Origin of the sequence: Pseudomonas sp. 22189 (genome assembly GCF_052045635.1) — a bacterium.
Lineage (GTDB): Bacteria > Pseudomonadota > Gammaproteobacteria > Pseudomonadales > Pseudomonadaceae > Aquipseudomonas > Aquipseudomonas parakoreensis.
This window is the reverse complement of the sequence record NZ_JBQEPG010000026.1, coordinates 1-57,671: the sequence shown is the minus strand read 5'-3', so window position 1 is coordinate 57,671 and position 57,671 is coordinate 1. Positions and strand designations below refer to the sequence as shown.

General features: G+C 57.1%; 50 protein-coding genes, 2 tRNA genes, 1 other RNA gene and 1 pseudogene (1 of these 54 running past the window's edge). 25 read left to right on the top strand and 29 right to left on the bottom strand.

What is annotated here, in order from left to right; all coding sequences use genetic code 11:
• The 9 genes from rimP to rlmE form a co-directional block, all read right to left on the bottom strand.
• Positions 1-157, bottom strand: partial view of a ribosome maturation factor RimP gene (gene rimP, locus ACTJKS_RS23005; RefSeq protein ID WP_007973115.1) — the 5' portion only. It extends 302 nt beyond the left edge of the window; the window shows 157 of its 459 coding nt (coding positions 1-157); the start codon lies at positions 155-157; its stop codon lies off the left edge, out of view.
• 138 nt (positions 158-295) lie between these two features.
• A tRNA-Met gene (locus tag ACTJKS_RS23000) sits at positions 296-372 on the bottom strand.
• 97 nt (positions 373-469) lie between these two features.
• A tRNA-Leu gene (locus ACTJKS_RS22995) sits at positions 470-555 on the bottom strand.
• Between the two features lie 22 nt (positions 556-577).
• Positions 578-964 carry a preprotein translocase subunit SecG gene (secG, locus tag ACTJKS_RS22990; protein ID WP_027610782.1) on the bottom strand — a complete coding sequence of 129 codons (387 nt, stop codon included), beginning with the start codon at positions 962-964 and terminating at the stop codon, positions 578-580.
• A 4-nt stretch (positions 965-968) separates the two neighbouring features.
• Positions 969-1,724, bottom strand: a complete 756-nt coding sequence (gene tpiA, locus ACTJKS_RS22985) for a triose-phosphate isomerase (protein WP_008088336.1) — start codon at positions 1,722-1,724, stop codon at positions 969-971.
• A gap of 65 nt (positions 1,725-1,789) precedes the next feature.
• Positions 1,790-3,127 carry a phosphoglucosamine mutase gene (gene glmM, locus ACTJKS_RS22980; protein WP_108181643.1) on the bottom strand — a complete coding sequence of 446 codons (1,338 nt, stop codon included), beginning with the start codon at positions 3,125-3,127 and terminating at the stop codon, positions 1,790-1,792.
• Between the two features lie 16 nt (positions 3,128-3,143).
• Positions 3,144-3,995 carry a dihydropteroate synthase gene (gene folP, locus ACTJKS_RS22975; protein WP_108181642.1) on the bottom strand — a complete coding sequence of 284 codons (852 nt, stop codon included), beginning with the start codon at positions 3,993-3,995 and terminating at the stop codon, positions 3,144-3,146.
• 8 nt (positions 3,996-4,003) lie between these two features.
• Positions 4,004-5,911 (bottom strand): ATP-dependent zinc metalloprotease FtsH, encoded by a 1,908-nt coding sequence (gene ftsH / locus ACTJKS_RS22970; protein ID WP_027610779.1) that lies wholly within the window; start codon positions 5,909-5,911, stop codon positions 4,004-4,006.
• A 202-nt stretch (positions 5,912-6,113) separates the two neighbouring features.
• Entirely contained in the window at positions 6,114-6,743 is a 630-nt protein-coding gene (gene rlmE / locus ACTJKS_RS22965; RefSeq protein ID WP_003221536.1) for a 23S rRNA (uridine(2552)-2'-O)-methyltransferase RlmE, read from the bottom strand.
• 101 nt (positions 6,744-6,844) lie between these two features.
• Between rlmE and ACTJKS_RS22960 the strand changes: the two genes are divergently transcribed.
• Positions 6,845-7,153, top strand: coding sequence for a YhbY family RNA-binding protein (locus ACTJKS_RS22960; protein WP_003221534.1), 309 nt, complete (start codon positions 6,845-6,847; stop codon positions 7,151-7,153).
• Between the two features lie 9 nt (positions 7,154-7,162).
• Here the strand turns inward: ACTJKS_RS22960 and ACTJKS_RS22955 are convergent, their stop codons facing one another.
• The 8 genes from ACTJKS_RS22955 to grpE form a co-directional block, all read right to left on the bottom strand.
• Complete coding sequence (locus ACTJKS_RS22955; RefSeq protein ID WP_095667564.1) at positions 7,163-7,567, bottom strand: MFS transporter; 405 nt, start codon at positions 7,565-7,567, stop codon at positions 7,163-7,165.
• Positions 7,568-7,595: 28 nt separating this feature from the next.
• Positions 7,596-8,072, bottom strand: coding sequence for a transcription elongation factor GreA (greA, locus tag ACTJKS_RS22950; RefSeq protein ID WP_041066788.1), 477 nt, complete (start codon positions 8,070-8,072; stop codon positions 7,596-7,598).
• Positions 8,069-11,290: a carbamoyl-phosphate synthase large subunit gene (gene carB / locus ACTJKS_RS22945; protein WP_047291165.1), complete on the bottom strand. Its 3,222-nt coding sequence runs from the start codon at positions 11,288-11,290 to the stop codon at positions 8,069-8,071. Before carB ends, greA begins: the two co-directional genes overlap by 4 nt.
• Before the next feature lie 126 nt (positions 11,291-11,416).
• Positions 11,417-12,553, bottom strand: coding sequence for a glutamine-hydrolyzing carbamoyl-phosphate synthase small subunit (carA, locus tag ACTJKS_RS22940; RefSeq protein WP_027610776.1), 1,137 nt, complete (start codon positions 12,551-12,553; stop codon positions 11,417-11,419).
• Positions 12,554-12,809: 256 nt separating this feature from the next.
• A complete protein-coding gene (dapB, locus tag ACTJKS_RS22935) occupies positions 12,810-13,616 on the bottom strand; it encodes a 4-hydroxy-tetrahydrodipicolinate reductase (protein ID WP_108181640.1) in 807 nt (268 codons plus the stop codon).
• 9 nt (positions 13,617-13,625) lie between these two features.
• Entirely contained in the window at positions 13,626-14,750 is a 1,125-nt protein-coding gene (gene dnaJ / locus ACTJKS_RS22930) for a molecular chaperone DnaJ (RefSeq protein ID WP_003221522.1), read from the bottom strand.
• 296 nt (positions 14,751-15,046) lie between these two features.
• A complete protein-coding gene (dnaK, locus tag ACTJKS_RS22925; RefSeq protein WP_003221521.1) occupies positions 15,047-16,963 on the bottom strand; it encodes a molecular chaperone DnaK in 1,917 nt (638 codons plus the stop codon).
• A gap of 102 nt (positions 16,964-17,065) precedes the next feature.
• On the bottom strand, positions 17,066-17,632 hold the full coding sequence (gene grpE / locus ACTJKS_RS22920) for a nucleotide exchange factor GrpE (RefSeq protein ID WP_007961425.1): 567 nt from the start codon (positions 17,630-17,632) through the stop codon (positions 17,066-17,068).
• Positions 17,633-17,872: 240 nt separating this feature from the next.
• Between grpE and recN the strand changes: the two genes are divergently transcribed.
• Complete coding sequence (gene recN, locus ACTJKS_RS22915) at positions 17,873-19,546, top strand: DNA repair protein RecN (protein WP_041066773.1); 1,674 nt, start codon at positions 17,873-17,875, stop codon at positions 19,544-19,546.
• A gap of 75 nt (positions 19,547-19,621) precedes the next feature.
• Here recN and fur read toward each other — a convergent pair whose 3' ends face one another.
• Positions 19,622-20,026: a ferric iron uptake transcriptional regulator gene (gene fur, locus ACTJKS_RS22910; RefSeq protein ID WP_003221515.1), complete on the bottom strand. Its 405-nt coding sequence runs from the start codon at positions 20,024-20,026 to the stop codon at positions 19,622-19,624.
• A gap of 97 nt (positions 20,027-20,123) precedes the next feature.
• On the opposite strand from fur, the gene ACTJKS_RS22905 reads away from it, so the two are divergent.
• Positions 20,124-20,651 carry an outer membrane protein assembly factor BamE gene (locus tag ACTJKS_RS22905; RefSeq protein ID WP_027610774.1) on the top strand — a complete coding sequence of 176 codons (528 nt, stop codon included), beginning with the start codon at positions 20,124-20,126 and terminating at the stop codon, positions 20,649-20,651.
• Positions 20,652-20,712: 61 nt separating this feature from the next.
• Here ACTJKS_RS22905 and ACTJKS_RS22900 read toward each other — a convergent pair whose 3' ends face one another.
• From ACTJKS_RS22900 to ACTJKS_RS22890, 3 genes are read right to left on the bottom strand one after another with little or no spacing between them, the layout of a single operon-like run.
• On the bottom strand, positions 20,713-21,027 hold the full coding sequence (locus tag ACTJKS_RS22900; protein ID WP_108181638.1) for an RnfH family protein: 315 nt from the start codon (positions 21,025-21,027) through the stop codon (positions 20,713-20,715).
• Positions 21,020-21,454 carry a type II toxin-antitoxin system RatA family toxin gene (locus ACTJKS_RS22895; protein ID WP_003221509.1) on the bottom strand — a complete coding sequence of 145 codons (435 nt, stop codon included), beginning with the start codon at positions 21,452-21,454 and terminating at the stop codon, positions 21,020-21,022. The genes ACTJKS_RS22900 and ACTJKS_RS22895 overlap by 8 nt, the downstream gene beginning before the upstream one ends.
• 7 nt (positions 21,455-21,461) lie before the next feature.
• Positions 21,462-22,865, bottom strand: a complete 1,404-nt coding sequence (locus tag ACTJKS_RS22890) for a sodium-dependent transporter (protein WP_108181637.1) — start codon at positions 22,863-22,865, stop codon at positions 21,462-21,464.
• 119 nt (positions 22,866-22,984) lie between these two features.
• Here ACTJKS_RS22890 and smpB point away from each other — a divergent pair, with 119 nt between their 5' ends.
• On the top strand, positions 22,985-23,467 hold the full coding sequence (gene smpB / locus ACTJKS_RS22885; RefSeq protein WP_003221505.1) for an SsrA-binding protein SmpB: 483 nt from the start codon (positions 22,985-22,987) through the stop codon (positions 23,465-23,467).
• A 102-nt stretch (positions 23,468-23,569) separates the two neighbouring features.
• Here the strand turns inward: smpB and ACTJKS_RS22880 are convergent, their stop codons facing one another.
• Positions 23,570-24,337, bottom strand: a complete 768-nt coding sequence (locus ACTJKS_RS22880; RefSeq protein ID WP_041066759.1) for an FCD domain-containing protein — start codon at positions 24,335-24,337, stop codon at positions 23,570-23,572.
• Between the two features lie 261 nt (positions 24,338-24,598).
• On the opposite strand from ACTJKS_RS22880, the gene ACTJKS_RS22875 reads away from it, so the two are divergent.
• The 8 genes from ACTJKS_RS22875 (at position 24,599) to ACTJKS_RS22840 (ending at position 34,534) form a co-directional block, all read left to right on the top strand.
• The gene (locus ACTJKS_RS22875; protein ID WP_027610771.1) at positions 24,599-26,293 is read left to right on the top strand and encodes a lactate permease LctP family transporter; all 1,695 of its coding nucleotides are present in this window, start codon (positions 24,599-24,601) and stop codon (positions 26,291-26,293) included.
• 150 nt (positions 26,294-26,443) lie between these two features.
• Positions 26,444-27,268 (top strand): (Fe-S)-binding protein, encoded by an 825-nt coding sequence (locus ACTJKS_RS22870; RefSeq protein WP_222016615.1) that lies wholly within the window; start codon positions 26,444-26,446, stop codon positions 27,266-27,268.
• The gene (locus ACTJKS_RS22865; RefSeq protein ID WP_003221499.1) at positions 27,265-28,719 is read left to right on the top strand and encodes a LutB/LldF family L-lactate oxidation iron-sulfur protein; all 1,455 of its coding nucleotides are present in this window, start codon (positions 27,265-27,267) and stop codon (positions 28,717-28,719) included. Before ACTJKS_RS22870 ends, ACTJKS_RS22865 begins: the two co-directional genes overlap by 4 nt.
• Positions 28,719-29,390 (top strand): LutC/YkgG family protein, encoded by a 672-nt coding sequence (locus tag ACTJKS_RS22860; protein ID WP_086793694.1) that lies wholly within the window; start codon positions 28,719-28,721, stop codon positions 29,388-29,390. The genes ACTJKS_RS22865 and ACTJKS_RS22860 overlap by 1 nt, the downstream gene beginning before the upstream one ends.
• Complete coding sequence (locus tag ACTJKS_RS22855) at positions 29,387-32,197, top strand: FAD-binding and (Fe-S)-binding domain-containing protein (RefSeq protein ID WP_262949298.1); 2,811 nt, start codon at positions 29,387-29,389, stop codon at positions 32,195-32,197. The genes ACTJKS_RS22860 and ACTJKS_RS22855 overlap by 4 nt, the downstream gene beginning before the upstream one ends.
• Before the next feature lie 129 nt (positions 32,198-32,326).
• Positions 32,327-32,605 (top strand): hypothetical protein, encoded by a 279-nt coding sequence (locus tag ACTJKS_RS22850; RefSeq protein WP_007961392.1) that lies wholly within the window; start codon positions 32,327-32,329, stop codon positions 32,603-32,605.
• Positions 32,606-32,702: 97 nt separating this feature from the next.
• Positions 32,703-33,092, top strand: a transfer-messenger RNA (tmRNA) gene (ssrA, locus tag ACTJKS_RS22845).
• Between the two features lie 185 nt (positions 33,093-33,277).
• On the top strand, positions 33,278-34,534 hold the full coding sequence (locus ACTJKS_RS22840) for an integrase domain-containing protein (protein ID WP_440829011.1): 1,257 nt from the start codon (positions 33,278-33,280) through the stop codon (positions 34,532-34,534).
• Positions 34,535-34,700: 166 nt separating this feature from the next.
• Here ACTJKS_RS22840 and ACTJKS_RS22835 read toward each other — a convergent pair whose 3' ends face one another.
• From ACTJKS_RS22835 to ACTJKS_RS22815, 5 genes are all read right to left on the bottom strand, one after another.
• Positions 34,701-34,970 (bottom strand): hypothetical protein, encoded by a 270-nt coding sequence (locus ACTJKS_RS22835; RefSeq protein WP_150295850.1) that lies wholly within the window; start codon positions 34,968-34,970, stop codon positions 34,701-34,703.
• Positions 34,967-35,947: an integrase domain-containing protein gene (locus ACTJKS_RS22830; RefSeq protein ID WP_440829010.1), complete on the bottom strand. Its 981-nt coding sequence runs from the start codon at positions 35,945-35,947 to the stop codon at positions 34,967-34,969. Before ACTJKS_RS22830 ends, ACTJKS_RS22835 begins: the two co-directional genes overlap by 4 nt.
• On the bottom strand, positions 35,931-36,284 hold the full coding sequence (locus tag ACTJKS_RS22825; protein WP_440829009.1) for a hypothetical protein: 354 nt from the start codon (positions 36,282-36,284) through the stop codon (positions 35,931-35,933). Before ACTJKS_RS22825 ends, ACTJKS_RS22830 begins: the two co-directional genes overlap by 17 nt.
• On the bottom strand, positions 36,277-37,677 hold the full coding sequence (locus ACTJKS_RS22820) for a YfjI family protein (protein WP_440829008.1): 1,401 nt from the start codon (positions 37,675-37,677) through the stop codon (positions 36,277-36,279). The genes ACTJKS_RS22825 and ACTJKS_RS22820 overlap by 8 nt, the downstream gene beginning before the upstream one ends.
• A gap of 1,068 nt (positions 37,678-38,745) precedes the next feature.
• Positions 38,746-39,282, bottom strand: coding sequence for a LasR-specific antiactivator QslA (locus ACTJKS_RS22815; protein ID WP_063323003.1), 537 nt, complete (start codon positions 39,280-39,282; stop codon positions 38,746-38,748).
• A 533-nt stretch (positions 39,283-39,815) separates the two neighbouring features.
• On the opposite strand from ACTJKS_RS22815, the gene ACTJKS_RS22810 reads away from it, so the two are divergent.
• The 7 genes from ACTJKS_RS22810 to ACTJKS_RS22780 all read left to right on the top strand — a co-directional run bounded on the left by ACTJKS_RS22810 (position 39,816) and on the right by ACTJKS_RS22780 (position 48,337).
• A complete protein-coding gene (locus ACTJKS_RS22810) occupies positions 39,816-40,148 on the top strand; it encodes a hypothetical protein (RefSeq protein WP_063325169.1) in 333 nt (110 codons plus the stop codon).
• A 367-nt stretch (positions 40,149-40,515) separates the two neighbouring features.
• Positions 40,516-40,860 carry a hypothetical protein gene (locus ACTJKS_RS22805; RefSeq protein WP_440829007.1) on the top strand — a complete coding sequence of 115 codons (345 nt, stop codon included), beginning with the start codon at positions 40,516-40,518 and terminating at the stop codon, positions 40,858-40,860.
• Positions 40,861-40,864: 4 nt separating this feature from the next.
• The gene (locus tag ACTJKS_RS22800) at positions 40,865-41,500 is read left to right on the top strand and encodes an AbiTii domain-containing protein (protein WP_440829006.1); all 636 of its coding nucleotides are present in this window, start codon (positions 40,865-40,867) and stop codon (positions 41,498-41,500) included.
• Between the two features lie 167 nt (positions 41,501-41,667).
• Positions 41,668-42,696: a DUF4238 domain-containing protein gene (locus tag ACTJKS_RS22795; protein ID WP_440829005.1), complete on the top strand. Its 1,029-nt coding sequence runs from the start codon at positions 41,668-41,670 to the stop codon at positions 42,694-42,696.
• A 431-nt stretch (positions 42,697-43,127) separates the two neighbouring features.
• Positions 43,128-44,474, top strand: coding sequence for an antiviral reverse transcriptase Drt3a (gene drt3a / locus ACTJKS_RS22790; protein ID WP_440829004.1), 1,347 nt, complete (start codon positions 43,128-43,130; stop codon positions 44,472-44,474).
• Positions 44,467-46,515, top strand: coding sequence for an antiviral reverse transcriptase Drt3b (gene drt3b / locus ACTJKS_RS22785; protein WP_440829003.1), 2,049 nt, complete (start codon positions 44,467-44,469; stop codon positions 46,513-46,515). Before drt3a ends, drt3b begins: the two co-directional genes overlap by 8 nt.
• 439 nt (positions 46,516-46,954) lie before the next feature.
• Positions 46,955-48,337, top strand: a complete 1,383-nt coding sequence (locus ACTJKS_RS22780) for a HEPN domain-containing protein (protein ID WP_440829002.1) — start codon at positions 46,955-46,957, stop codon at positions 48,335-48,337.
• Positions 48,338-48,703: 366 nt separating this feature from the next.
• On the opposite strand, the gene ACTJKS_RS22775 is transcribed toward ACTJKS_RS22780, so the two are convergent.
• The gene (locus ACTJKS_RS22775) at positions 48,704-49,744 is read right to left on the bottom strand and encodes a DMT family transporter (RefSeq protein WP_108181626.1); all 1,041 of its coding nucleotides are present in this window, start codon (positions 49,742-49,744) and stop codon (positions 48,704-48,706) included.
• A gap of 205 nt (positions 49,745-49,949) precedes the next feature.
• Here ACTJKS_RS22775 and ACTJKS_RS22770 point away from each other — a divergent pair, with 205 nt between their 5' ends.
• From ACTJKS_RS22770 to ACTJKS_RS22755, 4 genes are all read left to right on the top strand, one after another.
• Positions 49,950-50,873: a PliI family lysozyme inhibitor of I-type lysozyme gene (locus ACTJKS_RS22770; RefSeq protein WP_262949280.1), complete on the top strand. Its 924-nt coding sequence runs from the start codon at positions 49,950-49,952 to the stop codon at positions 50,871-50,873.
• 84 nt (positions 50,874-50,957) lie between these two features.
• Positions 50,958-52,364, top strand: coding sequence for a DUF2252 domain-containing protein (locus ACTJKS_RS22765; RefSeq protein WP_440829001.1), 1,407 nt, complete (start codon positions 50,958-50,960; stop codon positions 52,362-52,364).
• A 220-nt stretch (positions 52,365-52,584) separates the two neighbouring features.
• Entirely contained in the window at positions 52,585-53,172 is a 588-nt protein-coding gene (gene rimJ / locus ACTJKS_RS22760; protein ID WP_262949277.1) for a ribosomal protein S5-alanine N-acetyltransferase, read from the top strand.
• A 30-nt stretch (positions 53,173-53,202) separates the two neighbouring features.
• Entirely contained in the window at positions 53,203-54,681 is a 1,479-nt protein-coding gene (locus ACTJKS_RS22755) for an ArnT family glycosyltransferase (RefSeq protein ID WP_262949275.1), read from the top strand.
• Between the two features lie 77 nt (positions 54,682-54,758).
• On the opposite strand, the gene ACTJKS_RS22750 is transcribed toward ACTJKS_RS22755, so the two are convergent.
• Positions 54,759-55,430 (bottom strand): histidine phosphatase family protein, encoded by a 672-nt coding sequence (locus ACTJKS_RS22750; protein ID WP_145597189.1) that lies wholly within the window; start codon positions 55,428-55,430, stop codon positions 54,759-54,761.
• Positions 55,431-55,685: 255 nt separating this feature from the next.
• Between ACTJKS_RS22750 and ACTJKS_RS22745 the strand changes: the two are divergent.
• Together ACTJKS_RS22745 and ACTJKS_RS22740 are read left to right on the top strand one after the other, a co-directional pair.
• Positions 55,686-56,699, top strand: a pseudogene (locus ACTJKS_RS22745) (methyl-accepting chemotaxis protein); the annotation flags it as partial.
• A 42-nt stretch (positions 56,700-56,741) separates the two neighbouring features.
• On the top strand, positions 56,742-57,605 hold the full coding sequence (locus ACTJKS_RS22740) for a methyl-accepting chemotaxis protein (RefSeq protein WP_371260362.1): 864 nt from the start codon (positions 56,742-56,744) through the stop codon (positions 57,603-57,605).
• Positions 57,606-57,671 lie beyond the last annotated feature (66 nt).

The window sequence follows — 57,671 nt, the reverse complement described above, 5'->3', positions numbered from 1 at the left end:
CGCAATCGTCCACCAGCACGCCACCCTCTTTATCGATATAAACACGCAACATCGAGTGACGACCCTGAGCCGAAAACTCGATACCCCAGCATTCATAGCCTAGGGCCACGACCACCGGGGCCAACAAGGCCTGCAACTCTTCTAGCTTGCTCGACACCTGAACCCCCTCGTGCATGTAAATGCATGCGCTGCAAAATAAAAAAATGGGCGAAACGCCCATCCTTGAAACGCCGTCGAACAGCGGCGCAGAAAGTATCCAGCTAACAAAAAGCCCCTGAAAAGGGGCTCCTTAAACTGGTTGCGGGGGCCGGATTTGAACCGACGACCTTCGGGTTATGAGCCCGACGAGCTACCAGACTGCTCCACCCCGCGACAAAGCTGGGGCGGAAGTATACGACCGATCCCTTATAGGGTCAATGTAACCTTCCACCTGCAAGAAAGCCCGCAACAGCGGGCTCTCCTGACTAATTGGTACCGAGAAGGGGACTCGAACCCCTACACCCTATGGGCACAACCACCTCAAGGTTGCGTGTCTACCAATTCCACCACCTCGGCAAAACTACGTTTGAAACTCTTCTTACTTCTGCTCTTGAGCTGGAGGTACGTCAGTCGCTGGAGTAGCCGACTTTTGCTCTTGAAGCACCGGGACATCATCAGAAGCCGGTTGTTGTTGCTTAGGTACTTCCAACACTGCTGGATCTGGCAAACCTGCTTGAGTCAGCTGATGAGCCTTCTCTTTAGCAAAGTAACCTAACCCCAAGCTGGTTATGAAGAAACCGGCGGCAAGTATAGCAGTAAACTTACTAAGAAAGGTAGAGGAACCTTGGCTTCCGAACACAGTATTTGAAGCACCTGCTCCGAAAGACGCGCCAGCGTCCGCACCTTTACCCTGCTGCAGCAAAACCAGAGCAACTACGCCCAATGCACCCAGCAGATGAAAAACGACTACGACTGTTTCCAGCATTTTTTCAGTTTCCCGCGGCGCGACAAATCGCACCGAACTCATCTGCATTCAGGGAAGCTCCACCAATGAGCCCCCCATCGATATCCGGCATGCCGAACAGTTCGACCGCATTGGCCGCCTTCACGCTGCCGCCGTATAGAAGCCGCACACCTCGCGCGACTTCAGAATTCTCTGCCGCCAACTGCTCTCGAATGGCCTTATGCACATCCTGAGCCTGTTGCGGCGTTGCAGTCAGTCCGGTACCAATGGCCCAGACAGGCTCGTAAGCAATGACTGCCTTGGCAAAGGCACCAACACCCAGCTCCTCGATGATGCTGCCCAGCTGACGCCCGACAACCTCAAGAGTTTTTCCGGCTTCGCGCTGTTCGAGGGTCTCCCCTACACACAACACCGGAATCAAGCCACATGCCTGTGCCGCTGCGAACTTGCGATTCAGCATCCCATCTCGCTCGCCCATTATCTGGCGGCGCTCGGAGTGCCCGACAAGCACCAGGGAACAACCTGCATCCACCAACTGACTAGGAGCAATCTCGCCAGTCAACGCACCTTGCATGGATTCCACCGCAGAATTCTGCGCACCGACCGAAATCGATTTACCTTTCAAGCCATCAATCACTTGATTGATATGCAAGCAAGGCGGGAATACCGCGACATCAACACCGCTTGGCAAGGCCAGATGACGAAGGCCGTTGATCAGCTCAGCGACGCTGGCGCGGGTACCGTGCATCTTCCAGTTACCAGCTACCATAGGGCGACGCATGCTGTACCTCGTCGGTCAAAGTGGGCGCAGATGTTACCCAACACAATCATGGCTGGCAAGCCGAATCAGGCAGAAACTTCAGTTACCAGTTTTGCCAGTTCTTCGGCGTAGCTGCGAACCTGAGTTTCATCCTCGCCTTCGACCATCACACGTACCAATGGCTCTGTGCCCGACTTGCGCAGAAGCACCCGGCCACGACCCGCCATTGCCTGGGTTACACGCGCACTGGCTTCCTTGACAGCCGGGTGTTCAAGCGGACTTTCGCCACCACCGAAGCGCACATTGATCAGTACCTGAGGGCACTTGCGCAAAGCCTGACGCGTTTGCGCAAGACCTTCATTGCGGGTTTTCAGTGCCATCAGCACTTGCAACGCAGCAATGATTGCATCACCTGTAGTGGTGTGATTGAAACAAACGACATGTCCCGAGTTCTCACCACCAACCAGCCAGTTACGCTCCAGCAACTCGGCGATCACATAACGGTCACCGACATTGGCTCGAATGAACGGTATCGAAAGATCTGCCAGTGCGAGCTCAAGCCCCAGATTGCTCATCAGGGTACCGACTACGCCACCCTGCAACTTGCCACGCTCGTGCAGATCACGCGCAATGATGAACAGCAGCTCGTCGCCATCGACAATGGCGCCCGTGTGATCGACCATCAACACCCGGTCACCGTCACCATCAAAGGCGATCCCCAGATCAGCGTGCTCGGCGAGAACAGCGGCCTGCAGCGGCCCCATATGGGTCGAACCGCAATTGTCATTGATGTTCAGGCCATTGGGCTGAGCCGACAGCACGACCACTTCAGCGCCCAACTCACGAAAGACACTAGGAGCAACTTTGTAGGTCGCTCCGTGTGCGCAGTCGATCACAATTTTCAAACCGGAAAAGCTGGTACCGGTAGGCACACTGCTTTTACAGAATTCGATGTAGCGACCCGAGGCGTCGTTGATACGCGACACCTTGCCAATTTTGCTCGACTCAACCACGGTCATCGGGGTATCGAGCAATTCTTCGATCATCAGCTCCAACTCGTCAGGCAGCTTGGTGCCTTTACCCGAGAAGAACTTGATGCCGTTATCGTCATGCGGGTTATGTGAAGCACTGATCACGATCCCGGCTTCGGCTTGAAACGTGCGCGACAGATAGGCAATTGCGGGCGTCGGCATCGGACCAAGCAGCATCACATCGGCGCCCGCCGACGTCAGACCTGCCTCAAGCGCCGATTCGAACATGTAGCCGGAGATTCGCGTGTCCTTGCCAACCAGCACCTTGCACGCGCCCATCTTGCGAAAGGCCATACCGGCCGCCCAGCCGAGCTTGAGCATGAAGTCCGGAGTGATCGGATATTCACCGACACGGCCACGAATACCGTCAGTACCAAAGTATTTCTTGCTCATAAGTGCTCCATCATTCTTATTCGGCTGATTCCACGGCCGCGAGCATGCGCACCACGTCTACCGTTTCCGCCACATCATGGACGCGCAGGATACGCGCACCTTTCACCGACGCCAGTGCCGCGAGGGCCAGACCGCCATGCAGACGCTCGCCCACGGGGCGATTCAGCGCCTGGCCAATCATGCTTTTGCGCGAGACACCAACCAATAGCGGACGCCCCAGCGCATGCAGGGCTTCCATATGCTTGAACAAGCTTAGATTGTGCTGGAGGGTTTTCGCGAAACCGAAACCGGGATCAAGAATGATCCGCTCTGCAGGAATGCCCACCGCCGCACATTGAGCCATGCGCTCTGCCAGAAACTCTCCCACCTCCCGAGTGACGTCCTGATAGTGCGGATTGTCTTGCATGTCACCCGGCTCGCCGAGCATATGCATCAGGCAGACCGGCAATCCGGTCGCCGCTGCTGCATCCAGCGCGCCATCGCGGCGCAGCGAACGCACATCATTGATCAACCCGGCGCCCAGGCGCGCGGTTTCACGCATCACGGCAGGTGTCGAAGTATCGACCGAGATGATCACATCCAGCTCGCGATTGATCAGCTCCACGATTGGGGCCACGCGCTCCAGCTCTTCCAGCGGCGAAACCGCGCGCGCGCCAGGCCGGGTCGATTCACCGCCGACATCGATCAGCGTCGCCCCAGCAGCCACCATGGCTGCGGCGTGACGCAAGGCCACGTCGAGCTGATTGTACCGGCCGCCATCGGAGAAGGAATCGGGAGTGACATTGAGAATGCCCATGACATGCGTCTGGGCCAAATCAAGAACCCGGTTGCCGCAAGGCAACCGGGTCAGGGACTGTACAGAAGTCATTTCAAACCTTAAACGTCAGCAGCCGGACCGCCGATCGGTGTTTCCGGACGCTCATCCTGAATCACCGGAGGCGGAGGCGTACCCGTGCCACCTGTCCAGTCACGCGGTTCACGTGGCGTACGACCCGCCATGATGTCGTCGATCTGCTCGGCATCAATAGTTTCGTACTTCATCAGCGCATCAGCCATGGCATCCAGCTTGTCACGGTTGTCCGTGAGGATCTGCTTGGCCGTGCCGTAGCACTGATCAATGATGCTGCGCACTTCAGAGTCGATAAGTTTGGCTGTCTCACCGGAGAAGCTGGCATTCTGACCGCCACCACCGCGACCGAGGAACACCTCTCCCTCTTCTTCGGCGTACATCAGCGGACCGAGTTTTTCCGACAGCCCCCACTTGGTCACCATGTTCCGCGCAATCTGACTGGCACGCATGATGTCGTTGGACGCGCCGGTGGTCACACCGTCGAAACCAAGAGTCATTTCTTCGGCGATACGCCCACCGTACAGCGAGCAGATCTGGCTGATCAGCGCACGCTTGGACAGGCTGTAGCGATCCTCTTCCGGCAGGAACATGGTCACACCCAGCGCACGACCACGTGGAATGATCGAAACCTTGTAGACAGGATCATGCTCAGGCACAACGCGCCCAACGATCGCATGGCCCGCTTCGTGATAAGCGGTGTTCTGTTTCTCTTTCTCGGACATGACCATGGATTTGCGCTCGGCGCCCATCATGATCTTGTCTTTGGCCAGCTCGAATTCTTTCATTTCGACGATGCGCTTGCCGCTACGTGCAGCGAACAGCGACGCTTCGTTGACCAGGTTAGCCAGATCCGCACCGGAGAAGCCCGGGGTACCGCGCGCGATAACGGCCGGAGCCACATCATCACCCATTGGCACTTTACGCATGTGAACCTTGAGGATCTGCTCGCGACCGCGGATATCCGGCAAACCGACAACGACCTGACGGTCGAAACGGCCCGGACGCAGCAGCGCAGGGTCGAGCACGTCGGGACGGTTGGTCGCTGCAATCACAATGATGCCGTCATTCATTTCGAAGCCGTCCATCTCTACCAGCAACTGGTTGAGGGTCTGCTCACGCTCGTCGTGACCGCCGCCCATGCCGGCGCCACGGTGGCGACCGACGGCGTCGATTTCGTCAATGAAGATGATGCACGGCGCGTGCTTCTTGGCCTGCTCGAACATGTCGCGAACGCGGCTTGCACCGACACCCACAAACATTTCAACGAAGTCGGAACCGGAGATAGTGAAGAACGGCACTTTCGCTTCGCCGGCAATCGCCTTGGCCAGCAAGGTTTTACCGGTACCCGGAGGGCCGACCATCAACACGCCGCGAGGAATACGACCGCCGAGGCGCTGGAACTTGCCCGGATCACGCAGGAACTCAACCAGCTCACCAACTTCTTCCTTGGCTTCGTCGCAACCAGCAACGTCAGCCAGCGTGGTCTTCACCTGATCTTCGGAGAGCAGGCGTGCCTTGCTCTTGCCAAAGCTCATCGGTCCACCCTTGCCGCCGGCACCACCCTGCATCTGGCGCATGAAGAACATGAACACCGCGATGATCACCAGGATCGGGAAGCTGGCCACCAGAAGTTGGGTCCAGATGCTTTGCTGCTCAGGCTGCTTGCCTTCAACCACAACGTGATTGTCGACCAGATCGCCGATCAGGCCATTGTCCTGGATCGCCGGACGAATGGTCTTGAAGCTGTCGCCATCGTTGCGCTTGCCGGTAATCACATAGCCGTCAACGGCTACGCGCTCGACCTTGCCATCCTTGACCTGCTGGATGAAGTCGGAATAGTTGAGGGTCTGCGGCTCGTTAGGGCTGGAGAAGTTGTTCATCACCGTCACGAGGACTGCCGCGATGATCAACCACAGGATCAGATTCTTTGCCATATCGTTCAATTAACTACCCTCTGAAGCAAGCTCCGCTACTGGCGCGCGCTTCGCATGATATTCACCGGCCTAACTTACTACATTACCTACAACTCTTGCAGGCGCCGTCTGTAACCCTTTGTGAAACACTTTCTACACAATATTCGCTTATGCACGCGGGGCAAAATACGAAAAACCTATCACCCTGCCAAAAAACCTCGTTTTACTCATTACCTCCGCGGTAGCCCCAAGCCAGCATGTATTGCTCGCGGGAGCTGCCACGGGAAGAGTCCGGCTTGATCATCTGGATCTTGTCGAACTTTTTCCGAGCATCCTTCAGGTAGACATCAAAACCTTCGCCCTGAAAAATCTTGATCACGAAATTACCACCCGGCTTGAGTATCCGCTCTGCCAGATCAAGCGCCAGCTCGCAAAGGAACATGGCTTTGGGCATGTCCACTTCAGGCGTACCACTCATATTGGGGGCCATATCGGAAATCACAAGGTCCACCTGTGAATTACCCACGGCTTCAAGGATTCGCGCGAGCACTTCGTCCTCGGTGAAGTCACCTTGAATGAAGGTCACGTCCGGAATGCTGTCCATTTCCAGGATGTCCGAAGCGATCAGTCGCCCCTGACCACCGATCAGCCGGCTGGTGACCTGTGACCAGCCGCCAGGCGCCGCGCCCAGGTCGACAACGCTCATGCCGGAGCGGATCAGCTTGTATTTCTCCTGGATCTCCAGAAGCTTGTAACTCGCACGCGAGCGGTAGCCATCCTTCTGCGCCTGCTTCACATAAGGATCGTTGACATGTCGTTTCAGCCAACCAAGGCTTGTCTTGGAACGCGCCATTGGGCACCTCGATAATAAGGGTCGTGATTAATTGGGCGGATCCACGAACCCTCGGGTAAAATGGCCGCCATTTTACAGAATCCAGACGAAAGGGTCAGATTATGCCGCTCACTCCAGAGCAGAAGAAACAGTACAAATCCATTGGTCACCACCTGAAACCGGTTTTGACGGTGGCGGACAACGGTCTGACTGAGGGTGTATTAGCCGAACTTGAACGCGCCTTGGCGGATCACGAGTTGATCAAGATCAAGCTCAACATCCTCGACCGCGAGTCGCGCCTGGCGCACATTGCAGAGTTGTGCAAGGTCGGCAAGGCTGATCTGGTACAGGTCATCGGCAAGATGGCGCTGGTTTATCGCAAGAACTTCAGCGTCAACAAGCAGCTGTCGAACGTTCATCGCTTCAAGTGATGACAAGGGTCAAGGGTGTGCTTCGCGCACCCTGCCACTCCATCCCGGCAGCGGCTGCAACACCAGCACCAGTCCAGAGAAGCCTAACAGCAGAAAACTGAATGCCTGCCAGCGCTGCGCTTGCGGCCAGCCGACATGCACGGCGACAAACATCGCACACGCATACAGTGCCATCAGCAGCACCTGCCCGCGAAAATCCCGCCACAGACTGGCAAGGCCCTCGGCCCGTACCAGCACCAAAGCCTGAAAAATCACGCAGGCAGCGGCAAAAATCACCAGCGACACTTCGAACGCATCGGCAATCTCATCGATCAGCAACGGTGCCAGACCAATCTTGCCCAGCACCGGTCGCAAACCGAGATGAATCAGCCAAAAGCCGCCGACCCACAACATCTGGGTCAGCTGCCAAAGCATGGCGCCCGCACGTAACGGGCGCCTGCCTTCAGATGTGACGGACTTCGACAATCTCGTACTCGATAACACCACTCGGCGTTTTCACGGCAACCACGTCACCCTCTTCCTTGCCGATCAAGGCACGGGCCAAGGGCGAGCCGACCGAAATCTTACCGAGTTTGAAGTCAGCCTCATCCTCACCCACGATGTGGTAAGCGACGCTTTCATCCGTCTCGACGTTGGCGATTTCGACGGTGGTACCGAAGATCACTTTGCCGGTGTGCGGAATGGTCGTGACATCAATGATGACCTGATTCTGGATCCGGCCTTCGATATCGCGGATCCGCGCCTCGACCATGCCCTGCTGTTCGCGGGCGGCATGGTATTCGGCGTTTTCCTTCAGATCACCCAGCTCGCGAGCCGTGCCGATGTCCTGGCTGAGCTTCGGACGAACGACCTTGGTCAGGTGAGCGTGTTCTTCTTCCAGGGCTTTTGCACCCTGGACGGTCATTGGGTACTTGATCATGCCTTCAATCCTGCGTGTAGATCCTGCAAGCGGCGTACGGTCTTCTCGGGACCGAACTTCAGCGCTTCACAGATAGCCTCGCCCGCAGCAATGGTGGTGGTGCAGTAGATCTTGTGCTGCAGGGCATTGCGACGAATGGAGTAGGAATCAGCGATCGACTGACGACCTTCGGTGGTGTTGATGATCAGGGTGACTTCGTCATTCTTGATCATGTCGACCACGTGCGGACGACCCTCGGTCACCTTGTTCACGCGGCGCACTTTCAGGCCTGCGGCTTCGATCAGCTTGGCAGTACCGGCAGTGGCGACCACTTCGAAGCCCAAGTTGATCAGATCACGGGCCACGCCTGCAACCAGCGGCTTGTCATCGTCACGCACGCTGATGAACGCGGTACCGCCGGTCGGCAGCACTTCGCTGGCGCCCATCTGGGCCTTGGCGAATGCTTCACCGAAGGTGTCGCCGACGCCCATCACTTCACCGGTGGACTTCATCTCTGGGCCGAGGATCGGGTCAACACCAGGGAATTTGGCGAACGGGAACACCGCCTCTTTCACGCTGTAGAAGTTCGGGATGATTTCCTTGGTGAAGCCGATTTCTTTCAGAGTCTTACCGGCCATGACGCGAGCCGCGATCATTGCCAGGGAGACACCGATGCACTTGGACACGAACGGCACGGTACGCGAAGCGCGCGGGTTGACTTCGATGACGTAGATGTCTTCGCCCTGCAGCGCCAGTTGCACGTTCATCAGGCCGACAACGCCCAGTTCCAGGGCCATTTTCTTGACCTGTTCGCGCATCTCGTCCTGAATGTGCGCCGGCAGCGAGTAAGGCGGCAGCGAGCACGCGGAGTCACCGGAGTGAACGCCCGCCTGTTCGATGTGCTGCATGATCGCGCCGATCACCACGTCTTTGCCGTCGCAGACCGCATCCACGTCCATCTCGATGGCGCAGTTGAGGAAGTGATCGAGCAGCACCGGGCTGTCGTTGGACACTTGCACCGCGTCACGCAGGTAACGCTTGAGCTCGTCTTCCTTGTACACGATTTCCATCGCGCGGCCGCCCAGTACGTAGGACGGGCGCACCACCAGCGGATAACCGATTTTCGCGGCAGCGCGAACGGCTTCGTCTTCGCTGCGCACGGTGGCGTTTGGCGGCTGACGCAGGTTCAGGCGCTCAACCATTTGCTGGAAGCGCTCACGGTCTTCGGCACGGTCGATGGCGTCAGGGCTGGTACCGATGATCGGCACGCCAGCGGCTTCCAGGGCACGCGCCAGCTTCAGTGGCGTCTGGCCGCCGTACTGGACGATCACGCCTTTCGGCTTCTCGACGCGGCAGATTTCCAGTACGTCTTCCAGGGTTACCGGCTCGAAGTACAGACGGTCGGACGTGTCGTAGTCGGTGGAAACGGTTTCCGGGTTGCAGTTGACCATGATGGTTTCATAGCCGTCTTCGCGCAGTGCGAGGGCGGCGTGTACGCAGCAATAGTCGAACTCGATGCCCTGGCCGATACGGTTCGGACCACCACCCAGAATCATGATCTTGTCGCGACCGGACGGCGCGGCTTCGCACTCTTCCTCGTACGTCGAGTAGAGGTAAGCGGTGTCGGTGGCGAACTCGGCGGCACAGGTGTCAACGCGCTTGTAGACCGGGAACACTTCCAGTTTTTGACGGTGCGTACGCAGGTTCTTCTCGGTCACACCCAGCAGTTTGGCCAGACGCTGATCGGAGAAGCCTTTGCGCTTGAGCTTGAACATCAGGTCGCGGTCGATAGCGGACAGACCGAGGGTCTTGACCTTCTCTTCTTCCTTGATCAGATCTTCGATCTGCACCAGGAACCACGGGTCGATCATGTTCATGCCGAAAATGTCTTCGACGGTCATGCCGGCGCGGAATGCGTCCGCTACGTACCAGATACGCTCGGCGCCCGGCACGGTCAGCTCGCGCTTGAGGATGCTCATGCTTTCCGGGTTGCTCAGGTCTAGCTTCTCGTCCAGCCCGCAAACACCGACTTCCAGACCGCGCAGGGCTTTCTGCAGGGATTCCTGGAAGGTGCGGCCGATGGCCATGACTTCACCGACCGACTTCATTTGCGTGGTCAGGCGCGCGTCAGCCTTGGCGAATTTCTCGAAGGCGAAACGTGGCAGCTTGGTCACAACGTAGTCGATCGACGGTTCGAAGGACGCCGGGGTCTTGCCGCCGGTGATGTCGTTGGACAGTTCGTCGAGGGTGTAGCCCACAGCCAGTTTAGCCGCGACTTTGGCAATCGGGAAACCGGTGGCTTTCGAAGCCAGTGCCGAGGAACGCGATACGCGCGGGTTCATCTCGATCACGACCATGCGGCCAGTGTCCGGGCAGATACCGAATTGCACGTTGGAGCCGCCGGTCTCGACGCCGATCTCGCGCAGTACCGCCAGCGAGGCGTTACGCAGGATCTGGTATTCCTTGTCGGTCAGGGTCTGTGCCGGAGCAACGGTAATCGAGTCACCGGTATGCACGCCCATCGGGTCGAAGTTCTCGATCGAGCAGACGATGATGCAGTTGTCCTTTTTGTCGCGGACAACTTCCATTTCATATTCTTTCCAGCCGATCAGCGATTCGTCGATCAGCAGCTCTTTGGTCGGCGACAGGTCCAGACCGCGGGCGCAGATTTCTTCGAACTCTTCACGGTTGTAGGCGATACCGCCACCGGTGCCACCCATGGTGAAGGACGGACGGATGATGCACGGGAAGCCCAGACGCTCGAGGACGGCGTTGGCTTCTTCCATGCTGTGGGCGATACCGGAACGCGGGCATTCCAGACCGATGGATTTCATGGCCTTGTCGAAACGCGAACGGTCTTCAGCCTTGTCGATGGTGTCGGCGTTGGCACCGATCATTTCCACGCCGAACTTTTCCAGAACGCCTTCGCGCTCCAGATCCAGGGCGCAGTTCAGTGCAGTCTGGCCGCCCATGGTTGGCAGCACCGCGTCCGGGCGCTCTTTTTCGATGATCTTGGCCACGGTCTGCCACTTGATCGGCTCGATGTACGTGGCGTCGGCCATGTCCGGGTCGGTCATGATGGTGGCCGGGTTGGAGTTCACCAGGATGACGCGGTAACCCTCTTCGCGCAGGGCTTTGCAGGCCTGGGCGCCGGAGTAGTCGAATTCGCAGGCCTGGCCGATAACGATCGGGCCAGCGCCGAGAATCAGGATGCTTTTAATGTCTGTACGTTTTGGCATGGGTTTGTCACTCAAATCCGCAGGTCAGTCGGCAAGCCGTCTTGATCGATTTCTGAAGCCCTGAGGGGCGCCACCGGGGTCGGGGCCGCCCTCGAGGGCTTCTCGCTACAGTCTCAAGGCGAACGCTTAGCGTCGCTTGGCCATCTCGTTGATGAAGCGGTCGAACAGGGGCGCCACATCGTTCGGGCCCGGGCTCGCTTCAGGGTGGCCCTGGAAGCTGAACGCGCTCTTGTCAGTGCGCTCGATGCCTTGCAGGGTGCCGTCGAACAGCGATTTGTGGATCGCACGCACGTTGGCCGGCAGGGTCGCTTCGTCAACCGCGAAACCGTGGTTCTGGCTGGTGATCATCACGACGCCAGTGTCCAGATCCTGTACCGGGTGGTTGGCACCGTGGTGGCCATGGCCCATTTTCAGGGTCTTGGCGCCGGAGGCCAGAGCCAGCAGCTGGTGACCGAGGCAGATACCGAAGACCGGAATTTCGGTTTCCAGCACTTCCTTGATCGCCTTGATCGCGTAGTCGCATGGCTCCGGATCACCAGGGCCGTTGGACAGGAACACGCCGTCCGGCTTGAGTGCCAGCACGTCGGCTGCCGGGGTTTGCGCCGGCACCACGGTCACGCGGCAGCCGCGCTCGACCAGCATGCGCAGGATGTTCAGTTTGACGCCATAGTCGTAGGCAACCACGTGGTACGGCAGCTCGGACGCCTCGATGGTCGCGTGGCTGTCGGTCTTCAGATCCCAGACAGTGGAGCGCCATTCGTACTTTTCCTTGGTGCTGACGACTTTCGCCAGATCCATGCCCTTCAGGCCCGGGAAACCCTGCGCGGCGGCAATTGCAGCTTCTTCGGAGATGTTGTCGCCGGCCATGATGCAGCCGTTCTGTGCGCCTTTTTCACGCAGGATGCGGGTCAGGCGGCGGGTGTCGATACCGGCGATTGCCACAACGTTGTTGGCTTTCAGGTAGTCGGACAGGGACATCGTGTTACGCCAGTTGCTCGCTACCAGCGGCAGGTCACGGATAACCAGACCAGCGGACCATACGCGGTCGGACTCGGCATCTTCCGGCGTGGTGCCAGTGTTGCCGATGTGCGGGTAAGTCAGGGTAACGATCTGTTGGGCGTAGGAAGGATCGGTAAGGATTTCCTGATAGCCGGTCATTGCGGTGTTGAACACCACCTCACCAACGGTTTGACCGTCGGCTCCAATGGCTTCGCCGCGAAAAATGCTGCCATCAGCAAGGGCGAGTATGGCTGGCTTAGTCAAGAAGACCTCCCGTAAATAAAGCATGAAAGGGCAATCGCAGGTTGTAAAAAAGCGGAGTGACGTATGGACACGTCACCCCGCTTCTTCACTGAATTATTCTGCGCGCTTTTAGTGGACACACTAAAGCTGTAGCTTACAGAAAAAGGCTTTTTTGGTCCACCGCTAAAGAGCCTAAAAGGCCGGAGAATGCGACAGGGCGTCGCGCGATGCAGAAAACCAGCGCAAACCGGGCGTCTGCGCTGGGTAAAACCGTCAATCAATGCAGGTCGAGCACGTCCTGCATGTCGTACAGACCCGGCTCGCGGCCATCCAGCCACAACGCCGCACGCACCGCACCCTTGGCGAAGGTCATGCGACTGGAAGCCTTGTGCGTAATCTCCAGGCGCTCGCCTTCGCAGGCAAACAGCACGGTGTGATCGCCGACCACATCACCACCGCGAACGGTGGCGAAACCAATGGTTTCCCGCTCGCGCGCACCGGTGTGACCTTCACGACCATAGACCGCGACTTTCTGCAGATCACGATCCAGCGCACCGGCAATCACTTCACCCATGCGCAGCGCCGTGCCCGAAGGCGCGTCAATCTTGTGCCGGTGATGCGCTTCGATGATTTCGATGTCGGCATCGTCGCCCAACACCCGAGCGGTCATTTCGAGCAGCTTCAGCGACAGGTTGACCCCGACGCTGAAGTTGGCCGCAAACACGATCGGAATATCCTTGCCCGCCTCGGCCAGCAGTTGCTTCTGCGCAGCGTCGAGCCCGGTGGTGCCGATGACCATGGCCTTTCCGGCCTTGCGACAGAACGCGAGGTTTTTCAACATCACTTCCGGCAGGGTGAAGTCGATCAGCACATCGAACTCTTCAGCCACCGATTCGAGATTGCCGGACAACGGCACACCGATGCGACCCAGCGAAGCCAGCTCACCGGCATCCACCCCGATCAGCGTACTGCCGGGACGAACGATCGCCGCGGTCAGGCCGGTCAGCGGCGCGCGCTGTTGCACGGCCTCGACCAGAATCTTGCCCATGCGCCCGGCGGCGCCCATCACAGCTATACGTCGCATGCCGACTCCTTACAGATCGCCGAAGAAGCGCTTCACGCCATCGAACCAACCGGTGGTTTTTGGCGAGTGACTGTTGTCATCCGCCAGCGAGCTGCGGAATTCTTCGAGCAATTCGCGCTGACGACGATTCAGATTGACCGGGGTCTCGACCGCTACGCGACACATCAAGTCGCCCGCACCACCGCCCCGCACCGGCGCCACGCCTTTGCCACGCACGCGGAACTGCTTGCCGGTCTGTGTACCTTCAGGGATTTTCAGTTTGACGCGACCGTCGAGGGTCGGGATTTCCAGTTCGCCGCCGAGCGCCGCATCAACAAAGCTGATCGGCACTTCGCAGAACAGGTGTTTGCCATCGCGCTGGAAGATGTCGTGCTCGCGCACGTTGATCACCACGTACAGGTCGCCAGTCGGGCCGCCCTGGGTGCCTGCCTCGCCTTCGCCGGACAGACGAATGCGGTCGCCGGTATCAACACCCGCCGGCACTTTGACCGACAGTGTTTTGTACTCTTCGACGCGACCGTCGCCGTGGCAGGAATCGCACGGATCGGAAATGATCTTGCCCTGGCCATGGCAGCGCGGGCAGGTCTGCTGCACCGAGAAGAAGCCCTGCTGCATGCGCACCTGACCGATGCCGCCGCAGGTCGGACAGGTCGATGGCGACGAGCCTTTCTTCGCGCCGGAACCATCGCATGGCTTGCAATTGACCAGCGTCGGAACGCGGATATTCACGGTAGTGCCGCGTACCGCTTCTTCCAGATTCAGCTCCAGGGTGTAGCGCAAATCGCTACCGCGCTGGGCGCCGCCACGGGAACCGCCGCGACCGCCACCGAAGAAGTCACTGAAAACATCACCAAAGATGTCAGAGAAATTCTGCCCGCCGAAACCGGCACCACCGCCACCCATGCTTGGATCGACGCCAGCATGACCGTACTGGTCGTAGGCCGCGCGCTTGCTCGAATCGGACAATACTTCGTAGGCCTCGTTGGCCTCTTTGAACAGTTCTTCCGACGCTTTGTCATCGGGATTACGGTCCGGGTGGTGCTTCATCGCCAGGCGACGATAGGCCTTTTTCAGGTCTGCATCGCTTGAACCACGCTCTACACCCAATACTTCGTAATAGTCACGCTTTGCCATAAGTCTTTGCACTCTTGAGGACGTTCGGCAAACCCCTCCTGAGGATGGCCAAACTCGTTGAGCCCCAATACAGGCCCGGACCCAACTCACGTCAATTCAACGATCCTGGTCTTTGTTTCTTGTGGTACTTGCGGCACGAAAAGCAGGAGCATTCCCGTCCATACCAACAGCACGCAAGGCTTGTCGCATGCTGTAAAAATTCACGTATTCCAGATACGCCAACGCGGGAGCAAGCTCCCGCGCGGCGACATCCTACCAGTCACCGCCGCAAGGCAGTCAACCGGCCGACCAACAACTTACTTGTGGTCTTTGACTTCTTCGAACTCGGCATCGACAACATCGTCAGCCTTTTCAGCTTTCTCGTCGTGCGGTGCCGCGCCTTCAGCAGGCTGAGCCTGTTCGGCGTACATCTTCTGGGCAACCGGAGCCGAGACTTTCGACAGCTCTTCGATCTTCGCTTCGATGGCAGCCTTGTCGTCGCCTTTCACAGCGGCTTCCAGTGCAACCACGGCAGCTTCGATCGCGGTCTTCTCTTCAGCGCTGACCTTGTCGCCCGCTTCGGTGACCATTTTGCGAGTCGAGTGAACCAGTGCATCACCCTTGTTACGGGATTCAGCCAGTTCAGCGAACTTGCGGTCTTCCTCGGCGTTCAGCTCGGCGTCGCGAACCATCTTCTGAATTTCTTCATCCGACAGACCGGAGTTGGCCTTGATGGTGATCTTCTGCTCTTTACCGGTCGCCTTGTCTTTCGCGCCAACGTGCAGGATGCCGTTTGCGTCGATGTCGAAGGTCACTTCGATCTGCGGCACGCCACGTGGAGCTGGTGGTATGTCGGCCAGGTCGAATTTGCCCAGCGACTTGTTCTGCGCAGCTTGCTTACGCTCACCTTGCAGGACGTGAATGGTCACGGCGCCCTGGTTGTCGTCGGCAGTCGAGAACACTTGCGATTTCTTGGTAGGAATCGTGGTGTTTTTCTCGATCAGCGCGGTCATCACGCCCCCCATGGTTTCGATACCCAGGGTCAGCGGGCTGACGTCGAGCAGCAGAACGTCTTTCACGTCACCGGCCAGAACGGCGCCCTGAATCGCAGCACCCATGGCAACCGCTTCGTCCGGGTTCACGTCTTTACGTGCTTCTTTACCGAAGAAATCGGTCACCAGCTTCTGTACCAGCGGCATACGGGTCTGACCGCCGACCAGAATCACGTCGTTGATCGCGCCAACGTCGATACCGGCGTCTTTCATGGCGATGCGGCAAGGTTCGATGGTGCGCTGAACCAGGTCTTCAACCAGTGCTTCGAGCTTGGCACGCGAAATCTTCACGTTCAGGTGCTTAGGACCGGTGGCGTCTGCAGTGATGTACGGCAGGTTGACGTCGGTCGACTGCGCGGACGACAGCTCGATCTTGGCTTTCTCAGCGGCTTCTTTCAGGCGCTGCATGGCCAGCGGGTCACCTTTGAGGTTCATGCCGCTTTCTTTCTTGAATTCGTCAACGAGGTAGTCGATCAGACGAATGTCGAAGTCTTCACCGCCGAGGAAGGTGTCACCGTTGGTGGCCAACACTTCAAACTGGTGCTCGCCGTCAACTTCAGCGATCTCGATCACGGAAACGTCGAAAGTACCGCCACCCAGGTCATAAACGATCACGGTGTGATCGCCCTTGGCCTTGTCCATACCGTAAGCCAGAGCAGCCGCGGTTGGTTCGTTGATGATACGTTTAACGTCCAGACCGGCGATGCGGCCGGCGTCTTTGGTCGCCTGACGCTGGCTGTCGTTGAAGTAGGCCGGAACGGTGATCACCGCTTCGGTCACAGGCTCGCCGAGGTAGTCTTCGGCGGTCTTCTTCATCTTCTTCAGGATTTCAGCCGAGATTTGTGGCGGCGCCATTTTCTGGCCGTTCACTTCAACCCAGGCGTCGCCGTTGTCAGCCTTGGCGATTTTGTACGGGACCATCTTGATGTCTTTCTGTACGACTTCTTCGTCGAACTTGCGACCGATCAGACGCTTCACCGCGTACAGGGTGTTGTGCGGGTTGGTCACTGCCTGACGCTTGGCCGACTGACCAACGAGGATTTCACCATCGTTGGCGTAAGCGATGATCGACGGCGTGGTACGCGCGCCTTCGGCGTTTTCGATAACTTTGGCTACGCCGTTTTCCAGCACGGAGACGCAGGAGTTGGTAGTCCCCAGGTCGATACCGATAATTTTGCCCATGTTCACTCTCCCGAAACTTTGGATTTTGTTGCCGCAGCAGTGGTGGCTAACTGCGGTAATACTTAAACGCTTGACTTCTAAATGGGGGCCTTGCGGCTAATTTCAAGCCTTCTCGTCAATCGAAGGCGAAATTGGCGCCGGCGCCTTGCTGACCACAACCATGGCCGGACGCAACAGGCGACCGTTGAGCTGGTAGCCCTTCTGGAACACCTTCAGAACGCTGTTCGGTTCGACGTCGGCGCTTTCCTGCATGGCCATCGCCTGATGATGAACGGCGTTGAACGGTTCGCCATGCGGATCGATCGCTTCAAGCTGATAACGCTTGAGGGTGTCGTGGAACATTTTCAGGGTCAGCTCGATGCCTTCGCGCATCGGACGGATGCTTTCGTCGTCCGGGCTCGACAACTCGAGGCCGCGCTCCAGGCTGTCGACGATCGGCAGCAAGTCACCGGCGAATTTTTCCAGCGCAAACTTGTGCGCCTTCTCGACATCCTGCTCGGCACGACGGCGGACGTTCTGCAGATCGGCAGCTACGCGCAGCGACTGATCCTGCGCGGCGGCCAACTGCTCTTCGAGCACTTGTACACGGGTCGCCAGGTCGTCACCCGAAGTTTCGGGCGCCTGATTGGCTTCTGGATTTTGCGTATCTACTGTCTGTTCGTCAGCCATAGAATTCTCCTTTCAATTACGTCCGCGAGCTGTACTCGCGCTTCTGCCCCGATATATGGGGCCGCAAAATCAGGCTTCAAGGGCCTGCAATGATTAACCCTACAAAAAAGTGCTGCATTGTCATTCCTGCTCGGACTAAGCATTTGATCGGATCAAGCAAATCGAGCTAAGCGAGGGCATTGTCAGCCTGAAACAAAACACTGTATAAATAACCAGACCTAAAGCCTGGGAGCGGCCTTTATGCTGGTGCACCTGTCCGTACATAACTACGCCATCGTTGAACATCTCGATCTCGAACTTGATCGCGGGATGAGCGTGATCACAGGGGAAACCGGCGCCGGCAAGTCGATCATGCTCGACGCCCTGGGCCTGACCCTTGGCGACCGCGCCGACAGCGGCGTGGTTCGCCCGGGCGCCGACAAGGCCGACATTCTGGCCACTTTCGACCTGGTCGACATTCCCGAAGCTCATGCCTGGCTGGCCGAGCGCGACCTCGAAAACGACGGCCCGTGCATCCTGCGCCGGGTGATCACCGCCGAAGGCCGTTCGCGCGGCTATATCAATGGCACACCTTGCCCGCTCGGTGATCTCAAGGCCCTCGGCGAACTGCTGATCGATATCCACAGCCAGCACGAACACCAGTCCCTGCTGAAAACCGACACTCACCGGCGCCTGCTCGACGAATATGCCGGCGCTACTGATCTGGCCCGTCAGGTGCAACTCGCCGCGCAGCGCTGGCGCCAGACCCGCCAGGAACTGGAGCGCCTCTCCAACTCGGGTGACGAGCAACGCGCGCGCCACCAATTGCTCAGCTACCAGCTCGAAGAACTGGAGAACCTCGGCCTCGGCGAAAACGAGCTGGAACAGCTAGAGCAGGAACACAAGAACCTGACCAACGCCGAAACCCTGCTTGGCATTTGCCGACAGGTGGTCGAGCAGTGCAGCGAAAGCGATTCCGGCAACGTACTGAATGCACTGACCGCCAGCCTCAACCGCCTGTCGAGCGTGAACAACTCGGTGGGCGCACTGGGCGAAGCCAGCAGCTTGCTGACCAGCGCGCAGATCCAGGTCGAAGAAGCCGTGGGCGAGCTCAATCGCTTCCTCGACAACTTCGATGCCGATCCGGCGCGCCTGCAATATCTGGAAGAACGCCTCGACGCGATTTACACCTTGGCGCGCAAGCACCGGATCCAGCCAACCGAAGTCGCCGAGATGCAGCAGAAATTGCTCGATGAAATCGAGACATTGAATGCCAACGACGAATCCATCGAACGCCTGGGTGATGAACTGGCCTCTTATGCCCGCCATTATCAAGAGAAGGCCCGGGAGCTGAGCGACTTGCGCCATCAGGCCGCCAGCAGCCTCGCCAGCGCCGTGGAGCAAGAGATCCAGCGTCTGGGCATGCCGGGCGGACGCTTCACCATCGAGCTGCGCGCCAACACCAGCGACGAACTACAGCCTAACGGCCTGGAGCAAGTCGAACTGCTGGTCAGCGCCAACCCTGGCCAGCCGCTCAAAGCGCTGGCCAAAGTGGCCTCCGGTGGCGAGCTGTCGCGGATCAGCCTGGCGATTCAGGTGATTACCGCGCAGACTTCACGGGTACCAACCCTGGTATTCGACGAAGTGGACGTGGGGATCGGCGGGCCGACAGCGGAGATTGTCGGCCAATTGTTGCGACGTCTTGGCGATCGTGGGCAGGTACTGACCGTGACGCACTTGCCGCAAGTGGCGGCGCAGGGTCATCAGCATTTATTCGTGCACAAGGTACGGGGCGAACAAGCGACTCACACCGCAGTGTCCAAGCTGAGCAAGAACGACCGTATAGAAGAAGTGGCGCGGATGCTGGGCGGCATCGACCTGACCAAAGAGTCTTTGGCTCACGCGAAAAAAATGGTGGTCACCGCAAAAGTTTAAAAGCAGCAGAAAGCACGAAGGCGACCCTTGGGTCGCCTTCGTTCGTTTCGCGAACCTGAAATTCGCGCGACATGCTTACTTTTTCTTGCGTACGTACAGCACCAGATTGTGATCTACCAGATCAACACCGTGCTCCTCGGCAATTGCCTTCTGGAGCTTTTCGATTTCCGGACTGACGAATTCGACGACTTCACCGGTTTCCACGTTGACCATATGGTCGTGGTGGCCACCGTCGGCCAATTCGAATACCGCGTGGCCACCGTCGAAGTTATGACGGACCACGAGGCCAGCGGCTTCGAACTGGGTCAGAACACGGTAAACCGTGGCCAGACCGACGTCCTCGCCCGCTTCCATCAACGCCTTGTAGACGTCTTCGGCACTCATGTGACGCTGCTCGGTAGAGTCGAGCATTTGCAGGATCTTGACCCGTGGCAGGGTCACTTTGAGGCCGGCTTTGCGTAGTTCGCTATTTTCAACCATGGTCAGCTTTCTCGCGATGCTGCTTCGCAGCTTCTCTTAATGCGGGTATGATCGGCGTTTACGTTGTCCCAGCCAAGATAGTGGAAGTCGCCCACCGATGCAAAACACCAAGCTCTTGCTAACCAGTTTCACCTTTGTGGGACTGCTCGCACTCGCCGGTTGTTCATTCCCCGGGGTTTACAAAATCGACATCCAGCAGGGCAATGTCGTCACGCAGGACATGATAGACCAGTTACGCCCGGGAATGACCCGTCGGCAAGTACGGTTTATCATGGGCAACCCTCTGCTGACCGACACGTTCCATGCCGATCGCTGGGATTATCTGTACAGCCTGCAACCTGGTGGCGGTGAACGCCAGCAGGAGCGCGTGAGTGTCAACTTCAACTCCAACGACCAGCTTGTCAGCCTGTCCGGTGACTTCATGCCGGGCGTGAGCCGTGACGAAGCCATTCTCGGCAAGGACAGTGGCACCAGCGTGACCGCCCCTGCCGAAAACGCCGAGAAGCCGAAGCCGGAACAACCCGCCAAACCAGGTTCCCTGCTGGATTCGATCCAGAAGGACGTGGACGGTGTTGAAACCGTTCCGGTTCCGACGCCTGAGCCGCTGGACACCTCCCCGCAGTAATGCGCGAGGCAATAAAAAACCCGGATTTTCCGGGTTTTTTATTGCCTGCGATCTGGGCAGACTACTGATTTCGCGCTTTCGCCTCGGCAGCCTTGGCCGCCCGCAGGCGTCGAACTTCTTTCGGATCCGCCAGCAACGGCCGGTAGATCTCGATGCGCTCCCCCGCCTGAATCAAGCGAGCCCGTGGATCAGCCACCACCTTGCCGAAGATCCCCAGCGGACAATCACTCAGATCCAGTTCCGGGAATTCATCGCCAATACCTGACTTGAGCACCGCCTCTCGCACTGTCGTCCCTTCCGGGACGCGCAAAGTGCGCAGAAGCTGACGATCCACGGCGGCATACACCACTTCAATCTCGATCACCGGATCAACCATGCATCTGCTTGGCACGCTGACAGAACGCATCCACCAACGTATTCGCCGCCTGATTGAATAGCGGGCCGAGCGTCGCGCGCACCAGCGGGCCGGCGTAGTCAAAAGACAGGTCAAGACTGATCTTGCAGGCCTTCTCGTTCAATGCCTTGAAGACCCAGACACCATGCAGCTGGTTGAACGGGCCTTCTTCCAGGTTCATCTCGATCGATTGCCCCGGCACCAGTGTATTGCGCGTGACGAAGTGCTGACTGAGACCGCCCTTGGCCACGCCAACGCTGGCGCGCATGTGCTCGGGCGAGCTTTCCAGCACTTCGGCGGACGAGCACCATGGCAAGAATTCCGGGTAACGCGCGACGTCGTTGACCAGGTCGTAGAGGAATTGCGCCGGGTAGGGCAGCAACGCCGAACGTTGAATATGTGTCGTCATGTAAGCGTTACTTCCAGAGCTGAGCGGCAAACACTACAAGAATGCCGATAGGCGCCACGTAGCGCATCAAGAACAAGGACAGGGCAAACAGCGCCGGGTTACGAATCGACAACTCCTCCCGCACCGCATCACGCCCCATCACCCAACCGGCAAACAGCACGAAGCACAGGCCACCGAGCGGCAACATGATCCGCGAGGTGAAGAAATCGATCACGCCGAAGAAGTCCAGACCGCCCGCCGCACCCCATTGGTAGAGATGGAACAGCCCGCCTTCGTTCACGAAAAATTTGGCTTCCTTCCAGATATTGAAAGAGAAAACCGTACCCAGACCGACGAACCAGCAGATGAACGCCAGCCAGAAAGTCACCCAGCCACGGCTGATTTTCGTGCGTTCAACCAGATAGGCAACCATCGGTTCAAGCAAGGAAATCGCCGAGCTCCAGGCGGCAATCGCCACCAGCACAAAGAACACCACGCCCATCAACTGGCCGAAAACCACGTTACCGAAGGCAAATGGCAGACTGACGAACATCAGGCCCGGGCCTTCGCTAGGGTTCAAGCCGCCAGCAAACACAATCGGAAACAATGCCAGACCGGCCACCAGCGACACGAAGGTGTCGAGCAGTGCCACACCGACCACGGTGCCGGACAACGAGGCTTCCTTGGTCATGTACGCGCCGTAGATCATGATCGAACCGACGCCCACGCTCAGGGAAAAGAATGCGTGCCCCATGGCGGGCAGCAAGCCGTCGAGGACTTTTTCCGGATGGAAGTCGAACATGAAATGCACGCCTTCCATGAAATGCCCGGTAGTCATGCTGTAACCCAGCAATACCAACACCATGACGAACAGCAGCGGCATCATGATCCGCAGGCTGCGCTCCAGCCCGGCAACCACGCCTTTGGCGATCACTACGGCCGACAACAGCATGAAAACTGTGTGCCAAAGTGTCAGGCGCCAGGGATCGGAGATGACATTGCCGAAATAAGCGCCGACCTGCTCCGCCGTAGCGCCCTGGAAGTCGCCGCGCCCCATGTCGATGATGTAATCCAGCGACCAGCCGCCGACCACACTATAGAAAGACAAGATCAGCAGCGCCGTGATCATCCCGGCAAACGCGCCCCACGACCACTTGCCCGAATGCCCGGCTTCCAGCGCCAGCACCTTCAGGGCGTTCGCCGGACTCTGCCGTGCGCGGCGGCCGATCAGGGTTTCAGCCAGCATGACCGGGATCCCGATCAGGGCGATGCAGGCCAGAAACATCAGCACGAAGGCGCCGCCGCCGTAGACCCCGACCATGTAGGGGAATTTCCAGATGCTGCCCAGTCCCACGGCCGAACCGGTCGCGGCGAATATGAAAACCCAGCGGCTAGCCCAACTGCCGTGGACAGAAACCTTGTCTGTCGACATTGAATATCACGCCCAAGCGTTAGAAAAAGAGGCCGCATTGTCCGGGATTCACTCAACCTGCTCAAGCACGCAGCATCACCGTAGCCGAGGATCATTTATCTCCATATAATGCCGCCCCTATGGCTAAACAGAAGAAACACCCAACAGGGACCATCGCGCAGAACAAAAAGGCGCGACACGATTACTTCATCGAACATCGTTTCGAGGCTGGTCTGGTCCTGGCCGGCTGGGAAGTAAAAAGTCTGCGGGCAAGCAAGCTGCAACTGGTCGACAGTTACGTGCTGCTCAAGGACGGCGAAGCCTGGCTTCTCGGCAGTCACATCACGCCGTTGATGACCGCCAGCACCCACGTCATCGCCGATCCGACCCGCACCCGCAAACTGCTGCTGAACAAGCGCGAGCTGGAAAAACTCGCCGCTGCCGTGCAACAGAAAGGCTACGCCTGCGTGTGCCTGTCCTTCTACTGGAGCAAGCACATGGTCAAGTGCGAGATCGCTCTGGGCAAGGGCAAGAAGGAATACGACAAGCGTGACACCGAGCGCGAACGCGACGCCGGTCGAGAGCTGCAGCGCGCTGTGCGCAACAAGGGCAAGGAAGAATAATTTTCCTGCTTTAAAAGATCGCAGCCTGCGGCAGCTCCTACAGGGAAAGACACATTCCTGTGTAGGAGCTGCCGAAGGCTGCGATCTTTTTGCTTCTAAAAGCTACATTCCCTTGCGCCGCTCCGCCCGAGCCATGCGCTGAACTTCCTGCCGCACCTCTTCCAGCACTTCCTGCACATACAGAATGTGCCGACTGGAAACCTCCCGCGCCTGCTCCGCACGCCCTTCGATAATCGCCAGATACAGCTCCCGGTGCTGAGAGATCAGCATGTCGCGGGTTTCCGTGCGTTGTTTGTACATACCGCCGATGTTGGTCACCACGTTGCGCTTGAGCAAATCGAAAAGCCCGCGAATGGTGTGCAGCAGCACCGCGTTGTGGCTGGCTTCGGCAATCGCCAGATGAAACTTCGCATCCGCCGCGCCCTCTTCCACCCGGCTCACTTCGTCATGCCGGGTGTAGCAATCCTGCAGCTCGTTGAACGCTGCGGTCAGGCGCTCACGATCCACATCCGTAGCGCGCAATGCTGCGTAATAGGCACACGATGCCTCCAGAGTATGCCGAAACTCCAGCAAGTCGCGCTGCGCTTCGGGGTTGCTCTCCAGCAGCAATAGCAGGGGATCGCTGAAGGTCGATCCGAGGGTTTCCACCACGTAATTGCCGCCGCCCTGGCGACTGACCAGCAAGCCCTTGGCCGCCAGTTTCTGAATCGCTTCGCGCAATGACGGACGCGACACGCCGAACTGCTCGGCCAAGGTGCGCTCAGCCGGAAGCCGCTCGCCGGACTTCAGCGTGCCCTCGAGGATCATCCCCTCGAGGCGCTCGACAATATCGTCAGACAAACGGCGCTGACGAATCTGATCAAACCCCATAACTCATTTCTCCACGATCCCGACCGCTCGCCGGGCTCTCTATTCTGGCCTATCGGCGCCCCGCCGACACCTGTCAGAGCACATTTGCCCGACCGGATCAGATGCCTTCTGCACCGCTTATTCGACAAAAGTTTCAGGGCGACAAATTGACACACCGATATCAAGGCTTTTACCCTAGCCAACAGCGATTGTAAATTGGTATTACCAATTAACCAAGAACGCTGACAGTGCCTGACCAACAACAATTAGGGGCCACCCCATATGCAAACCTGGCAACAGCTCTATACCCCGCTCGGCAGTCTCGGCGTCTCCGCACTCGCGGCCGTCATACCCATCGTTTTCTTCTTCCTGGCTCTGGCGGTGTTCCGCCTCAAGGGTCATGTAGCCGGCAGCATCACGCTCGCCCTGTCGATTGCCGTGGCGATTTTCGCCTTCCACATGCCGGTCGACATGGCTTTCGCCGCTGCCGGATACGGCTTTGCCTATGGTCTGTGGCCGATTGCCTGGATCATCGTCGCGGCGGTGTTCCTCTACAAACTGACGGTCAAGAGTGGTCAGTTCGAGGTCATTCGCAGTTCGGTGCTGTCGATCACCGACGACCAGCGTCTGCAGGTGCTGCTGATCGGTTTCTGCTTCGGGGCGTTCCTCGAAGGTGCCGCCGGTTTCGGCGCGCCAGTGGCCATTACCGCCGCGCTGCTGGTCGGCCTCGGGTTCAATCCGCTGTACGCCGCCGGCCTGTGCCTGATTGCCAACACCGCGCCGGTCGCCTTCGGCGCCCTTGGGATTCCGATCATCGTGGCCGGCCAGGTCACTGGCATCGACGCGTTCAAGATCGGCGCCATGACCGGTCGCCAGCTACCGCTGCTGTCGCTGTTCGTGCCGTTCTGGCTGGTGTTCATGATGGACGGCCTGCGTGGCGTGCGTGAAACCTGGCCGGCAGCGCTGGTCGCAGGCCTGAGTTTCGCCGTGACCCAGTACTTCACTTCGAACTTCATCGGCCCGGAGCTGCCGGACATCACCTCGGCCCTGGCCAGCCTGATTTCCCTGACCCTGTTCCTCAAAGTCTGGCAGCCAAAACGCGCCGCCGGTCAGCACATCGCCGGCGCCGTGTCAGCCTCGGTGGTAACCGCCAGCGCCGGCGGTTTCGGCCAGAAACGCAGCACCGTGGCGTCGCCTTACAGCCTCTGGGAAATTTTCATCGCCTGGTCGCCGTTCCTGATTCTCACCGTGCTGGTAACCATCTGGACGCTAAAACCCTTCAAAGCCATGTTCGCCGCCGGCGGTTCGATGTACGCCTGGGTGTTCAACTTTGCCATCCCGCACCTTGATCAACTGGTGATCAAGACTGCCCCGATCGTCGCTACCCCGACCGCCATCCCGGCCGTATTCAAACTCGACCCGATCTCGGCGACCGGCACGGCGATTTTCTTCTCGGCGCTGATCTCGATGCTGGTACTAAAGATCAACTTCAAAACTGGTCTGACCACTTTGAAAGAGACCTTTTACGAACTGCGCTGGCCGATTCTGTCGATCGGCATGGTGCTGGCGTTCGCCTTCGTCACCAACTACTCCGGGATGTCTTCGACCATGGCGCTGGTATTGGCCGCGACCGGCGCAGCCTTCCCGTTCTTCTCGCCGTTCCTCGGCTGGCTGGGCGTGTTCCTCACCGGTTCCGATACTTCGTCCAACGCGCTGTTCAGTTCGCTACAGGCGACCACCGCACACCAGATCGGCGTCAACGACACCTTGCTGGTGGCGGCCAACACCAGTGGCGGTGTGACCGGCAAGATGATCTCGCCACAATCGATCGCCGTGGCCTGCGCCGCGACCGGCCTGGTCGGCAAGGAATCGGATCTGTTCCGCTTCACCCTCAAGCACAGCCTATTCTTTGCCACGATTGTCGGCCTGATCACTCTGGCCCAGGCCTACTGGTTCACCGGCATGCTGGTGCACTAATCCTATAAACAAAACGGAAATAACCGACGCCGGTTCGTGATTCCGGCGTCAGCAATTCACCACCCGGTCTGTAAGGCTGCTGAAAGCAAGGCGCTTTATATTCAGCAGCCGCCACAGACGGATAACCGGGCCCACCCGGAGACACGCCTGATGAGCGAGCTTTTTTACAACGCTGTGCCCAACGCCACGCGCGTCGCACCGCCACTGCCCGAACCTCGGCAGTACCCCAGCGAAAAACCGTCGCGGGTCTACCTGTTCGGCACCTGCGTGGTAGACCTGTTCTACCCCGAAGCCGGGATGGACGCGATCCACTTGCTGGAGCGCGAAGGCATCCGTGTGGAGTACCCGCAAGGGCAGAGCTGCTGCGGGCAACCGGCCTACACCTCGGGTTACACCGAGCAGGCGCGGACGGTCGCGCGCGCGCAACTGGCGCAGTTTGCCGGGGATTATCCGGTGGTGGTGCCGTCGGGTTCCTGCGCAGGCATGCTGCGCGAGCATTACGCGGACTTGTTCAAGGACGAGCCACAAACGTTGAAACAGGTGCAGGCCCTCGCGGCCCGCACTTATGAACTGGCTGAGTTTCTGCTGTTTGTCTGCAAGGTGCAGCTCAAGGACAGCGGCGAACCGGTCAAAGTGGCGCTGCACACTTCGTGTTCGGCACGTCGCGAAATGAATACCCACCTGCACGGCCGCGAGCTGTTGGCGCAGTTGAGCAACGTGGAACGGGTCAACCACGACCACGAAAGCGAATGCTGTGGCTTCGGTGGGACATTCAGCGTCCGTATGCCAGACATTTCCGGCGCGATGGTGGCTGACAAGACCAAAGCGTTGAAGGATTCCGGCGCACACAAAGTGTTGAGCGCCGACTGTGGCTGTTTGATGAACATCAACGGCGCATTGGAGAAACAAAAGGAAGCGCTGCGTGGGCAACATCTCGCCAGCTTTCTGTGGCAACGAACCGGAGGTGCGCAATGAGCACCTCGACGATTATTCCTACGGTTGCCGTAGAAGAAGACTTCCGCACCCGGGCGCACAACGCCTTGGGTGATCAGCAGTTACGGAACAACTTCCGTACTGCCATGGATTCACTGATGACCAAGCGGGCAGCGGCGTTCAGCGATGCCCACGAAAGAGAACACTTGCGCGCCCTGGGCAACTCGATCAGGGCGCGTGCGCTCTCCAAGTTGCCCGACCTGCTCGAGCAACTGGAACAGAACCTGACCCGCAACGGTGTGACAGTGCACTGGGCGGAAACGGTGGACGAAGCCAATGGCATCGTCCTTTCGATCATCCGCGCTCACGAGGCGCGGCAAGTGATCAAGGGCAAATCGATGGTCAGCGAAGAGATGGAGATGAACCATTTCCTCGAGGCTCAAGGTGTTGAATGCCTGGAGTCCGACATGGGGGAATACATCGTCCAGCTCGACCACGAGAAGCCTTCACACATCATTATGCCGGCGATCCACAAGAATGCCGGTCAGGTCGCGTCCTTGTTCCACGACAAACTTGGCGTGGAGTACACCAAGGACGTTGACCAACTCATTCAGATCGGTCGCAGAGTCCTGCGGCAGAAATTCTTCGAAGCGGACATTGGCGTTTCCGGCGTCAACTTCGCCGTGGCCGAAACCGGCACCCTGCTGCTGGTGGAAAACGAAGGCAACGGGCGCATGACCACCACCGTGCCGCCGGTGCACATCGCGGTCACCGGCATCGAAAAGGTCGTGGAAAACCTGCGCGACGTGGTGCCGCTGTTGTCGCTGCTGACCCGCTCGGCGCTGGGTATTCCGATCACCACTTACGTCAACATGATCTCCGGCCCGCGCAAGGAACATGAACTCGACGGCCCGCAGGAAGTGCATCTGGTGCTGCTCGACAACGGTCGCAGCCAGGCCTTTGCCGACAGCGAACTGCGCCAGACCCTGAACTGCATCCGCTGCGGCGCCTGCATGAATCATTGCCCGGTCTACACCCGCGTCGGTGGTCACACCTATGGCGAGGTGTACCCGGGACCGATCGGCAAAATCATCACCCCGCACATGGTCGGTCTGGCGAAAGTCCCGGATCACCCGAGCGCCTCGTCGCTGTGCGGTGCCTGCGGTGAAGTGTGCCCGGTGAAAATTCCGATCCCTGCCCTGCTGCGGCGTCTGCGCGAAGAAAACGTCAAAGCCCCGGACAGTCCGCATCAAGTGATGCGCGGCCAGGGCAGCAAATATTCGCGCAAGGAACGCTTCATCTGGAACGCCTGGGCGAAACTCAACAGCTCGCCGACGCTGTACCGGTTGTTTGGTTTCTTCGCCACGCGCCTGCGCGCCCTGACCCCGAGCAATGTCGGCCCGTGGACGCAAAACCACAGCGCACCGAAACCCGCCGCCCGCTCACTGCACGACATGGCCCGCGAACATCTGGCCAAACAGGGAGACCGCTGATGAGCGCCAAGCAAAATATCCTCGCCAAGCTACGGAAAAGTCTGACCGGCGCCACACCGATTGCCGACGACTTCGACGTCGATCTGGTGACGCAGCCATACACCTACAGCGCCGAGCAACGTATCCCGCAACTGCGCAAACTGATGGAAGCGGTGCACACCGAAATCCATCTGACTACCGGCGCAGACTGGCCGGCGCTGCTCGCGCAATTACTGCGTGACCGTCAGCTGCCGAGCCTGCTGATTGCACCGACGACGCCTCACGGGCAGCGCATCTCACAACACTGGGCGAACAACCCTGATCTGCCGACGCTGAAGTCCTACAACCGCCCGATGGAAGAGTGGAAAGCCGAGCTGTTCAACGACACCCCGGCCAGCCTCACTGGCACCCTCGGCGCCATCGCCGCGACCGGCAGCCTGATCCTCTGGCCAACCCGTGAAGAGCCGCGACTGATGAGCCTGGTGCCGCCGGTGCATTTCGCCCTGCTCAAGGCCAGCGAAATCCGCGACAACTTCTATCAAGTGCAACAGGAATTCGAGTGGGCCCAAGGCATGCCGACCAACGCACTGCTGGTGTCCGGCCCGTCGAAAACTGCCGACATCGAGCAAGTGCTGGCTTATGGCGCCCACGGCCCGAAAGATCTGGTGGTACTGATCCTGGAGGACCAATGACGCTTCCGGTGAATTTCCTGCGTGATGCGCAGCAACTGATTCCTGCGGATCGCCGTTTCGACGATCCGCTGTCGACCTTGGCCTTCGGCACCGACGCCAGTTTTTATCGGCTGATTCCCAAACTGGTGATCCGCGTCGAGTCCGAAGACGAAGTGGTGGCGCTGTTGAAACTGGCCCAGCGCGATCAGGTCCCGGTGACCTTCCGCGCCGCCGGCACCAGTTTGTCCGGGCAAGCGATCAGCAATTCGGTGCTGATTGTGCTGGGGGATAACTGGAACGCTCGTGAGATTCGCGATCAGGGCCTGCAAATCCGCCTGCAGCCGGGCGTGATTGGCGCGCAGGCCAACGCGTGGCTGGCCCCGTTCGGGCGCAAGATCGGCCCGGATCCGGCGTCGATCAACGCCTGCAAAATCGGCGGCATCGTCGCCAACAACGCCAGCGGCATGTGTTGCGGCACCGCGCAAAATACCTATCACACACTCGCCGGAATTCGTCTGGTACTGGCCGACGGCAGCCGTCTCGACACCGAAGACGCCGCCAGCGTCGCCGCGTTTCGCGAAAGCCACAGCGATATGCTGGAGCGCTTGGCGACGTTGGGCCGCGAGACCCGCACCAATGCCGAACTGGCGGCGAGAATTCGCCACAAATACCGTCTGAAAAATACCACCGGCCTGTCACTCAACGCCCTGGTGGATTTCGACGAGCCTGTGGATATCTTGAGCCACCTGCTGGTCGGCTCCGAAGGTACCCTAGGCTTCATCAGTGCGGTGACTTACGACACGGTGATCGACCACCCGAACAAGGCCTCGGCGCTGATCGTGTTCCCGGATGTGGAAACCTGCTGCAACGCGGTCACGGTGCTGAAAAACCAACCGGTGTCAGCGGTGGAACTGCTGGACCGACGCAGCCTGCGCTCGGTGCAGGACAAACCGGGCATGTCGGATTTCGTACAACACCTGTCGAACAATGCCTGCGCGCTGCTGATCGAATCCCGCGCCGCCTCTTCCACGTTGCTGCAGGAACAACTTGCGCAGATCATGGCTTCGCTGACCCGTTTCCCGGTGGAAAAACAGGTCGATTTCACCGAAGACCCGGCCGAGAACGCCAAGCTCTGGGCCATCCGCAAGGACACCTTCCCCGCCGTCGGCGCCGTGCGTAAAACCGGTACCACGGTGATCATCGAAGACGTGACCTTCCCGGTCGAGCAACTGGCGATCGGCGTCAATCGCCTGATCGCGCTGTTCGACAAACATGCCTACGACGAAGCGATCCTTTTCGGACACGCGCTGGAGGGCAATCTGCACTTCGTCTTCACCCAAGGCTTCAACAGTCCGGAAGAAGTCGCACGCTATCAAGCGTTCATGGACGACGTCGCGCAACTGGTGGCGGTGGAGTTCGGCGGTTCGCTGAAGGCTGAACACGGCACCGGGCGCAACATGGCGCCGTTCGTTGAGCTGGAATGGGGCAGCGATGCGTATCAGTTGATGTGGCAGCTTAAACGCCTGCTCGACCCTAACGGCATCCTCAACCCGGACGTGGTGCTCAGCGAGGATCCGCAGATCCACCTCAAGCACCTCAAGCCGCTGCCAGCGGCGGACGAGATTGTCGATAAATGCATTGAGTGCGGCTTCTGCGAACCGGTCTGCCCGTCGAAAGGCCTGACCCTCAGCCCCCGCCAGCGCATCGTAATCTGGCGTGACATTCAAGCGAAGAAGCGCGCCGGCGTTGACACCACCGAGCTGGAAAAGGCCTATGAGTACCAAGGCATCGAGACCTGCGCCGCGACCGGTTTGTGCGCTCAGCGTTGCCCTGTGGGCATCAATACCGGCGAACTGGTGAAAAAGCTTCGCGGCCGACACGCGACGCATCAGAAAACCGCTGACTGGATCGAAGGAAATTTCGCCAAGACTCTGCAAGGCGCACGTTTCACCCTGCATGTGGCCAACGGCGCACGGATGCTGCTTGGCGCACCGCGTCTGGCGAAGCTGTCGGCCACCCTGACGCGCTTGTCCAAAGGCCAGGTGCCGCTGTGGACCAACGCGATGCCGCAACCGGAAAAAGCCATTCGCTTCAACCCGAGTGTGTCGGATGAGCGCCCGCGGGTGGTGTATCTGGCGGCGTGCGTATCGCGGGTGATGGGCCCGGCAGCCGGCGACAAGGAGCAAATGTCGCTGTACGACAAAACCCGTGGCCTGCTGGAAAAGGCCGGTTACCAAGTGGTGTTCCCGGACAATCAGGACAACCTCTGCTGCGGTCAGCCGTTTGCCTCCAAGGGCTACGCCGAGCAGGCCGAACACAAACGCCAAGAACTGATCAGCGCCCTCCTCCATGCCAGTCGTGGCGGGCTCGATCCGATCTATTGCGACACCAGCCCGTGCACCTTGCGCCTGGTGCAGGACGTGGGAAATGTTCGCCTGGATCTGTACGACCCGGTGCGCTTCATTCGTACGCACCTTCTCGATCGACTGGAGTTCACCCCGCAAGAGGCACCGATTGCGGTTCACGTGACCTGCAGCACCCAGCATCTGGGCGAGAGCCAGGCGCTGATCGATCTGGCGCGCAAATGCAGCAAAAACGTGGTGATTCCTGAAGGCATCCATTGTTGCGGGTTTGCCGGCGACAAGGGCTTCACCACCCCGGAGTTGAACAGCCATTCACTGCGCACCCTCAAGGACGCGGTGCAGCATTGCAGCGAGGGGATTTCCACCAGTCGCACCTGTGAAATCGGCCTGACGCAACACGGCGGCATCGACTATCACGGACTGGTCTATCTGGTGGATCGGGTGACCCAAACCAAGGCCTGCTGAAGAAAAATAGAACCCTTGCGTGCGACCGTAGTCCACAGAACAGGCCCCGGAAAACGGGGCTTTTCCTCCCATCGGTTGCCCGTCCTGACGGCCAGCGCAGTCTGGATCCCTCAGTTCAAGGAGATACACATGAAACGTTCTGTACTGTTAGGTCTGTTCGTTACTGCCTCGATGATGGCCTCCACCTCGTTCGCCGCCGACAAACCCGCCGACCTGTGCGATGCCAATATCCAGACCATCAACAATGCCAAAGGGCAGTTGTCAGCGAACCCGGAACTCAGTCAGCGTGCTGAAGCCAGTGTTAGCAAGGCACAGGCGCTGAAAGCCCAGGGCAAGATTGATGACTGCGTAGCGGAAACCTCGCAAACCATCATAGAACTGCGTAAATCCACCGGCACCAACAACTGATTCAAGGCCTCGGCCAACCTTCGGGTTGGCCTTGCCGGCCGTTTGGCGTACACTGCGCAGGCTTGTTGCCTCACCTGATGTACGAGGCAATGAGTTCGGGGCCGATTAGGATTCGACGCCGGTGACGAAACTTTAGGTGCATGCCGACTTGGTAACAGAAGTCGTAAATCCACTGTTGCAACTTCTTATAGTTGCCAATGACGACCAATACGGTGCTGCTCTCGCTGCTTAATTGCAGCTGACATGCACTCCTGGTGCCTTCGGGCCCAGCAATCATCAGGGGATGTCTGTAAACCCGAAATGATTGTCATATAGAACAGAATCGCCGTGCAGTACGTTGTGGACGAAGCGGCTAAAACTTACACAACTCGCCCAAAGCACCCTGCCCGTCGGGTCGCTGAGGGTTAACTTAATAGACACGGCTACGCATGTAGTACCGACAGCGGAGCACTGGCGGACGGGGGTTCAAATCCCCCCGGCTCCACCACTTCATCATCTAAAGACGTCCACGGACGTCTTTTTTTGTGCCTGAAATCCAGTAAATACGGGGGGTTCAGCGCTTCTGTGGGCTTTTGAGGATTTCTGAGTTCCAGGCGCTTTGGTATCCCAGGTGGTATCCCGGACTGCCAAATGCTATTTTCAGGATACCAAAACGGTGCTGGAGGTAGCCCCATGCCTACTAACGCAACCCGCCTCTCCGATCGCCAGCTCAAGGCAGTCAAGGCAACTGGTAAAGACTTCGTCCTCAGCGACGGTGACGGCCTGCAGCTTCGAGTACGCGCCAGCGGCTCGATGATGTGGAATTTCAATTACCGCGAGCCGTTGACCAGAAGCCGTCTAAATATGGCGCTCGGTCCATACCCCGACCTCTCGCTAGCCAACGCCCGGAAGAAAGCAGCAGAGGCGCGTGAGCTGCTCGCTTTGGGCATTGATCCCAAAACCCAGCGTGATGAGGTAAGGCAAGCCAAACTTGCTGAGACTGAACACACGTTCGAGAAGGTGGCCACCGCCTGGTTCGAGCTGAAGAAAGACTCCGTAACCAAAGCCTACGCCGAAGATATTTGGAGATCGCTGACGCTTCATGTTTTCCCAAGTATGAAAACAACGCCGCTCTCTCAAATCACTGCTCCGATGGTTATCAAGATCCTTCGCCCAATCGAGGCCAAAGGGAGCCTCGAAACCGTGAAACGATTGAGCCAACGACTCAACGAGATCATGACCTACGGGGTCAACTCTGGGCTGATATTTGCGAACCCCCTCAATGGAATTCGGGCGGTGTTCAAGAAACCCAAGAAAGAGAACATGGCTGCGCTACCACCTGAGGAGCTTCCCGAGCTCATGATGGAAATCGCGAACGCCAGCATCAAGCGCACCACCCGCTGCCTGATCGAATGGCAACTGCACACGATGACCCGCCCTGCCGAAGCAGCCACCGCGCGATGGGCAGATATCGACTTCGACAAGCGCATTTGGACCATTCCGCCAGAGCGCATGAAAAAGCGTCGGCCGCACACAATCCCTCTTACCGATCAGGCACTGTTGTTACTGGAGACGCTCAAGCAACTCAGTGGTAACAGAGAGTACGTGTTCCCCTCAGATAGAAATCCCCGCACCCATGCCAATAGCCAGACCGCCAACATGGCGTTAAAGCGCATGGGCTTTCAGGACCGTCTAGTCAGCCACGGCTTGCGCTCGATGGCGAGCACCATCCTGAATGAGCATGGCTGGGATCCGGAGCTGATCGAGGTCGCACTGGCGCATGTCGACAAGGACGAAGTTCGTAGCGCCTACAACCGGACGGATTACATCGAACGCCGGCGTCCGATGATGGCTTGGTGGAGTGAACATATCCAGAAGGCGGCCACCGGCAGCCTGTCGGCATCGGCTATCAATCAAACCAGAGATCGCAACGTCGTACCGATTCGCTGAACTTCCAAAAGGTACGCGCCACCGGCTACGATCCGCGTCTTGTAGTAGGGCGAAAGGAGTGACGACAGTTGCCAGATCTCTGGTATGCCTGCGCTTTTTCAGCCAAGCCCCTGAGTATGGGAAGGCTCCGCATTCCCATACTCAGGGGCTCACGCTTAAAGGTCTATCAGGCAACCACGACTTTTGCTTTTCTGCGGCGGATCAACCCTGCTGTTAAGTCGTAGTAGTAGACGGTAGATGGAGCTGAGCATCGCAGGTAGTGCTCAAGAAACCATCTCACGTGCTTTTCTCTCCAGGACCAAGGAGTCGCGCAACCCCAACGCTCGCGAATCACCTCGTGCATCCTTTCTGCTTGCCTGATGTGCCGCTGCTGCGTGGCATGTGCACCTTTGAGCACGGGGCGCAGAAACAACGCTATGTCGAACTCGGCCATCATTGCCGACCTCCGATGTAGGCACTCACCACATCGATGCGGTTATGTCCCAACTCGTGGCTGATCTGCATACGGGCTCGCTGATCGAGTGCTCGATCCTCTTGATGAACACGACCACCATTAACGGGTGCGGGGAAGCCCGTCAGTTGTTCATAGCGCTCACAGGCGTAAGCTGCCCGCAGCTCATGAAAGCCTTTCAATCCATGTTCATGCAGGAGGTCCCGGGCCGGTCGCACAACTGATTGCATAAACTCTTTGTAGCTCTCGTTTGGAGCCAACAGGTTCCGACTGCCATCGGGTGAGGTCGCGCTGGCCCAATCTAGGGCATCGCGAGCTTGATCCGTTACCGTAATCCAGCGCGGTGCCGAGGCCCCTGATCGACCACCTTTGGTGCCATCCTGGATGTTGATCTTGCCCAGTTGCCGAATTTCACGTTGCAGTCGGGGCAGATCGGCCAAGATCGCTTCGCGCAGGCGCATACCAGTCTCACGGGCGAGGAGCACAATGGCACTCACCCTCGATTGCTGACGATCTGACAGCGCCCGTGCGATCAACTTGACCTGCGCACGGTCTTGGCCATGCGGAGCCTCACTACGCACGCTTGAGCGCTGCAAGCCCAGCGCCTTACTCGGACTCGGGATTTCGACGTACTGATCACCGCGCAGCGCGGCCATCGTTCGGTTTACGCTGGACAGTCGGTTCTGCGCGGTGGCAATGCCGACGTTGCCCTGATCAACCTGCTCCCGCACGTGGATGGCGTACCGTATGAGGATCTCGCGGTCTATCTGGCGCGCGTCGTTGACCCTCGGTCCTTCATCGGATCGACACCAATGCACGAACGCCTGCCAGCGATCACTATGAGCTTTGACGGAAGCAAAATGGCCGTCGCCAAACAGGTCTTTCAGTGCTTGCGGTCCAGCATAGCTAAGCTGGCGACCGAAGCCGAAATTGCGCCCCGCTCGCTTACCGATCCGAGCCATTTTTCTGTTCCTGATCGACTGCCGCGAGATCATGCAAAAGGGCTCGCCAGTGCGCACTTACAATCGCGAACTGAGCCCAATCAGTCGGACGAAAACACAGCGTGTTGTCGGTGACGTAAAGATGCGCCCCCTCCTCTTTCAACCATTGAATAATGGCTGTCGTAGAGGCGATAGCTTTATGGGTGGTGGCGACACTGGCGACAGCGGCGACAACCCTCGTCCTGCTTGGTTTTGAGCGTGGCGACAAAGTGGCGACAGTAGCGGCGACAAATCGCGCTTTGGGCTCCTTTTGACGCTGAGCCAGATGGTTGCGCAGCGCTTCATCAAGATTAAACATGGCGCACCTCGAAGGTGTGGCCGTCAGTGATGAGCCACTGATGATCAATCAATTCGACCAACAGCTTGGCGGTATGACGACTGCTCTTACGGGCAAAGCGGGGACCGTTGCGATTCAATTCACGAATACTGAAACGCTTCCAATCTTTGACCTGTAGCCATCGCAGCAACCGGTCCGCCTCTTCCTTTACCCGACACACTGGCTCCTGCTCAGTCAGGCGCTGGATCTCGGTGAGGTAGTAGCCGACTAAAGCGGAGGCCCGTTGGATATGGTCGACCTCCACGACGCTGCTCTCCTCCACAACTGCAAGAATGCCGGCGACGCGCAGCAGGTTATCGGCGGCCTTTGATCCGCTGGGCCGTACGCTGGCCAGCTCGCCAAACTCCCCCAGCTGAGCTTCGATAGCATCATGCAAATCAATCCAGCGACGGCGGGCTAACGGACTCAGTGTCAACGGTGATAGCCGCAAGGCACCGTCAGCGGAAAGTGACCAAGGCTGATGAAACAGGGCCGAAAGACGGTAGTGATATCGCTTTAGGGCGGGGTCTTTGGACAAGTCGACAGACTGGTAACTGCGTTGTCCGGCCAGGCTGGTGGGCCAGGTGATGAGGCAGCGACCGAGAATGCCTTGCCCCTGCAGCAATGGGTCACTGAGTAACTGCATGGCTAGATACGGTTGCAGCATCAGGTGCAGGCTTAAGCGTCGATCGTAAGCTCGCAAGCTTTCACCCGCCATAGACCGCGCGCGATCTATCGGACTGCCGTCCCAGAGTGACGACAAGGTCGTAACCGCTTTCAAACGGTTATCTCGACTCATGGTGCTGCTGCCGAGGAATTGTCCCCCTTCATCGCAGAACAACCCCATGCTCGGCAGGTCATGGCAGAGCCCCTTGATCAGGGCCTCGATCGTCGGGTCTGTGGTGATCAGCCGAGGGGCCGAAGGCTCCGCTTCGAACGGTACGCTGTTTGTGGGGGCGGGATCGGCAGGATTGATACGCTGCGCTTGTCGCTGTGCGGCACGGTGCCGAAAGAGCTGCTCACGATAGTGTTGCCACTGTTCACGCTCCCATTGGCGCGCTGGCAGCAGTGCGGATCGGTCTGCCGCGGTCTTGCGATCACCGGACGCAGCCACCGTGATCAGGTACAACGACAGGGGATAATGTCTCCCGTCGAGTTGTAAGCCCGCATGACCTTGAGTGGCCAGCGCCGAGGCGGCCAACACCGATTGCGCGGCCAGTGCCTGAGGCACGCCGATGACCTCGGCTATGCGTTCGACTGCTGGCCCAAGAATTCCACCCAGTGCCTGGACTGGATAAGGCTCGGCCACGGGATTCGACTCAATCAGGGGTCGAGACGGTCGTGATAGTTCAAGCTTCGGATCTAACTGCTGCATGGGTCCTCTCCTCGGTGATTGCTGGTTGTCCTCACGTAGTCCCGCCACGGCTGTTGAGTGTTATCAGGGATCAAGGCCCCTGCGGCCTGCGAGGTGTTCACTGACGCGGAACGCACGGCTCCTTACGACCGGGAGCGAGGGCATAAACCCATGAATCTGGCCTCCTTAGACGCATCCGAAGATGCGGGCGGGTGGAGGCTGCGCCGACTGACGAGTTCGGCACCTGGAGATCCTGGGCAGGAGAAGGCAAAGACATGGACACCTGGGGCATGCCTGACTGTCAGTCAGGTGCAGCCTTTCCATAGGCTGCGGCACCGGTGTCTGTGTCGTTGCTGATGGCGACGAATCGGATTTGTCAGTCCGATTGTCACGAAGAGAGTTGCGGCAATGCCTTGTTCGACGTGGCCTGCAGCAGTGGTACGAGCGCCCGTCTCTTTCCAGGATAAAGAGACGGGCGCAGTCTGGCGCAGCGAAGTGTGCTGAAAGGTGAGGTTGCTGCAACGCAGCGAGGTAGGTCCATCGTCTGCCGCAGTAGGCAGATTGGTCGAGTAGGCATCCATCACTCTTGGGAGTGACCGTGCGAGCCGCCGGACGCTAATCGCACTTGGGGAAGAACCACCACGCGAGTGGCGTAGCCTTAAAGGTTCTGGCTACCTGGGCAGGTGCTGTCAACGACAGCGATCCGTGCGCCAATTGTTATACCCACTCGAAAAGGCGGTCAAGCGGCACCGCCAATGCGCTGAGAAAGTGGCGACTGTCGCCACTTCTGTCGCCATGCTCCAGACCACGTTATACGCGCGTTGTCGCCACTGTCGCCGCTGTCGCCATACCTATATCCATGCCCAACGAAAGGATCCGCTTTGACACTGAAATGGCCCTGCGCCCGATACAGATCACGAGCAATTACTGACGGGTAAAAGAAGGCTGGCGCTGATCAAATTTGAAATGAAAGAGGGGAACGCGGTGGCTGCGAGGAAAAGCGAGTGAACCCTCCGATCGGCGCGATCAAAGATCGCTTAATCGGAGGGTTTGGCGGGAAAAGCAAAGTCTCAAACGTCAATTACAAACTCAGGCATCGATGCTGGTTGACTGGGAAGTGACTGCATCACGTCGCATGATCAGCGTTTGCTGCAATCGCAGCAGAAAACCTGCTTCAAATGCTTCTTGGGGGTCACCTGGACGATGATGCTTTCGGTTTTGCGCCAGTGCCCACCACAGCGGCAATGATGAACCATCGAGCCAGGTCTCAGCGCACCGAACGCCGTCCTCAATCATCGGGCGGAATTCATTGCCCCATGGTGTTCGAAGACCAGGACAGCCTTCAGCTGAAGGGACAGAGACGTACTCACCAACCTGTTGATGAACGCGCTGAGCTGGGATACCGGACAAACATCGAAACGCCTTGTCGAACAATACAGCCGCGTCATCCAACAGCTCTACCGCCAGCTCAACATCCTGTGGAAAATGAAGCAGGACGCTCTGTGCTCCATTAAGCCGAAGTATTGCAGCCTGCCGTAGTTTAATCGCTGCATCTTCAGGGGTAAGCGATGAAGTATCGATGCTGTTGGGTTTGGGTAGGCCAATGAGAAGCGAAAGATCAAACATCGCGGAATCCTCCGAGATATTGTGCAGCTTGAATCATTTGGCCAGGGTGGCGCACGAGCTTAAAAGGGGGACAGGTCATTTTCCTTATCTCCTCGGACAGTTAAGGAGCCGTCCACCCAGCCGTTCTGACACGAAATGGGTGGCGGACCGTACGGGGGTCAGAAACCGGCGTCCGAGGGAACCGGCCAGGCCGAAGCCTGCCCCGCACGGACCGCCATAGAAAAGCAGCAGCTAAGCCTATGTAAGCACTTAATAGCTGGCTATGGCGCTATGCGCCTCGAACAATTCAGGTTCTGACACCCGGCCACGGGATTGACCGTGACGGGACAAAGCGTAAATGTGAAGCAGTGACAACACAAGCATGCAGTATCAATAAGCTATACATCGAATGAAGCTGCCAGCCAGATGATGACGCTCGACGGTGACTGGTGGCCCTCCACCGCTTCAGGTCTGACCTAGCGACGAATAATGCAGAGTCCGACCACGCTGATAGAATCGGCATGGTTGTACATAACGCCCTTCTGAGAAATGTTATGAATACAGAATTGACGGAAGAAGAGATGCGCCGGGCGCTATTCGGTGATTCTCAGTCCCCTGCGCCAGCATTTAACACACACGTGCAAGACACCGTCTCGGATGTCGTGATGGTACAACCGGTAAACGCAGCGAAGAAAAAGAAAGTCTCAAAAGGCTTCACGCCCAGGCTGAGAGTCACGCTGCGGGTGGGAAATGAATTTGAAGGCAAAATGCACGAGATGGTGCATGAGGCCGATACGCTGAGCTCAATAGTTGCGGAGCAAGAAGCTACAAAGACGGCCAGAAAAAAATTCAGGTTTGTGGAAGTTGTATCGGTCAAGTCGATGTAAGCGCCCCCTCTAACTTGGCACTAAATCGCTTTCTGTTACCGCGGGTCACCCGACCGACCAGTTCGTGTCGATTGAGGCCTTAAACCTCAGTTACGCTAATCATATCGCAGGCTGGATTTAACACTGACGCTCCATCCAAAGTCTTGATACTTAACTGACCGCCAGCTCCCCGCAGCCGAGGGTAGCGACGGGCAGAAACCGGCCAATAGCTGCCATCCACGAGCGTCTGCTTTCAGCTGTGGATTCAACCGGTCAACGCTACAGATGAGAGGCGAAAGACTGTCCGGCAGCGTTTCGAAGTTGCCACACTTATGGCGAAACTGGATGATGTAGTGTCAAGTCGCCATCTCGGAGTGAGGCAGCCCCTATGAGCAAAACGAACAACATCTCCATCGGATCGATGCACAACTCACAAGTGCAACAAGATGCTCAGCACTCAAGTCAGCATATCGACCAGAGTGTTCAGCACCTTGATCTGAACGCCTTCTTGGAGGCCTTCGCTCAAGACATTTCGAAGATCAACGATCAGGTAGTCGCGGCGGGGCTGCGATCAGACGTCGACACAATTAGGGTGCAGAACAGCTCGCCGGCTCCGAAGAAGGGCATCATAAAGGAGTGCTTGGGCTCGATCAGAACCGTCTTGGAAGGCGCTGCCGGCAACGTACTCGCCTCATACCTACCGGCAGTAATCACCTTCATGGGAGCGCTCTGACTCCATGGACAGCCTGGTATTGGACCTACAGAGTGACGTGCTTGATCGGACAATTCACCTTCCAGATTTGTTGCGTAAGGCTTTGCTCGTGTCCAGAAAGCTCAAGATCAAGGACATCGAGGAATGGCTCAATGACGAACTGAACGGATACGAAACACGCTCGGTACCCAGCTACCGGATCGTGACGGGCGAACTGAAGGCTTTCAATCCGTACAGGGGGTGGATTCCTGTCGACATGGGCGGCGAGCTACATGCATCTATGTGTGAACACCTTGCACGCGACTCAGTGAGCCAAATTATTGATCTGGTGGAACGTACAGATACCGGAACAGTGATGGTGAAATTTCCTGCTGATCTAAACACGGCGTTCAGAAATCTCATGAGGACAGATTTTGAGCCGGCCCTGCACGTGCCAGTACACCAACTGGTTCGCATTCTGGACGTAACGAAAACCAAGATCATGGACTTTGCCCTGGATCTTGAAGCGCGAGGGATACTTGGCGAGGGAATCCGCTTCAGCAAGACCGAGGAACAGCTTGCGCAGTCGATCACACACAATACGATCCACATCGAGAGAATGGAAAACTCTCAATTGCAGCAAGCCACAGAGGGATCAGGACAGATCAGAACTAGGCAATAAGTGGTGACTGTTCGCGGTTGTCCCTTCTTGGCAGCTACTGCGATGCGTCTCTCTTTCTACGGGTTCTCGATCACACCGGAGTGGTTCGTTAGGAATCGAACAGCGGATATCTGACACACCCTGGATAGGGCTGTCCCAGGACAGATTAATGAGGATGAAGCGCCACGATGGAAGGCATCAAAAAAGATAACCACTATGTTCCCCAGGCATACCTGAGGCAATGGTTGATCAATGGTAAAATCCTCACTTACAGGCTCCTAGTGCCGCATGAGAAGTGCGAGCATTGGAAGCCTCACTCTCCCAAAGGTATTGCAAAACACCAGCACCTTTATACCTATTTCTCGGGCTCTAAAGACAGCGATGAGATTGAGCGCTGGCTTGATCGTGAATTTGAGCAGCCTGCATTGGTGTCGATAGCTAAGGTAGTGAATGAGACTCAATTGAGTGTCAAGGATTGGAATAATTTGTTTCGCTTCGCCGTAGCGCAATCGATTAGGACGCCTACAGGCATGCAGAGCTTCATGAAGCGCCAGAACGAAACGCTCGAGGCTCTTTTGTCTGAGTCGATGGAGGAGTCAATTGCCAAAGTTGAAGCAGCTTTGGCTTCTGGTATCAAACTTGAACCCGCATCAGCTGTAGACCCATACAGCAAGCTGCCCCTTAAGCTCCGTCGCGTGAAAGATGAAGATGGCTCAGAAGGTATCGAAGCACGGGTACTGAACGGGCGGAAGTTTTGGATTTGGCAACTCGAACACATCCTCAAAAACACAATCCATCGTATGCCAACTCATCGATGGACCATCCTGCACGCCCCCACTGGAGTCACTTGGCCAACAACAGATAATCCGTTCACAAGGCTGGGAGTGGGGGCGAGCGGAGAGCTGAGCCTTGAAGGCGGCTGGGGGGTACAAGGAACAAGACTTTTCCTTCCTCTAAGCCCGAAGCACCTCCTATTTGCATGTGTCGGCCAGCGCCCCCCTCCGCGAGGCAGTACGGTAAGCCTCTCCGACGCGGCATTTTTTCGTACGATGATCATCAATGGCGCCAGCCGCTACATATTTGCGACGGATACACGGGATATCGTTGAGTTCAGGCCACGCACCGTCTCGCGTGAGCTATTTGCTGCAGAGGCTAAGCTGTGGGCGGATTGGCATGCAAGCCAATCAGAAGAGGAAGCACAGTACCCTAACCTTTAACCTATCTTGCCCCCGAGGCGATTGATAGAGGGGAGTGAGTTGCCGTGTATGGTCGCAGGATTACCCTTCGCCAATAGCAGCTATGGGTCGTGATTGCGGCCCTTCGTGACAGGCAGCAATCGGCCAAAAGCGGACGCTTACACGCTATCGCCATCGGCCAGACGCGGACGCGGACGCGGACGCTCGTAGGCAACGCTGAAGGCCAATATTTCCCCTCTGCAACACCAGAAAAAAAGGCCAAATCGCCCCATCGCATGATTTGAAAGTCGGAGGCTCCTCATACAAAACGCAGGCGTGAAGCTTAAACGGGCATTACCTAACCATATTTAATTTAGACCAGTACTGTGACTCGCAAATCGGTTACAGTTTCTTTGACAGCACATCGAAGTTGGCGGCTAGCAAGAACAAATTATGGAAGGGTCATATCGTCTATGGATCAGTCTTTCTCAATAAAAAATCTTAATGAGCTGCTCAAAAACGATAGAGAAAAAGGTGGGGATCTTGAAGAGCGATATATTCCTGCTGCCTTCGATATAAGAGTAAAACTATATGAGTTAAACAAGCTTAAATCATTTTCTAGGTACCGATTCCGTACTGGAAAAATAACGCCCGCTTTCTTTGAACGACGTATGTCACGTCTGACTATGGTTATAGATAAGCGTAAGATTCAGCACGGTCGCTTAATTGATCTTGAGCTTGAGAAAGTCTCTAAGATAGTCAGTGGTAAAGAGTTTCGAATAAATGTCGCTCTCCTACCCATCCTTGTTGGCGGAAAAAAAGTATACGGCGTTGGGAATACTTTAGATCAAGTTCTGGCAATTAGGTTTGTTCAGAGAGCGCTGAAGGTTTTGTACGAGCTCCGCATGCCGTCCCGCGACATACTAGTTAGCCAAATAAAATCGCTGGCTTTAGACGGCGTACCCAAGTACATAATAAGGTCGGATGTAGAATCGTTTTATGAGTCTGTAAGACACAAGGAACTACTAGATGGCATTCACCAAGCCCCAGAGCTATCGGTACTGATAAAAAGAATTTTAACGCGACTCATGAAAGATTATTTGGTCGTTTCTGGGGACGAAAGCGGATTGCCGCGCGGAATAGGAATAAGTGCATACCTATCTGAAATATATCTGTCGAGTATTGATGCCGAAATTAGACGGCAAGATGACTTATTTTATTACGCCAGATATGTTGATGATATGGTTCTTATGTACTCCCCGCAGAGAAAGGAGCTTGCAGCGAAGTATTTAGAAACGCTCAGCGAAATATTGCGCGGAAAAGGACTGAGATTTAATGACAAAACGAAACCCATTGACTTGCTCAGTGAGTTCAAAGGTAAGTTTGATTACCTTGGTTATACATTTGATGTATCTAGTAGTTCCCCCGGCGTCCAACTGAGCCAGAGGAAAATAAATAAATATAAATCGCGCGTTGATAAGGCTTTCTCGGATTACAACTCCAAGTTTACATTCATTCCAGAGAAGTCTGAAGACGAATTGATGCTCAGATGTCTTTTCTTAACTGGGAACATGCGGCTGTTCAATAGGAAAAGCAATGCTTTCATCGGGGTGTATTTTAGCAATAAACATATAACTGATACCAAGCAGCTTTCCGGGCTGGACCACTACTTTCGCAATAAAATTAAAAGCGTCGCTAGTCCGTCATTGGTAAGAAAGCTCTCCAAGCTATCTTTTGAAAAAGGCTTCAAAGAGAAATTATTCAGAAATTTTGACTCCAAGGAGCTTTCAGAACTTTCGCGAGGCTGGAAGCATGTCTAAAAAGAAAGCATTATCTATAAATTTTCCTATAGAGCGTGTGGTATTGTCTGACGTGCTTCCATACGAAGTACCAATAGTCTTTTCGAATAGGTACTTTTATAGATTCCTATGTGAACATAGTGTTAAATTTAACGACAACAGAATTTCATGGAGGTTTAGGGATGATGTACTAGATAATCTTGTGAAGATGGCTTTAGGCGTTCATCCTGATAAAGTTGTAAGCCATATCGTAGATAATAACAAATCTGTATCCATAATCGACCTAGATAAATCAGACATCGTTCATACCGTTCCTTTCCTATTCTCGACTACACATAAGCAGGATCAATTGCGCCAGTTGTCGCTAATGCATCCTAAGGCCCAGTTGCTTGTGGTAGATTTCTACGATCAATTTAAAGATCTGATGATTTATTATACTGGCCGAAGTGAATTTAGCTTGCGTTCACCAAGACGAGTTGCTGGGTGTACTTATATTGATTTTCGCTCACAAATTGAGCGGCAAGATAGATCTGATGCTTTGGTTGAAGTGGATGGAGAGAACTATGAGAACTTGAAATCCTTTTTTGTATACGAACGATTTAGTAATGTTTTTAAGTTTTATGAGTCAAGAGAACATCTTCGAAGTGAGCGCGATTTTAGAAGCCTAACTAAGTTCGATGTTTCAGGGTGTTTTGATAGTGTCTATACTCACTCGCTAGCATGGGCGGTATACGGAAAAGATTTTGCAAAACAAAACCTCAAAGCTATCTTAGGTTCATTTGCAGGTAAGTTTGACTCACTCATGCAGAGATTGAACCATAATGAGACCAACGGAATACTAATAGGTCCAGAGGTTTCGAGAATTTTCGCGGAAATAATTCTTCAAGCTGTTGATGTTGAAATTTCGGGCAAGCTACTTAAAAAGGGATATGTGCATAATTCAGACTTCAAGATCTATCGCTACGTAGATGATTATTTTGTCTTCTATAATAGTGATGAAGTATGCCACCAAATAAAGATGACGCTTCAAGAAAGTCTAAAGCTATATAAGTTGTCCTTAAACAAAGGGAAGGAAGAAACTCTGGCGCGCCCTATAATTACGCCGATATCTATCGCAAAAAAACGTATTTCTGATCTTTTTGATCGTGAGCTAGCCTATGAATTCGCTTCGGAAGTTAAGGATGGGGAAACACTGCCAAGGGGGAAGATTTACATAGGCGGCTCTTCACTTATAACTGACTTTAAATCTATCCTTGCGATTTCTGGTGTGAGCTATGGTGAAATTCTTAACTACTCACTTTCTGTAGTCGAGCGCAAAGTAGGCTCTTTGATTGATTCTTACAAAAAAATAGAAAAGGTCAGTGGTACCGACAAGAGTTTTTCAAAGTCAATGGAAGCTATTCTAGGTTTTGTGTTCTTTATCTATGCTGTATCGCCAAAGGTCAACACAACCATTAAGCTTTGTCGAATATGCCAGCGTGTTCTTTCTTTCTATAAATCTGATGCTATAGGGCTAAGCTATGAGGCATTAATCTCGCAAGTGATATACGAGAGATGTCGAAGTGTTATGAGTCACAATTCAGATGGCAAAAGTGCGAAGATTGAAGTTATGTATCTTCTGGTTTTAATGCGCCAGCTTGGTAAAAACTACCGCATAGATGAAAAAGTGCTTGGGTATAGCTTCGGTTTTGAATTTTTAGATGGGCGCTACCAAGTAAAATCCGGTCTAAATTACTTCTCGATAGTTACTCTTCTTTTTTATATAGAGAACAAAGCCCGATATTCATTGCTGAAAGCTGCTTTAGAAAAACATATCTTGGATAGATTCAGGCTGAAGCAGGATTCTTTGGTCGGGGATTCTGAAATGATACATTTGGCTTTAGACACTATCGCATGCCCCTTCGTGAGTAACGAGACCAAGGTTAGAATTTTGTCGTTGTACGGTTTGCCTGCGAACAACCTGCTGAGAATTCAGAAGTATAGTGAATATTGGTTCACCAAATGGGGAGAGTTCGACTTTTCTAAGGAGCTAGACGCTAAGGTCAGTCAGGAAGTATATTGAGGAGGATGCATCACGCACATAGAAGACCGTTTGCGGTCGCACACACCAGCATCATGGCCCGGTTGTTCTATGCACGAAAACCTGGCCTCGTCGAATCCTCGTGAGTTCTGCGGTCTTGACTCCTTCACTTTCCTCATAGCTTTAGGCCTGCGAGGGGAGTGAAGGATGCTTGATTATCTGAGCGTTTCAATACGCTATGCAAAGCTGCGCGTCTTCATAAGTCTATGAATATTAAGAAAATCTCTCTATCGTTCAAGCGATGATTAAGATTGCCTCTGACGCGTAGGATGCGATTATCCCGAGTGCTGAACTTGGCCAATAGCAGTCGTTCCAGAGTGTCTACCTAATCGGGGGGAGGGGGGAGATTTACCATACGCGTCTCGACAGACATAAGAGGCGCGGGCAGAGTGATTGCACAACCAGCCAGATGGATCCTGCTATGTACCTCTCACAGCCAATTGTTAAAAGAGGTTTCTTCTACAGTCCCGCAGATAGCGACAAGAAATATCCTGGCGTTCTGACCATCTCCGATGGCGGAGGAGTCGAACTGGAGCTCACTGCCGATGATTCAGCCTTCACCTCCTTTGAGGGGATGGAGGTTGGTCGTTTGATAGGTCTCGTTGAAGGGGGGTACGTAACCCTAGAGGGCTGTGGCTATCTAAACAAGAGCATTTCCTTTGGAATGCCCGCGACCTCCCGTATCGCAGCCCATATTGCCTTCGATGGCGTAGGAATGCCCGAACCGGGAAAATTTCTTTCGATGCGCTTTAGCGTAGACGGTCTAAGTGAATGGTGGAACAGATCCGCCTTCAAGTTCGACCATGGTGATAAGTTTGAAGATTTTACGCTCTCCGTTGACATACCTACTCCGCTAGAGTTTTCTCTTCAGGATGACACCCGTTTTCAAATTTCCTTAGATGCAAAGATACCGGGGGGACGAAAATTTCCTACTTTGGAACTGTTCCACCAAGCTTACATTCAGATAACTACGGCAGAGCCGAAACCATTTGAATATTTCCTTGAACTGTCCCACAAAATCACGAGGTTCTTCGCCTTTGTTATTGGTCGTCCAGTAGCAATTCACTCGCTTAAGGCAAAACTCGACGATCCGGAACTGGAGAGTCTGAATCAGTGGTTGTCGGTGTACTTTCGCAGCTTGAACTATCCGAGCCGGCAAGAAGGTAAGCCTCTTCACGTTCATGATATGCTTCTCAGCTATACGAACATCGGTACCCGCTTGGAGCCCATGTTGTCAAAATGGCTCAAAGAGTGCGACAACCTTGGGCCTGCACTTCACCACTATTACCTAATCCAAGACGGAGGCAGCTCTTTCGCCGATACCAAGTTCATCTCCATGGCGCAGGCGTTGGAAGCATTTCACCGTCGTACCTCTAACTCAACCAAGTGGCCAAAAGCTGAGTATGATCAGAAGGTTGTGGGGATCATCGAAGGGTGTCCGGACGCTGATAGGAGCTGGCTGAAACAGAAACTAAACTTCGGAAACGAAATCTCCCTTGCAGAGCGATTGGAACAAATGTTCTCCCCCTATCTAGCGGTCTTCGGAGGAGAAAAAGCGGTTGCTGATATTATAAGAAAAACGAAAAATACTAGGAACTACCACGCGCACTATGATCCTAAAGGTGCCCGAAAGGCGGTGAGAGGTGCTGCGTTGGTGGCACTGACTTTTAGATTGCAGGTCTTGTTCACACTTTGTGTTGTGGTTCGTTTGGGTTGTACAGTCGAGGAGGCCATGAATATAGCCAACGCTGGTCCTCTGGCACGTCTTCTTCAAAGCGCAACCAATATCGATGAGGCTAACTAGTACAGATTCAGGCGAATGTCTGCTTCTGGCCGGTTTCTGCCTGTTGCCACCTTCCGACTCGGATCGAGTGCTGCCCGTTGTCCCGCCTGCTGCGAGAAGATCACTGTTTATCATGGATGCGAAGCAAGGTTTTCAGATCGAATACAGGCGGGGGTCAACGGAGTGCTATCCCATGAGGTATTCCATTTGGTATTCCAATAAAAATACACAACTAATATTAACTATAATAATCAATAAGATAAATTACCGTTTCAGATTACCCCGGCCCACCAACTCTCAACGACAAAGCCCGCCCAGTGCGGGCTTTGTCGCATCTAACGCTTCACTCCCGCTTCACCACCAAACATCGCCCCCACGCACTCCAACTCAATGCCCATGCCGATGATGCACATCCGGAAAATGCGCATGACTGTGCCGCATCGGCGTATGCACATGCGGATGGCTATGCGGCTCCACCCCATCCCACTCAAACCCATGCGTATGTTGATGATGCTCATCGTGTGTATGCCGATGATCATGCTCAAGCCGTTCGTGCTGATGTTCATGAACATGGTTTTCCATCAGATGAATCCATACGCCCACGGCCATTAACGCTGCTGCGAGCAGGAACATCAGCGATATCGATTCGCCCAGCAGCAGAATCGAGATGCCTGCGCCGAGAAACGGTGCGGTGGAAAAGTAGGCGCCGGTGCGTGCGCTGCCGAGGCCGCGCAGGGCGAGGACGAACATTACCAGGCTGACGCCGTAGCCGAGAAAGCCGACGAGCAGGATCGGAAACAGCGAGGCGGCGGCGGGTAGTTGGCTGCCGATGAACAGGGCCAGTGTGCAGTTGACCAGACCGGCCACGAGGCCTTTGCTGCCGGCGATGAACAGTGCGTCCGAGGCCGAGACTTTACGGGTCAGGTTGTTGTCGATGGCCCAGCAAAAGCAGGCGAAAGCCACAGCCAGCGGCCCGGTCCAGTCCTGCGTCGAAACGGCCTCTTGTGGCCAGGACAGCACGACGCCACCGGCGACGATGGCGAGCATGCCGATCACAATTCGGCGGTCGGCATTTTCCTTGAACACCACCCACGCCAGCAGCGCCGTGAGCACGGATTCGAGGTTGAGCATCAGTGACGCGCTCGCGCCGGACGTTCGGGTCAAACCGAACATCAGCGCCACTGGCGCCAACACGCCGCCGAAGCCGATGGCACCGAGCAGCCATGGCCATTCACCGGTGCCGAGCCCGGAAGGTTTCCAGCCACGATCGCGGGCAAAACGCAGAACGGTCAAACCCAGACCACTGCCGAGATAGAGCAACCCGGCGAGCAGAATCGGCGAAATCTGTACCCCCAACAGTTTGGCGAGGGGCGTACTGGCGCCAAACAGCGCTGCCGCAATCAATGCGTAGAGAACGCTCATATTCATGCCGGGATCACTCGCTGGGGCCGATGGAATACCAGCAAGCATCATGGCAAAACTCAGGTGAGAATTATGTGAACAGCTGATTCGTGTCAGGGAACACGGCCTCGGGTACGTGCTCAAATCCAGCAACATTTAATCCGCGCAATCTCTGGGCGGTCGCTCGATGCAGCTTCTATGCTGCGAACATCGAGATGCAATGGAGTTGAAGATGAAGAGCTGGATCGCCGTAGCGCTGGCCGCGCTGATTTCCTTGTCCGTCCATGCGGCCGACGCCCCCACTGTGCGCGTCGAACCGATCGCGTTCACAACCAGTGCCGACAGCGTCCAGCGCAAACAGTCGATCACGGGTGACCAGACGGCGGAGTACCGGTTCAACGCCAAGGCCGGCCAGATGCTGACCGTCGACTTCAAGCCCTCCAACACCTCCGCTTACTTCAACATCGCTGCCAAGGGGGCCGATTACGCGCTGTTCAATGGCTCGATCATGGGCAATCACTTCCTCGGCACATTGCCCAGCGATGGCGAGTACACGATTCAGGTCTACCTCATGCGCAACGCCGCACGGCGTAATGAAGTGGCCAACTACGAGCTGGCGCTGAGGCTGGTCAATGGCGATGCCATCAGCCGTCAGCCACCATTCGATCAGACGCTGGAATTGCAGGGCATTGCCTTTCACGTCAGCACTGAACAGGTCGATGGCAAACCCACTTTGCATATCGCTCCCAAGGGGCTGGAGATCGACAATACGGTCATCATTCAGGCCCTCAGCGGTGAGGTGGTACGCGCCGAAGTCGCCGATCTCAATAACGACGGTTCCCCTGAACTCTATGTGTTCACCCGCTCGCCCGGACGCGGCATGCCGGGCGAACTGATCGCCTATTCGGCCAACAACAAGAAATCCCTGAGCGAAATCTACTTGCCTCCGGTCAGTGACAACCCGAAAACCGCCGAGGGTTATCAGGGCGAGGACTCGTTTGCCGTGGTGGAAAACAGGCTGGTGCAACGCTTCCCGGTGTATGACAGCGCCGACGCGGGTGCGGGTCGTACGGGGAAGATGCGTCAGGTTCAGTACAGGTTGGTGGCGGGTGAAGCCGGGTGGATTTTACGCGAGGACAAGGTCACGGAATTCTGAAATGACCGGGTGCGTTACGTCCGGCGGATAAACCCCTGAACCACTTCTACACTCACACCGCCCCCACTGCCACGACGAGCCCCCATGACCACCCTCCAAGACCGCATGAAGCAAGGCAAGGACGCCCGCAAGCAATGCTCGCGCAGCGCCCACGCCACCACCGGAAAAATGAGCCGCGATCCGATTCCGCTGATCAAAGCGTCGAGTCAGGGCCGCGTCGCTTCGCTGGTGGAGTTGCGTTACGGACGAATGCTGGTGTCGCCCTTCACGTTCTTCCGTGGCAATGCATTGCTGCAGGCGCATGATCTGTCGAGCACCGAGAACATGGGGCTGGTCGGGCCGATCTGTGGGGATGCACACTTGATGAACTTCGGCGGGTTCGCCACGCCGGAGCGCAATCTGTTGTTTAGCGTCAATGATTTCGACGAGGCGCATCCAGGGCCCTGGGAATGGGACGTGAAGCGGCTGACGGCGAGTTTTGTGGTGGCGGCGCGGGATTTGCGCCATGGCGAGTTGGTTGAGGAAGAGGTCTGTCGGCAGATGGTCGGTGCCTATCAGGCGACGATGCTGGAGTGTGCCGAACAGAGTGCGCTGGAAACCTGGTACGAATCGATCAAGTACGAAGACTTGCTCGATCAGGCACGCAAGAGTGCGCTGGAGCATGTGCAGCGTGCCGTCGATAAAGCCGAACGGCGCACCCATGCCGAATTGCTGCCGAAAATCAGTGAGCGCGACGCCAACGGGCGACTGGTCATTCGTGACGACATGCCGGAAATTTTCCACCTGCACAAGAACACCACGCTGCTCGACGCCGACGATGACTGGTTGCGGCTGGCAGACTGGCGGCCGTTGTTCGATACGTTCATGCGTGACTATCGCACCACGCTGCAGGCTGACCGGCGAGAATTGCTCTCGCGGTTTCACGTGCAGGATCTGGCGTTCAAAGTGGTGGGTGTCGGCAGTGTGGGCACCCGGTGTCTGGTGGCGCTGCTGACCGACGATCAGGAATTTCCGTTGTTTTTGCAGTTCAAGGAGGCGCGGCGTTCGGTGCTCGCCGACTATGTGAAGGCCAAGTCCCGCACGCGTCATGAAGGCCAACGGGTGGTCGAGGGGCAGCGCCTGATGCAGTCGGCCAGCGATCTGTTTCTCGGCTGGACCACCGGCCCCAACGGTCGGCATTTCTATGTGCGGCAATTACGCGACATGAAAATCTCCGCCGAACTGGAAAACTTCGACGCCGAAACCTTCGCCGCCTATGCCCGGGTCTGCGGTCGCGCACTGGCCCGCGCCCACGCCAAAGCCTCGGGCAATGCGGCGGTCATCAGCGGCTATATCGGCAAGGGCGATGCCTTGGCCGACGCCCTGTTCAAATACGCCCGCAGTTACACCGCGCAGAACGAACGCGACTTCGAACGTTTTCAGCAGGCTTGCCGCAAGGGCCGGCTGCGGGCACGTTCGGAAGCCGATTTCGCCGCGGATCACTTGCCTTGACGCGTAGCAGAGCGGTCGCTGCCGAGATGAATTTTTCTTCACTGCCCCCGTTCGATCAACACGGTACAGTCCGCTCGCTCATTCAAGAAACTACGGTTCGCCCGCGCTCTCCCGCGGGCTTTTTTTTGCCTGGCGTTTGCTGCGGAAACGATCCGCGCGGTTTGTTTTTTCCCGCCCCATGATCAATCCTGTCCCTCGACCTTGCCCACCGGAGCGCACGATGCCGCTGCTGACCTTGCCCTGCCAACGCCTGACGCTCGCCATCCTCGCCCCGGAACAGGCCGAGCTGGAAAGTGAATTCTACGCACGCAACCAGCGCCATCTCGCCCCGTGGTCGCCGATTCGCACCACCGAATACTTTTCCACCGAGCAGATTCGCCGACGCCTTGAAGTTCAGGCCAGTGCCTACGAGGCCGAGCTGGCGATGCATTTCGCCCTGCTGACGCCGGACGGCCAGCAGATGATCGGCGCGTGCAATTTCAGCGGGATCATTCGCGGTGCGTTTCAAGCCTGTTATCTGGGTTATCACATCGACCACGCGCATCAGGGGCAGGGCCTGATGCAGGAAGGCCTGGAGGCCGGCATCGGCTACATGTTCGACACGCAGAACCTGCACCGGATCATGGCCAACTACATACCCGGCAACGAGCGCAGTGCGCGGTTGCTGGAGCGTCTGGGTTTCGAACGCGAGGGCTACGCCAAGGCCTACCTGAACATCGCCGGGCGTTGGCAGGACCATGTGCTGACGGCGCTGGTCAATCCGGTGTTCGAGGCGCCGGAAAAGCGTTGGTCACGACAACTGGCGTGAGTTTCACAATTTGTTAAGCATTGGCGAAGTATGCTCAAGGCTCCTGCCCTTTCCGGTTGCCTGAAATCCATGCCGCGTGCCGCCACTTCGCTGTTTCTACTCGCCGCCCTGCTGTTTTTTTTCGCTTTGGGTAACCACCAGCTGCAAGGCTCCACCGAGGCCCGGGTCGCCGGGATCGCCATGGAGATGCACCTGGACGATGACTGGGTGACGCCGCGCCTGTTCGGCGAACCGTTTCTGGAAAAACCACCGCTGAGCCTGTGGCTGGACGCCGGCGCCATGCGCGTGTTCGGCGTTTCGCCGTGGGCGGTGCGGCTGGCGTCGGCGGTGGCCGGGTTGCTCAGTGTGATGCTGCTGTACGGCATGTTGCGCCGCTTCGGTCGGCCGAAAGCGCTGGCCTGGACGGCGGGGATTCTGCTGGCGACCATGGCCAGTTACTGGAGCAACGTGCGCGGCGTCGGCGAAGATGCGCTGCTGGCGCTCGGCGTGACCACGGCGCTGCTGGCGTTCTTTCAGGCGCAACGCGCACCGAACGCGGCTAACTCGCTGCTGTTTATCGTCGGCATCGCCATCGCAACGTTGAGCAAGGGCGTACTTGGACTGGCGATGCCCGGCGTGGTGATTTTCGCCTACCTGCTGGCGGATAACCTGATCGACAGACGCCTGAAGATCGGAGCGTGGCTGCGACCCGGCCTGCTCACGGCGGTGGGCCTGATTCCGTTGCTGATCTGGCTCGTCGTGCTTTATCAGCGCGGTGGCTCGCACGCCGTCGCTGAAGTGCTGCTGACCAATAGCGTCGGTCGCTTCAGCGGCTCGTTCGTCGAGGCCGGGCATTACGAGCCGTTCTATTACTACTTGGCCAAACTGCCGGAAGCGTTCCTGCCGTGGAACATTCTGGTCTATCTGGGCCTGTGGCATTTCCGCAAGGAGCTGAAGGCCAACCGTTACTTGCTGTTTTTCAGCCTGTGGATCGTCGCGCAGTTCATCATGCTGACCCTGGCCTCAAGCAAGCGCACGGTGTACCTGATGTCGATGACCCCGGCTGCGGCGGTGATCGCCGCCGAGTATGCGCGCGTGTTGTTCGAGCGCTTGCAGGCGCGTGAAAACGCAGACCGCTTTATCGGAAAAGTCGCCCGTCATCGTCAGGCAATTGCCGCCGGCTTGCTCACGATGGTGATCGCCAGCTACCTCGGCGCGGCCCAGTGGGCCTTGCCCAACGCTGATAAAGAACTGTCGTTCCTGCCGCTGACTGACCATATTCAGAGCCTGCAAGCCAACGGTCAGCAGGTCGCGCTGTTCCAGGCCAATGAGCGGGTCGGCGGCGCCAGCGTGTTCTACACCCAACGTGTGCTCAAGGGACTGGACACCGACGCGCAACTGCATGACTTCCTCAGTGCCTCGCCCTCGAACGTCGCGGTGATCTCCGCGGACAGCGAACCCGTCGCACCACTCAAAGTGCTGAAGACCATGATGGTCGGGCGCCAGGCGTACTACTTCGTCGGCTACTGACGCCCTTCGCGCCAGCCAATAAAAAACCCGCCGTCACTGGCGGGTTTTGTTTGGGCCGACGCTTTGCCCACCTCAGTTCATCGAGTGCTCACTGACTGCCAGTCGGAGGCTTCGATGAAGCCAAGCACGCGCGGGGCCGCTTTGTTCGCAGCGGAAACAAACAGCGAGGAGCCATAGCCCGGGTCCGAAACCGGCGAATTCAGATCCTTTTCCAGCTCCGCCATGCATTCGCTGTGGGTCACCAGAATCAGATTGCGCCCCGCAAGCTTGTGCGCCAGCGCTTCCTGCAGGATGTGGCCCTTGCAGCTGATCAGCCAGTCTTCGCCGCTGGCCGCGCGATTGAACATGTAACCGGCGGTCTGCACAGTGCGCAGCATCGGGCTGTTGTAGATATCGGCGTTATTCAGGCCCAAATGCTCGAACTGTGCGCCGACACCGACCGCGACACTGCGCGAGCGGTCGGTGATGCCGTCATCACCGCTCAGGCACGGCGCCGGCGAGTGATCGCAGCGCTCGACGTGACGCACCAGCACAATCATCTCGCCCTTGGCCCACCCGGCCGCCAGCGCGCGTGCACCGGACACATTGCCGTGGGCCAGGTCAGGCACCGCCGCCGGGGCGAGCAGCCACAGGGTCAGCGGGATCACCAGCAGCGACGCACCGAGCACCACCCACGTGTTGCGATAGCGGGCCAGCTTACTCAGGGAAATCGAGCGTTTGACGCCGAACAGACTCAGTCTCAATTCCACATCGGGCCGCCTCGTCGGCATCCATCACAGTCAATACGATGCGGCGAGGGTAGAGAAGCGGGCGTAAGTGGCGAGTGAAACGCATGTGAAAAAAGTCTTGAAATGCCCTTGTTACAAATTCCGTCGGACAAAATCCTTTCAGCTCTCGTGTTTGCGGCCGATACAGACCTGCTAACCCCCTTGCTGGCTCAAAAAAACAACAATCTTCCAGCCTGACCGACGATCAAGTAGCTCAACGTTCCTGGAGGAATTGTGATGAATAGCTGGTTCGGCAACATCAGCGTGAACATGAAATTGGGTCTGGGCTTCGGCCTGGTCCTGGCCCTGACCTGCGTCCTCGCCCTGACTGGCTGGACCAGCCTCGGCGGCCTGATTGACCGCAGCAACTGGATGAGCGACATCACCCAGCTTAATGCCGGCCTGACCAAGCTGCGCGTGGTGCGCCTGCAATACATGCTGACCAACGGCGACGAAACCGCCGCGCAGAATGTGCAAACCACCCTCGAAAGCTTCGCCGCGCAACAACAAGCGCTGATCAACAAGTTCAAGAGCCCGGAAAACGTCAAACTGCTGAAAGAGCAGGCCGCGACCATCGCCGAATACCAGACTTCGCTGAACAAGATGCGCAACGCCTACCGCACCGGCAACAGCGCCCGCGACGTGATGGGCAGCAACGCCGAGACCGCTTACAACCTGATCGAAGCGATCAGCAAGCGCGTGCAGCAAATGGACATGAGCGAGCAGCGCTTCGAGCAGTTCCAGGCTATCACCCAGGCCAAGGAAGCGTTCATCCTCGCGCGCTATGAAGTGCGCGGCTACACCGCCACCACCAACGCCGAAACCGAGCAGAAAGCCGTCGGCCAACTGGACGTGGCAATTGCCAGCCTCAAGCAACTGAACGTGCATTTCGCCGCGACCCAGCAAGACGCTCTGCGTCAGCTGGAAACCGCCCTGACCAACTACCGCAGCGCGTTGCAGGCCTACAAGAACGCCAACAGCGAAGCGGTGCAGGCGCGTAAGGAGATGACCGATCAGGGTGCGGCCATCGTCACCACCAGCGAGCAGCTGTACCAGATCCAGCTCGACCGTCGCGACATCGAAAGCGCCCAGGCCCGTACGCTCCAGCTGATCAGCACCCTGCTGGCACTGCTGGTCGGTGTGATTGCTGCGGTGATCATCACCCGTCAGATCACCCGTCCGCTGCAAGAAACCCTGGCCGTGGTCGAGCGCATTGCCAGCGGCGACCTGACCCAGAACGTCACGGTCACCCGTCGCGATGAACTCGGCGTGCTGCAACAAGGCATCGCCCGCATGGGCGTGACCCTGCGCGACCTGATCAGCGGCATCCGCGACGGCGTCACCCAGATCGCCAGCGCCGCCGAAGAACTCTCGGCCGTGACCGAGCAGACCAGCGCCGGGGTGAACAGCCAGAAGGTCGAGACCGACCAGGTGGCCACCGCCATGCACGAGATGACCGCCACCGTGCAGGAAGTCGCGCGCAACGCCGAAGAAGCTTCGCAAGCAGCAGCGGCCGCTGACGGCGAAGCCCGTGAAGGCGACAAGGTAGTGAATGAAGCCATCGCCCAGATCGAGCGACTGGCCAGCGAAGTGGTGCGTTCCACCGAAGCCATGAGCGTGCTGCAACAGGAAAGCGACAAGATCGGCAGCGTCATGGACGTGATCAAGGCCGTGGCCGAACAGACCAACCTGCTGGCACTCAACGCAGCGATTGAAGCCGCGCGTGCCGGTGAAGCCGGCCGTGGGTTTGCCGTGGTCGCCGACGAAGTCCGTGGCCTGGCGCAACGCACGCAGAAATCCACCGAGGAAATCGAAGGTCTGGTCGCCGGTCTGCAGAACGGCACCCAGCAAGTGGCGGCGGTGATGAACAACAGCCGCGCCTTGACCGACAGCAGCGTGGCTCTGACCCGCAAGGCTGGCGACTCCCTGGAAAACATCACCCGCACGGTGTCGAACATCCAGTCGATGAACCAGCAGATCGCCGCCGCGGCCGAACAGCAAAGCGCCGTGGCCGAAGAAATCAGCCGCAGCATCATCAACGTGCGCGACGTGTCGGAACAGACCGCCGCGGCCAGTGATGAAACCGCAGCGTCGAGCGTTGAACTGGCACGCCTGGGCGGTCAGTTGCAGCAGATGGTCAGCCACTTCCGCGTCTGATCTTCAGTCAGCGCCAAAGCGTAAATCCAATCGCGGGCAAGCCCGCTCCCACAGGAAACGAGTCGA

Bases quoted from the DNA above. Each gene is read 5' to 3' on its own strand.
- secG (WP_027610782.1), bottom strand. From the start codon at position 964: ATGCTGGAAACAGTCGTAGTCGTTTTTCATCTGCTGGGTGCATTGGGC.
- tpiA (WP_008088336.1), bottom strand. From the start codon at position 1,724: ATGCGTCGCCCTATGGTAGCTGGTAACTGGAAGATGCACGGTACCCGC.
- glmM (WP_108181643.1), bottom strand. From the start codon at position 3,127: ATGAGCAAGAAATACTTTGGTACTGACGGTATTCGTGGCCGTGTCGGT.
- folP (WP_108181642.1), bottom strand. From the start codon at position 3,995: ATGACTTCTGTACAGTCCCTGACCCGGTTGCCTTGCGGCAACCGGGTT.
- ftsH (WP_027610779.1), bottom strand. From the start codon at position 5,911: ATGGCAAAGAATCTGATCCTGTGGTTGATCATCGCGGCAGTCCTCGTG.
- rlmE (WP_003221536.1), bottom strand. From the start codon at position 6,743: ATGGCGCGTTCCAAGACAAGCCTTGGTTGGCTGAAACGACATGTCAAC.
- ACTJKS_RS22960 (WP_003221534.1), top strand. From the start codon at position 6,845: ATGCCGCTCACTCCAGAGCAGAAGAAACAGTACAAATCCATTGGTCAC.
- ACTJKS_RS22955 (WP_095667564.1), bottom strand. From the start codon at position 7,567: ATGCTTTGGCAGCTGACCCAGATGTTGTGGGTCGGCGGCTTTTGGCTG.
- greA (WP_041066788.1), bottom strand. From the start codon at position 8,072: ATGATCAAGTACCCAATGACCGTCCAGGGTGCAAAAGCCCTGGAAGAA.
- carB (WP_047291165.1), bottom strand. From the start codon at position 11,290: ATGCCAAAACGTACAGACATTAAAAGCATCCTGATTCTCGGCGCTGGC.
- dapB (WP_108181640.1), bottom strand. From the start codon at position 13,616: ATGCGACGTATAGCTGTGATGGGCGCCGCCGGGCGCATGGGCAAGATT.
- dnaJ (WP_003221522.1), bottom strand. From the start codon at position 14,750: ATGGCAAAGCGTGACTATTACGAAGTATTGGGTGTAGAGCGTGGTTCA.
- dnaK (WP_003221521.1), bottom strand. From the start codon at position 16,963: ATGGGCAAAATTATCGGTATCGACCTGGGGACTACCAACTCCTGCGTC.
- grpE (WP_007961425.1), bottom strand. From the start codon at position 17,632: ATGGCTGACGAACAGACAGTAGATACGCAAAATCCAGAAGCCAATCAG.
- recN (WP_041066773.1), top strand. From the start codon at position 17,873: ATGCTGGTGCACCTGTCCGTACATAACTACGCCATCGTTGAACATCTC.
- fur (WP_003221515.1), bottom strand. From the start codon at position 20,026: ATGGTTGAAAATAGCGAACTACGCAAAGCCGGCCTCAAAGTGACCCTG.
- ACTJKS_RS22905 (WP_027610774.1), top strand. From the start codon at position 20,124: ATGCAAAACACCAAGCTCTTGCTAACCAGTTTCACCTTTGTGGGACTG.
- ACTJKS_RS22900 (WP_108181638.1), bottom strand. From the start codon at position 21,027: ATGGTTGATCCGGTGATCGAGATTGAAGTGGTGTATGCCGCCGTGGAT.
- ACTJKS_RS22895 (WP_003221509.1), bottom strand. From the start codon at position 21,454: ATGACGACACATATTCAACGTTCGGCGTTGCTGCCCTACCCGGCGCAA.
- ACTJKS_RS22890 (WP_108181637.1), bottom strand. From the start codon at position 22,865: ATGTCGACAGACAAGGTTTCTGTCCACGGCAGTTGGGCTAGCCGCTGG.
- smpB (WP_003221505.1), top strand. From the start codon at position 22,985: ATGGCTAAACAGAAGAAACACCCAACAGGGACCATCGCGCAGAACAAA.
- ACTJKS_RS22880 (WP_041066759.1), bottom strand. From the start codon at position 24,337: ATGGGGTTTGATCAGATTCGTCAGCGCCGTTTGTCTGACGATATTGTC.
- ACTJKS_RS22875 (WP_027610771.1), top strand. From the start codon at position 24,599: ATGCAAACCTGGCAACAGCTCTATACCCCGCTCGGCAGTCTCGGCGTC.
- ACTJKS_RS22870 (WP_222016615.1), top strand. From the start codon at position 26,444: ATGAGCGAGCTTTTTTACAACGCTGTGCCCAACGCCACGCGCGTCGCA.
- ACTJKS_RS22865 (WP_003221499.1), top strand. From the start codon at position 27,265: ATGAGCACCTCGACGATTATTCCTACGGTTGCCGTAGAAGAAGACTTC.
- ACTJKS_RS22860 (WP_086793694.1), top strand. From the start codon at position 28,719: ATGAGCGCCAAGCAAAATATCCTCGCCAAGCTACGGAAAAGTCTGACC.
- ACTJKS_RS22855 (WP_262949298.1), top strand. From the start codon at position 29,387: ATGACGCTTCCGGTGAATTTCCTGCGTGATGCGCAGCAACTGATTCCT.
- ACTJKS_RS22850 (WP_007961392.1), top strand. From the start codon at position 32,327: ATGAAACGTTCTGTACTGTTAGGTCTGTTCGTTACTGCCTCGATGATG.
- ACTJKS_RS22840 (WP_440829011.1), top strand. From the start codon at position 33,278: ATGCCTACTAACGCAACCCGCCTCTCCGATCGCCAGCTCAAGGCAGTC.
- ACTJKS_RS22835 (WP_150295850.1), bottom strand. From the start codon at position 34,970: ATGATGGCCGAGTTCGACATAGCGTTGTTTCTGCGCCCCGTGCTCAAA.
- ACTJKS_RS22830 (WP_440829010.1), bottom strand. From the start codon at position 35,947: ATGGCTCGGATCGGTAAGCGAGCGGGGCGCAATTTCGGCTTCGGTCGC.
- ACTJKS_RS22825 (WP_440829009.1), bottom strand. From the start codon at position 36,284: ATGTTTAATCTTGATGAAGCGCTGCGCAACCATCTGGCTCAGCGTCAA.
- ACTJKS_RS22820 (WP_440829008.1), bottom strand. From the start codon at position 37,677: ATGCAGCAGTTAGATCCGAAGCTTGAACTATCACGACCGTCTCGACCC.
- ACTJKS_RS22815 (WP_063323003.1), bottom strand. From the start codon at position 39,282: ATGTTTGATCTTTCGCTTCTCATTGGCCTACCCAAACCCAACAGCATC.
- ACTJKS_RS22810 (WP_063325169.1), top strand. From the start codon at position 39,816: ATGAATACAGAATTGACGGAAGAAGAGATGCGCCGGGCGCTATTCGGT.
- ACTJKS_RS22805 (WP_440829007.1), top strand. From the start codon at position 40,516: ATGAGCAAAACGAACAACATCTCCATCGGATCGATGCACAACTCACAA.
- ACTJKS_RS22800 (WP_440829006.1), top strand. From the start codon at position 40,865: ATGGACAGCCTGGTATTGGACCTACAGAGTGACGTGCTTGATCGGACA.
- ACTJKS_RS22795 (WP_440829005.1), top strand. From the start codon at position 41,668: ATGGAAGGCATCAAAAAAGATAACCACTATGTTCCCCAGGCATACCTG.
- drt3a (WP_440829004.1), top strand. From the start codon at position 43,128: ATGGATCAGTCTTTCTCAATAAAAAATCTTAATGAGCTGCTCAAAAAC.
- drt3b (WP_440829003.1), top strand. From the start codon at position 44,467: ATGTCTAAAAAGAAAGCATTATCTATAAATTTTCCTATAGAGCGTGTG.
- ACTJKS_RS22780 (WP_440829002.1), top strand. From the start codon at position 46,955: ATGTACCTCTCACAGCCAATTGTTAAAAGAGGTTTCTTCTACAGTCCC.
- ACTJKS_RS22775 (WP_108181626.1), bottom strand. From the start codon at position 49,744: ATGAATATGAGCGTTCTCTACGCATTGATTGCGGCAGCGCTGTTTGGC.
- ACTJKS_RS22770 (WP_262949280.1), top strand. From the start codon at position 49,950: ATGAAGAGCTGGATCGCCGTAGCGCTGGCCGCGCTGATTTCCTTGTCC.
- ACTJKS_RS22765 (WP_440829001.1), top strand. From the start codon at position 50,958: ATGACCACCCTCCAAGACCGCATGAAGCAAGGCAAGGACGCCCGCAAG.
- rimJ (WP_262949277.1), top strand. From the start codon at position 52,585: ATGCCGCTGCTGACCTTGCCCTGCCAACGCCTGACGCTCGCCATCCTC.
- ACTJKS_RS22755 (WP_262949275.1), top strand. From the start codon at position 53,203: ATGCTCAAGGCTCCTGCCCTTTCCGGTTGCCTGAAATCCATGCCGCGT.
- ACTJKS_RS22740 (WP_371260362.1), top strand. From the start codon at position 56,742: ATGGGCGTGACCCTGCGCGACCTGATCAGCGGCATCCGCGACGGCGTC.